This window comes from Pseudarthrobacter sp. NamB4 (genome assembly GCF_005796185.1).
GTDB lineage: Bacteria > Actinomycetota > Actinomycetes > Actinomycetales > Micrococcaceae > Arthrobacter.
Genome location: NZ_VAHM01000005.1, coordinates 1 through 57079, shown reverse-complemented (window position 1 = coordinate 57079; position 57079 = coordinate 1). Strand labels below are relative to the sequence as shown.

Below are 57079 nucleotides of genomic sequence, written 5' to 3'. Positions count from 1 at the left end.
GGTATGCACCAGGTCCAAGGTGGTGCCCGAATGGGGCGCGGCGGAGGCCAGCCACCACCACGATCCTTCCTGTGGAATCCCCGTGAGGTTGACCTGCAGGACGCTGTGCAGGGGGTAGCCCGGCGAGTTGAGCACCTTTTCCAATGCAGCCCGGCCGCCCCAGTCTTCCATCGCCGCGACGCCCAGCGCTTTTGAAAGGACGGCGGCCACCGAGCCGGCCACCAGCAAAAACGCCGGCAACATCGCCTTGCCCAGCATCAGCCGGCCGACGACGAGCCCCACCAGCAGGTACGACAGCCACTGGAACACTGGGTAGTAACCGGTGAAGAAGAGGTCCGCGAGAAGCCTGGACGGTGTGGCGAGGTCCTCCCATGACGGGTTGTGTCCCAGCTGGAGCGGCGGTTCTGCCGCAAGGAGCCACGGGCGGAGCAGGTAGGCCAGCACGGGCGACCCAAGGATCCAGCCGCCGGCCCAGGCGAGCAGCCGTTTCAGCCCCATCCCGAGGAAAGGCAGGACACACAGGAACAGCACCCCGTAATGGACCAGGATGATGGCCAGGTTGACCTCCACCCCGCCCAAGGTAAGTCCGACGGCGGCAATCACCAAGGCACGCAAGGCCACCCCACGCCGGGCCGCCGAGAGTTCCGGACCCGCCAGCGGCTTCTGCTTCCCGGTGGACAAGGCCAGCCCCACGCCCGCCAGGACGGCGAACAGGGCCGCCGCCCGTCCGGAGAACGTGAGCCCAATCCACGTAGGTGTCAGGTCGGCGTTCGACTGGAAGGTAGGGAGCAGGTGCGTGGCCATCATGCCCAGCAGGGCAAGGCCGCGTGCGGCGTCGACACCATGGAGGCGTCCCGCACCGGGCTGACTGCCGGTTGTGCGCGCTAATCTTGCCGCGTTACGGGACGTCATGACCAGATCGTCTCACACCTGCCTGTGCCCCGGTCGTCAGGAAATCTTCCTTGTCTTCGAATATATGTTCGAATACTATTGCTCCATGAACAATCCATCGCCAGGAATTCCTGCTTCCGAGCCGGGCAGTGGCGGACTCATGAAGGCCATGAGCCCAGGTGTCGTCGACTACCTTTTCCGCCAGCTGGTCACTGGCCGTCCGCCGGAGGATGTCCAGTGGGAACAGGAGGGCATCAGCCTCGACGCGCAGCCCGAGGGTGCCGAACTTGCGCGCCGGCTTTCCGAGACGGACATTGACGCCCTGACGCCCGTGGAGCTGTTCCACTACGTCCGGGCCGCCCAGCGGCTCGCCTCGTGGGCGGAGGGGCTGCGGCAGACAGCGGTAGGCCGCTACTGCCACCCACCCGCGGCAGCGCCCCGCCCCGCCAGCCGCCCCGCGTCCTGACTGGCAGCCGTTGGCGGCGTAGAGGGTTCCGGTACGGGGGAGGTGCGGCTGGCTGAGGCGTCTCGGGGTAATTTGACGTGCATCACGTCCGCGGCATTGTCCTAACCAGCCGCGGACAGGGTAACGTTTTTTCCATGGCTGACACATCCGCGCATCTCCCTGCCCTCGGTACTCTTCTGACCGCCATGGTCACGCCGTTCACGAAGGACGGCGCAGTGGATTACGAGCAGGCGGCGGCGCTGGCGAGCAAGCTGGTCGACGACGGCTGTGACGGCCTTGTGGTCACCGGCACCACCGGCGAAACGTCCACGCTGACCGACGAGGAGAACCTCGGCATGTTCCGCGCCGTCAAGGATGCGGTGGGCGGCCGGGCTGCGATCATCGCCGGCACGGGCACCAACGACACCGCCCACTCAGTCCACCTCTCCCAGCAGGCAGCAGCCCTCGGCGTCGACGGCCTTCTCCTGGTAACGCCTTACTACAACAAGCCAAGCCAGGCAGGCGTCCGCGCACACTTCGAGACAATCGCCTCCGCCGTCGACGTCCCCGTCATGCTGTACGACATTCCCGGCCGTTCCTCCATCGCCATCGAGCCGGACACCATGATCCGCCTGGCGCAGCACCCCAACATTGTTGCGGTCAAGGACGCCAAGGCCGACTTCGTCGCCGCCACGCGTGTCATGGCCGAGACGGACCTTCTGTTCTACTCGGGCGACGACGGACTGACCCTGCCGTGGATGGCCCTAGGCGCCGTCGGCCTGGTGGGCGTCACAACGCACGTGGCCACCCGCCGCTTCCGTGAACTCATCGACGCCGTCAACGCGAACGACCTCAGCACCGCCCGGAAAATCAACTTTGAACTCCAGCCCGTAGTCCGCGCCACCATGACGCGGGTCCAGGGGGCTGTGGCGGCCAAGCAGATTCTTAAATGGCAGGAAGTCCTGCCCAACTCGATTGTCCGTTTGCCCCTCGTGGAGCCGGACGAAGCCGAGATCGAAACCATCCGCGGGGATTTGGCGGAAGGGGGGCTGGTCTTTTCCTGAGGACTAAGACCGGCACCTTCCGCCTGGAAAGAAGTGCAATATGACCCAAACCGCCCTCACCGGCCTTGTCACCCCTCCGCGTCTGCCCCAGGGCACGCTGCGGATCGTTCCGCTCGGCGGGCTGGGGGAGATCGGCCGGAACATGGCCGTGTTCGAAATCGACGGCAAGCTGCTGATCGTTGACTGCGGCGTCCTCTTCCCGGAGGAAACCCAGCCAGGCGTCGACCTGATCCTGCCCGATTTCTCCTACATCGAGGACCGCCTGGACGACGTCGTGGCCGTGGTGCTCACGCATGGCCATGAAGACCACATCGGAGCCGTTCCGTACCTGCTGCGCCGCCGCAACGACATCCCGCTGGTAGGCTCGCAGCTCACCCTTGCCCTGATCGAAGCGAAACTGCAGGAGCACCGCATCCGGCCGTACACGCTCACGGTGGAGGAAGGGCAGGTGGAAAAGTTCGGCCCGTTCGAGTGCGAATTCGTGGCCGTCAACCACTCAATTCCCGACGCCCTGGCCGTGTTCATCCGTACCGCTGGCGGCACTGTCCTGCACACCGGCGACTTCAAGATGGACCAGCTTCCGCTGGACGGGCGCATCACGGACCTCCGCCACTTCGCCAAACTCGGCGAGGAGGGCGTGGACCTCTTCATGTCCGACTCCACCAATGCGGACATCCCCGGCTTCACCACCGCGGAGAAGGAAATCGGCCCCACGCTCGAACGGCTCTTCGGCCAGGCGACCAAGCGGATCATCGTCGCTTCGTTCTCGTCCCACGTGCACCGGGTCCAGCAGGTGCTGGACGCAGCGGCCAAGCACAACCGCAAAGTGGCCTTCGTTGGCCGCTCCATGGTCCGGAACATGGCGATTGCGGAAAAGCTGGGTTATCTGGACGTCCCGCCGGGCCTGATCGTGGACATCAAGAACATCGACAACCTGCCGGACAACCGCGTGGTGCTGATGTCCACCGGTTCCCAGGGCGAGCCCATGGCCGCCCTGTCCCGGATGGCCAACGGCGACCACCGTGTGGTGGTGGGCGAAGGTGACACCGTCATCCTCGCCTCGAGCCTGATCCCAGGCAACGAGAATGCTGTCTTCCGGATCATCAACGGACTGCTCAAGCTCGGCGCCGACGTCATCCACAAGGGCAATGCCAAGGTCCACGTTTCCGGCCACGCCGCCGCCGGTGAACTGCTGTACTGCTACAACATCCTGGAGCCGCTCAACGCCATGCCGGTGCACGGGGAAACCCGCCACCTGATCGCCAACGGAAAAATCGCCATCGAGTCCGGCGTCCCCGAAGCCAGCGTCATCCTCGCCGACAACGGCACGGTCATCGACCTCAAGGACCACCGGGCTGACGTGGTGGGACAGGTTGAAGTCGGCTTCATCTATGTGGACGGCTCCAGCGTGGGTGAGATCACTGACGCCGACCTCAAGGACCGCCGCATCCTGGGTGACGAAGGCTTCATCTCGATCATCACCGTCATTCACCGCGCCACCGGCAAGGTGGTATCCGGGCCCGAGATCCATGCCCGGGGCGTGGCGGAAGACGACTCCGTGTTCGACGACATCATCCCCAAGATCAATGCCGCTCTTGAGGAGGCTGTCCTCAACCACGCGGACCACACCAGCCACCAGCTCCAGCAGGTGGTCCGCCGCGTGGTGGGCACCTGGGTCAACCGCAAGCTGCGACGCAAGCCCATGATCATTCCCGTGGTGCTCGAGGCCTGACGGCCATCCAAGGCAAGCGGCCGGCATTCCTGTACCAGCGGGAATGCCGGCTCCAGCCCTTTAAGAGCGGGAACCGGGGCCCGCAGGGCCCCAAATCCCCGGAAAACCAGCCGAACTCCGGTAGCGTTGCCAGCATGGCCACACGTACTACTCCCGCGCCCAATGGATCCAGCAGGGGCAGTGCCGGCAGCAAAACCGGCCGCTCCTCCGGACGCGGTTCAGGCTCCACGGCCGCTAAAACAGGACGAGCCGGCGGCTCGTCCAGCACTGCTCGCACCCGCCAGCTTCCCGCCGTCGAAAACCACCAGCCGTGGCTGTTGCGCGTGGTGGGCGGGGCATGGCTGGGCCTCGGCCACCTGGTGGGCGGAGGAGTGCGGCGGATCGGCCACGACGTAAGCGACCTGCCCGCCGACGAGCGCCGTGACGGCGCGGCGCTGTTCAACCTTGCCCTCGGCATCTTCATCGCCACCTTTGCCTGGTGGGGCCTCACCGGCTGGTTCCCGGACGCCGTCTATGCCGTAGTCAACGGCACCTTCGGCTGGGTCTCGCTGCTGCTTCCCCTGATGCTGTTTGCGTGCGCCTTCCGGCTCTTTCGCCAGCCCGCAGACGGCCGGGGCAACAACCGGGTGGGCATCGGCTTCCTCATCATGACGTTTGCCGGCTGCGGGCTGGCCCACATCCTGGGTGGGCAACCCACCGTTGCCCAGGGCTTCGACGGCCTCCGGCAGGCGGGCGGCATGCTGGGATTCCTTGCCGCATCGCCGTTGGCTGCCATCCACCTGGCAGTTCCGCTCGTCCTGTACTCCCTGCTGGCCTTCGTTTCGCTGCTGATCATCACCGCCACCCCGTTCACCGCGATTCCGCGCCGGCTGCGCGCTGCCTACGAGCACCTGATGGGCATCGACCTGATGGATGAGCAGGACCGGAACACCCACGACCGCAGCTACCTGGAGCGGACTGCGCAGGCCCTGGCCAAAAGCACGCCGAAGAAAAAGAAGCGCCGCCTGTTCGGCAAGGACGAGGAGGAGGGCGGCGCCGCCCTGGACGGCTACGTGGGCGACGAAGCTTTCGAGCACGCAGTGATCGACGACGACGAACCGCAGCAGCCGCGCCCCGCGCCGGGCGTGCGCCGCCCCACCCAGGCCGAGATCGCCGTCGAAAAGATCAAAGCGGCCCAGGGCCTGGGTGCCGCTACCTCCCGGCCGGCTGCTTCGGGCGCGGAAAACGCGACCGAAGCCATTCCCATGATCACCCCCGGGATGGCTGCAGCTGCCGCCAAGCCTGCCAGCGCACCCACCGTGCCCTCCAACCCTGTGGCGCCCGCACCGCCGCCCGTACCCATCCCGCAGCGCACCGAGCAGCTGTCGCTCGCCGGCGACGTCACCTACACGCTGCCTGCCTCGGACTACCTCACGCCCGGCTCCATCCCCAAGGAGCGCACCGAAGCCAATGACGCCGTCGTCGCCGCCCTGACGGACACCCTCCAGCAGTTCAATGTCGACGCCACCGTGACAGGCTTCAGCCGCGGTCCCACCGTGACGCGGTACGAGATTGAACTGGCGCCGGGCACCAAGGTGGAACGCGTCACGGCACTGTCCAAGAACATCTCCTATGCGGTGGCTTCCAGCGACGTCCGCATCCTGAGCCCCATCCCGGGCAAGTCGGCCATCGGCATTGAGATCCCCAACACGGACCGCGAAACTGTATCCCTGGGCGACGTCCTCCGCAGCCAGAATGCCCGGCGGACGGACCACCCCATGGTGATGGGCGTGGGCAAGGACGTGGAGGGCGGCTACGTGGTGGCCAACCTCGCCAAGATGCCCCACCTGCTGGTGGCCGGTGCCACGGGCGCCGGTAAGTCCTCGTTCGTGAACTCGATGATCACGTCCATCCTGATGCGGGCCACCCCGGACGAAGTGCGCATGGTGATGGTGGATCCCAAACGGGTGGAACTGACTGCCTACGAGGGCGTACCGCACCTCATCACGCCTATCATCACCAACCCCAAGAAGGCGGCGGAAGCCCTGCAGTGGGTGGTGCGCGAGATGGACGCCCGCTATGACGACCTCGCCAATTACGGCTTCAAACACATCGACGACTTCAACAAGGCCGTGCGGGCCGGCAAGGTCCAGCCGCCGCCGGACTCGAAGCGCGTCATCCGGCCGTACCCCTACCTGCTGGTGATCGTTGACGAGCTCGCCGACCTCATGATGGTGGCGCCGCGGGACGTGGAAGACTCGATTGTCCGGATCACCCAGCTGGCGCGCGCCGCTGGCATCCACCTGGTCCTGGCCACGCAGCGCCCGTCAGTGGACGTGGTGACCGGACTGATCAAGGCGAACGTGCCCTCCCGCATGGCCTTCGCCACGTCATCCGTGACCGACTCCCGCGTGGTCCTGGACCAGCCGGGCGCCGAGAAGCTCATCGGCCAGGGTGATGCGCTGTTCCTGCCGATGGGCGCTTCCAAGGCCATGCGCGTCCAGGGCGCATGGGTTACTGAATCCGAGATTCACAAAGTGGTGGAGCACGTCAAGACACAGCTCCAGGCTGTCTACCGTGACGACGTCGCTCCCGAAGCGGAAAAGAAGCAGATCGACGACGACATCGGGGACGACCTCGAGGTCCTGCTGCAGGCCACGGAACTCGTGGTTACCACGCAGTTCGGCTCCACCTCCATGCTCCAGCGCAAGCTGCGGGTGGGCTTTGCGAAGGCGGGCCGGCTCATGGACCTGCTGGAGTCCAGGGGAGTGGTGGGCCCGTCCGAGGGTTCGAAGGCCCGCGACGTGCTGGTCAAGCCCGACGACCTTGCGCCGGTCCTGGCCGCGATGAAGGGCCAGGACGCCCCAGCCGCGCCGGACGCCCAGACGGCGGCACTGAGCGACAACGCCAACGCCAACATCCCCCAGGGCGGCTACGCCGAGGACCTCGTCGCTGCCGACCTCGACAAGCGCAAGCAAAACGTTGAATATTACGACGGCTCGGATTCCGCGCCTGGCGGCTATGACGACGACGACGGCTCCGAGGACGCCTGGTCCCTCACCGGCCGCTAGCCCAGAGACTGTAGCCTAGAAACGTGACTAGCACCGATGCCACCGCGGCCGGCCCAGGCCGTGCCGGGGTCTGGAACCTTCCCAATATCCTGACCATGATCCGCATCGCGCTGGTGCCGTTCTTCGTGTGGTTCCTGATCGCCGATGCCCCCGGCCTGGAGAGCGAGTCAGGACCCTGGCGCTGGGCAGCCGTGGTGGCCTTTGCCGTCGCGATCTACACCGACAAACTCGACGGAGACATCGCCCGGAGCCGGAACCTCGTCACGGATTTCGGCAAGATCGCCGACCCCATCGCAGACAAGCTCCTCACCGGTTCCGCGCTGGTGATGCTGTCGGTACTGGGCGAGCTGCCCTGGTGGATGACCCTGGTGATCCTGGTCCGGGAGTGGGGCATTACCGGGCTGCGTTTCTTCGTGATCCGCTACGGGGTGATCCCGGCTTCGCGCGGCGGCAAGCTGAAGACTGTAGTGCAGACTGCCGCGATCTTCCTCTACCTCCTGCCACTGGCGGCGTTCGCCCCGTGGCTGGCGTGGGTGGCGTTTGCCGTGATGCTTGCTGCGGTGGTCATCACCGTCTGGACCGGCGTCGACTACGTCGTTGAGGCGATGCGCCTGCGGGCCAAAGGAAAGCTGCAGGCAAAGGCCGGCAACGGACAGGAGCAGGCGTGAGCAACCAGCACCATCTTTCCCTGCACCAGCTGTCTGAACAGGCGGTGCAGAAAGCCCTGGAACTTCGGCGGACCGTGGCGACGGCCGAATCCCTGACCGCCGGCATGGTGTCCGCAGTCCTGGCCGACACGCCGGGTGCCTCCGGGATGCTGCAGGGCGGTGTTGTGGCTTACCAGAACTCGGTGAAAGCGAACCTGCTGAAGGTCTCCCAGGAGCTGCTGGCCGACGTCGGATCCGTGGACGGCGGAGTGGCCGCCGCCATGGCCGCAGGCGCCCGTACGGCCCTTGGCGCTGATATCGGCGTGGCCACAACCGGGGTGGCCGGGCCGGAAGCGCACGACGGCAAGCCGGTGGGAACTGTGTACATCGGCATCGCCACTGCGGCGGGAACACATGGATTCGAGTACCTGTTTTCAGGAAGCAGGGCAGAAATCCGCGGGCAGGCCTGCGGAGCGGCCCTGGAAAGGCTTTTCGAAGTCCTGTCCCTGTGACCGCTGGCCGGACTATGTTACCGGGCGTAAAGTTGACGGGAACAAAAGCCGGTACCGATTAGTTATTACATTGTGTCGCTTCCGGAGAGTGGAGGCGCCTAGGATGAAATCACCACGACGGTTCGCTTCACGGCGGACCTGACCTATGAGGGAGCAAGGCGATACAGATGGTAAAGCAGCCCGTATCCGTAAACGGCGTTGTCCGCTGGAAGGATGTGGGCCTCGCCGATCAGGGTAAGAGCGAACAGAAGGAGCGCAAGATGGTTGTACTTCGTCACGAAATTGGTGATGTCCTGCGCGATGTCCGCCAGCGTCAGGGGCGTACGCTCCGTGAAGTTTCGCACAGCGCCCGTGTCTCCCTGGGTTACCTCAGTGAAGTGGAGCGCGGCCAGAAGGAAGCGTCGTCCGAGCTTCTGTCCTCGATTTGCTCGGCACTGGATGTTCCGTTGTCCAGCATGCTTCGGGAAGTGAGCGACCGGGTGGCAGTGGCGGAAGGCGTCGCAGTTCCGGACACCGTTCCGCAGGAATTCTCCCAGCGTTACGGCCGCGACCTTGAGCGCGACCTGAACACTGATCTCGACGACGAACTTTCCACTGGCCTTCTCTCCGGCGCCCGGTAGGGGTTTGCGCCGAAGGGCAAGGCAGGGGACACCCACCAAAAGCTGAACATACTGAAGGCCCCCGGCAACGCACCGGGGGCTTCAGCATGTCTACTCCTGCGTGCCGTCCGGGTCCGCCAGCGAGCCATCCCTCGGAAACCCGTCACGCTCGTAGGTGGCGTTGAGCTTGGCCATGTACCGTGCCAGTTCCTGCAGGTCCTCTACCGGCCATTCGCCCAGCCGTTCGCGGAAGACCTGCCGCCGGGCATCCTGGACCTGATGCATCTTCTCTTCCCCCTTGGGAGTCAGCCGGATTGCCTGGGCCCTCCCGTCCAGCGGGTCGGCCTCCTTGGACACGAGGCCGAGGCTTTCGAGGAAGGCGATCTGCCGGCTGACGGACGGTTTTCCCACCCCGATGTTCATTGCAAGGTCAGTGAGGCGGATGGGACCCTCCCGGCGGATCACCGCCAGCAGGCCATAGGCTGCCGGCTCCATATCCGGATGGACCTGGCGGGAGAGCTGGTTGGAAATTGCCCGTGCGCGCCGCCAAAAAAGGCTTATCTGGTGTTCCACGTTCTGCACGGCTGCGTCCACGTCCGCTTCGTCCGGGCGGCCTTCCACGGAGGGGGCATCGGGGGAGTTGCTCATGGCAACAATTCTAGGGCGTGCGTCCGTGAGAGAATTTTCTGGTGCGAATCAGCGACTATTGGCGACTCATGGACGACGAATTTGGTGCCGGGTACTCGCGGGTCCTCAGCAGCAGCCTTGTTCTTGCCGGAGTGGGCGGACGCACCGCAGACCAGGCGCTGGCTGCCGGCGTTGAGCCGCGCCAGGTGTGGCTGGCTGTCTGCGACGTGCAGGATGTGCCCCCTGAGCGCAGGCTCGGCCGCGACATCAAACCCCGCACGGACTGACCGGATTCCCTGGACACGCCGAGCTCCTGTTCGAATACCTGTTCGGGTAAAGATATGCTTTTCCCAGCGGGTTATCCACATAGCCGCCGTCTTCCGGCCGGAATGTCAGTGGGTCCCATTAGCGTCAGAGATGACCAATAAACGGCCGCTGAGGCCACTCCACAGCGAGAAAGCATTAGAGGTGTGAACCATGGCGGCAGCCCCGGATCGTGCAAAAGCGCTCGAAGCAGCCCTTGCCCAGATCGACAAGCAGTTCGGTAAAGGGTCGGTCATGCGGCTCGGCGATGAAGTACGCGCCCCGATCGAGGTTATTCCTACCGGTTCCATAGCCCTGGACGTTGCCCTGGGAATTGGCGGCCTGCCCCGAGGCCGGGTCATTGAAATCTACGGACCGGAATCCTCCGGTAAGACCACCGTTGCCCTGCACGCAGTAGCAAGCGCCCAGCGCGCCGGCGGCATCGCGGCCTTCATCGACGCCGAGCACGCACTGGACCCGGATTACGCTGCCAAGCTTGGCGTGGACACGGACGCCCTTCTCGTCTCGCAGCCGGACACCGGTGAGCAGGCCCTGGAGATCATGGACATGCTGGTGGGGTCCGGCTCGCTGGACATCATCGTTATCGACTCCGTGGCAGCCCTGGTGCCGCGCGCGGAAATTGAAGGCGATATGGGTGACAGCCACGTCGGCCTCCAGGCACGGCTCATGAGCCAGGCACTGCGTAAAATTACCGGCCGCCTTAGCCAGACCAAGACCACCGCCATCTTCATCAACCAGCTCCGCGAGAAGATCGGTGTCTTTTTCGGCTCCCCGGAAACCACCACGGGTGGTAAGGCGCTGAAGTTTTACGCGTCTGTCCGCATCGACGTCCGGCGCATCCAGACCCTCAAGGAAGGCGCGGACTCGGTCGGTAACCGCACCAAGGCCAAGATCGTCAAGAACAAGATGGCCCCGCCCTTCAAGGTGGCTGAGTTCGACATCATCTATGGCCAGGGCATCTCCCGCGAGGGCGGGATCATCGATATGGGCGTGGAGCACGGCATCATCAAGAAGTCCGGCTCCTGGTTCACCTACGATGGCGACCAGCTCGGCCAGGGCATGGAGAACTCCCGCCGGTTCCTGCGCGATAACCCGGAGCTGGCCGCTGAACTTGAGCGGCTGATCAAGGAAAAGCTGGGCGTGGGTGTAAAGCCCGCGGAGCCGGAGTCCAAGGACTCCCCGAAGCTGAAGGCCGTTGACGGGTTCTAGCCGTTGACAGGCTTTGAGAGCGCCCGTCCCTGCCGGCGGAAGGCCGGTGGGCGGCATGGTGCATCCTCTGAAGGTGCTTCCTATGGCGTTGCTTTCCAGGACGGCCCGGATCCCGACTCGCCGGTTGCCGCCGACGCAGAACCGGATCCGGTGTCCGTGGCGCAGTCCATTGTCTACCGGCAGCTCACCGCTTCGGCGAAGAGCAGGCTTCAGCTCGCGCAGAAGCTGGCCGAGCGGAACATTCCCGAGCACGTCGCTGAGGCAGTACTGGACAGGTTCCAAGAGGCCCGCCTGATCAACGACGCCGAGTTCGCGGAGATGTGGGTCCGGAGCCGTGCCCAGTCGCGGAAACTGGCGAAAGGCGCCCTTCGACGTGAACTGGCGGACAAGGGCATCGACCAGGAAACTGCCGCTGCAGCCTTGGAACAGCTTTCGGATGCCGATGAGGAAGCTGCAGCACGGCAACTGGTGGAGCGCAAGATCCGCCCGGGGCTGGATCTTCAGGACCGGGCGGATCGGGACAAAGCGGCCCGGCGGCTGGCGTCAATGCTGGCGCGCAAGGGCTACGAGCCGTCCAAGGCGTTCCGGATCGTGAACGAGGTCCTTGAAGAGCATGCTTTTTCCGACGGTGGCCAAGCGTAAAGCCGGTACCCTTAACAGGTGAGTTTGACCATCCCTTCCTCCCTTTCCGGTACCGGCCCCTCCGCAGAAGCCGTCGGCGCCCCACTGTCAGGCGCCTCAAAGCCGCGCACTTATGAAGTCCGCACGTTCGGCTGCCAAATGAATGTCCACGACTCGGAGCGCATGGCTGGCCTGCTTGAGGACGCGGGATATGTACCGGCTGAGGGCGGCCAGGCCGACGTCGTGGTGTTCAACACCTGCGCCGTGCGCGAGAATGCCGACAACAAGCTCTACGGCAACCTGGGGATCCTGGCGCCGGTGAAGGCGGCAAACCCCGGCATGCAGATTGCCGTGGGGGGTTGCCTGGCGCAGAAGGACCGGGAAACCATCCTGAAGAAGGCACCGTGGGTGGACGCCGTGTTCGGCACCCACAATGTGGGCGCCCTGCCCGCCCTGCTGGACCGGGCCCGGCACAACGACGAGGCGCAGCTGGAGATCCTGGAGTCGCTGGACGTCTTTCCCTCCACCCTTCCCACCAAGCGCGACTCGGTCTACTCGGGCTGGGTGTCCATCTCCGTCGGCTGCAACAACACCTGCACCTTCTGCATCGTCCCCGCCCTGCGCGGAAAAGAGAAGGACCGCCGGCCGGGCGACATCCTCGCGGAGATCCAGGCGCTCGTGGACGACGGCGCCATCGAGGTCACGCTCCTTGGCCAGAACGTCAACTCCTATGGCCTGGAGTTCGGCGACCGGCAGGCGTTCTCGAAGCTGCTGCGGGCGTGCGGCGACATCCAGGGCCTGGAACGGGTTCGCTTCACCAGCCCGCACCCCGCCGCCTTTACCGACGACGTCATCGACGCCATGGCCGAGACCGCCAATGTCATGCCGCAGCTGCACATGCCGCTGCAATCAGGATCGGACAGCATCCTGCGGGCGATGAAACGGTCCTACCGGTCCACCAAGTTCCTCGGCATCCTGGACAAGGTTCGGGAGAAAATTCCGCACGCAGCAATCTCCACGGACATCATCGTAGGTTTCCCCGGGGAAACCGAAGAGGACTTCCAGGCGACGCTGGACGTGGTGGAGCAGTCCCGCTTCGCTACCGCCTTCACCTTCCAGTACTCCAAGCGCCCCGGTACCCCTGCTGCCGAACTGCCGGACCAGCTGCCCAAGTCCGTGGTGCAGGAACGCTTTGAACGGCTCACCGCCCTGCAGGACCGGATTGCAGCGGAGGAGAACCGCAAGCAGGTGGGCCGAAGGGTTGAGGTCATGGTGACGGCACAGTCAGGACGCAAGGCAGGGGAGACCCACCGGCTCTCCGGACGTTCCCGGGACCAGCGGCTGGTCCACTTCTCGGTTCCCGACGGTGCTCCCGCCCCGCGCCCGGGAGACCTCGTCACCGTCACCATCACCGAGGCGGCCTCGTTCCACCTCGTAGCGGACCCCACCCTTGAGGACTACAGCCTCAGGCGTTCCCGTGCCGGTGACGCCTGGGACAGGTCCCAGGCAGATTCCTGCGGGGCACCGGTGCCGGGTGCCGGCACAGGTGCCAAGGGCGTGTCGCTGGGCATGCCGCCGCTGCCAGTGCGCACCCGCTGACCGGTGCCCGCACCGCCAGTCATCGCCGTCGTCGGCCCCACCGGTTCAGGGAAATCGGACCTCGCCGTCAGCCTTGCCCAGGAGCTTGACGGCGAGGTCATCAACGCCGATGCCATGCAGTTCTACCGTGGCATGGATATCGGCACGGCCAAGATCACCTGGGCGGAGCGCAGGGGAGTGCCGCACCATCTGCTCGACACCCTGGACGTCACCCAGGAAGCGAGCGTTTCGCAGTTCCAGCAGCAGGCCAGGGACACCATTGCCGGCATCCATGCCCGAGGGAAGCGTGCAATCCTGGCCGGTGGCTCCGGCCTGTATGTGCGGGCAGCCTTGGATGTCCTCGAGTTTCCGGGAACAGATGCAGCCCTGCGGCAGCAGTTGGAAGACGAACTCACCGCCAAGGGGGCTCCGGAACTGCTGGAGCGCCTGCGCACGGTGGACCCGGAGTCCGCGGGAAGGATCTCCGACGCACGGCGGATCATCCGTGCCTTGGAGGTCTACGAGCTGACTGGCCGCCCATTCAGTTCTTTCATGCCACAGCGCGAGTACTTGCAGCCGGCCGTCCAGATCGGGCTCACCGTGGACCGTGACATGCTCCGGGAGCGGCTGGCCGCGCGGGTCCACCGTATGGTGGACAGCGGCCTGCTCACGGAAGTCCAGCGCCTCGACGCCCAAGGGCTGCGGCAAGGAAAGACCGCTCCCCGCGCCCTTGGATACTCACAGTTCCTGCGCGTCATCGACGGCGAGCTCACCATACCCGAGGCCGCGGAGGACACCATCGTTGCCACCCGCCAGTTCGCCCGGCGCCAGCTCACCTGGTTCCGAGCGGATCCCCGCATCCAGTGGCTGGACTGGCAGGACCCTGAACTGACTGCCCGCGCCGCCTCGCTCTGCGGATAAAGGCTATCTATCCCGCCGTTTCAAACCAGCTCGGCCCGGCCGGTAACCTAGAAACCATGGACACCACCCTCGCAAAGACCACCGAGCCGGCTTTCCGTACCCTCAGCGGGCTCCGCTTTTCGAAGGGGCACGGCACCGGCAACGACTTCGTCCTGGTGGCGGATCCCGACGGCGTCCACGCCATGGCGGCGGAGGAAGTGGCAGCACTGTGCGACAGGCACCGCGGGATCGGTGGCGACGGGCTCATCCGGGCGGTTCCATCGCGCTTCCTGCCCGAAGGCCGCGAACTGTTGGCCGCGGCCCCCCACGCCGAGTGGTTCATGGATTACCGGAACGGCGACGGTTCCCTGTCCGAAATGTGCGGCAACGGCGTCCGCGTCTTCGTCCATTTCCTCCGCACGGAGGGCTTAATTGACCTGCCCGACGGCGGCGCCTTCACCATCGGTACCCGGGCCGGGGTTAAGACCGTAGTGCGGATAGGCGACGACTATGCCGTGGACATGGGCCCCTGGGCGTTCATCTTCCCCGGCGAAGCGACCGCCAAGGGGATGGATTCGCTGGTGACCGCCGAAGGCCTGGAAGTTCCACGCCCCGCACTCTCCGTCAGTATGGGCAACCCGCACACCGTTGTTGCCCTCGCGGAACTCTCCGAACTTGCCGGAACAAGGCTGTTTACCGCGCCCGCCGTGGATCCTGTCCCGGCCAACGGCACCAACGTCGAGTTCGTAGTCCCGTCCGAACCCCTGGTGCACGACGGCGTCGGCTCGGTGACCATGCGCGTGCACGAACGCGGCGTGGGGGAGACCCAGTCATGCGGAACCGGTGCCTGCGCGGCGGCGGTTGCCATCCGGCACTGGGCCGGCGCAGAAGCCCCGGACACCTGGCGCATCCACGTCCCGGGAGGAGTGGTGGGCGTCAAGTTCTTCGCCGGCCCCGCCGGCCACGAGCATGTGGAACTCAGCGGCCCCGCGGTCATTGTGGCAACTGGGACGCTTTCTTGATCTTCAGGATCCTGAATGACTTGGACGTCGCTTCCCGGCTGACACTGAACGATTCGTCCAGCTCAGCAGCAAGCCAGCGCTGAAGCGAGTCCGAGCCCAGGTTTTTCTGGACCACCAGCCACGCCGTCCCCCCCGGCGCCAGTCGCGGCAGCCACATCATCAGGAGCGAGTGCAGTTCGTCCTTGCCAATCCGGATGGGCGGGTTGGACCAGATGGTGTCAAAACGGATCGCCGGGTCCAGAGCCTCGGGCGTGCTGGCCGTGACGTTGGTAAGTCCCAGTGCCGCGGCGTTCTCGTTGGTCAGGGCGATGCAGCGCTCGTTGACGTCCACTGCATAGACCGTGGAGGAGGGTGCCCGCAGGGCCATGGTCAGGGCAATCGGCCCCCAACCGCAGCCGATGTCCAGGAGATTTCCCTGCGGTGCCGGCGCCGGAACCTCGGCAAGGAGGATGGCGGTGCCTTTGTCGATGCCGTCCGGGCTGAAGATGCCGCCGGAAGTCTGCAGCCTGCGCGTCTGCCCGGCAAGCTCGACCGTGAGGGGCTTGCGGGTGAACGGGCCGGCGGGCGTTGCGCTGAAATAATGTGCGGACTCCATAACTGGCCAGAGTAGTTCCCCCTGCAGCTTAAAGTGAAAATCCGCCCCGGGCTGCTCTGCTACCCTGAATGGCATGTTCTTGATCTTCGAGTAACCGGCACGGGCACAGCCCGTCCCGAAGCCTGTCCTCCAGCGACAGCCTGTCCCGCCCAGCGACGCAGGTTTTCTGTGCCTTCCGCTGCGTGCACCGGACCAAGCCCACCCGTTTGATCCGGTCGCCGGACAACACTCGAGAGCCAGCTTTCATTGGACTTCCCGCCGTTTCCGGCTGCTTCCGCATCTGCCACGCATCAAGGGCGTGGCACGTCCGCCGTCGACGCTTTCAGCATCGTCCGGCCCAACAAGCCAGGAGGCTTGAATGACCGCAGGCCGTCAGCCCAGCGCGAATACTTCCCCAATCAGCTCTAATCAGCACTATTCTGGAACTGCCGAATCTTCAAAGGAGACCATGACCAGCCAGCCCAACACCGGATCAGATCCAGCAGCCCAGGACATGAGCCCTGAGGAAATCCAGGCTGTGATCGACCGGATCCTCTCCAAGGACGTACCGGCCAGGAACCTCAGCACTGCAGGCGGGGGTGAGGAAGGCCGGGGCGGCAAGACAGTGTTCGGCAAGGCCCAGGCAATATCCAGCCTGGACGAAGAACACACAACGTACGACGGCGACCAGCAGGATCTGGAGGAACGTCGCGCGCTGCGCCGCACGGCAGGCCTTTCCACCGAGCTTGAAGACGTCACCGAGGTTGAGTACCGCCAGCTGCGCCTCGAACGGGTGGTCCTGGCGGGGCTGTGGTCCGAGGGAACCCTTGCAGATGCCGAGAACTCCCTGCGGGAACTCGCCGCCCTCGCCGAAACAGCCGGCTCCGAGGTCCTGGACGGACTGGTCCAGCGCCGGGACAAGCCGGACCCCGGAACCTTCCTTGGGTCAGGCAAGGCCCTTGAACTTAGGGACATCGTGATGTCCACCGGCGCTGACACAGTGGTGGTGGACGCCGAGCTTGCACCCTCCCAGCGCCGCGGCCTGGAGGACATCGTCAAGGTCAAGGTCATTGACCGGACGGCCCTGATCCTGGACATCTTCGCCCAGCACGCCAAGAGCCGCGAGGGCAAGGCCCAGGTGGAGCTGGCGCAGCTGGAGTACCTCCTGCCGCGCCTCCGCGGCTGGGGCGAGTCGATGTCCCGCCAGGCCGGTGGCCAGGTGGGCAGCGCCGCCGCCGGCATGGGGTCGCGCGGTCCCGGTGAAACCAAGATCGAGCTGGACCGCCGCCGGATCCGTACGCGCATGGCCAAGCTGCGGCGTGAGATCGCCGGGATGAAGCCCGCGCGCGAGACCAAACGGGCCAACCGCCGTCGTAATGAAGTGCCCTCGGTGGCCATTGCCGGGTATACCAACGCCGGCAAGTCCTCGCTGCTGAACCGCCTCACCGACGCCGGAGTCCTGGTGGAGAACGCTCTGTTCGCCACGCTGGATCCCACCGTGCGCAAGGCCGAGACGGCCGATGGCCTGGGCTACACGCTGGCGGACACCGTGGGTTTTGTGAGGTCCCTGCCCACCCAGCTCGTGGAGGCGTTCCGCTCCACGCTGGAGGAGGTGGCGGACGCGGACCTGATCCTGCACGTGGTGGACGTGTCGCACCCGGATCCTGAAGGCCAGATCGCCGCAGTCCGTAAGGTCTTCAGCGAGGTGGACGCCCGCAAGGTCCCGGAGATCATCGTCCTGAACAAGGCAGATGCGGCCGATCCCTTTGTGGTGGAGCGGCTCAAGCAGCGCGAACCGCGCCACGTTGTGGTGTCGGCACGTACGGGTCAAGGCGTTTCGGAGCTGCTCAAGGCCATCAGTGACGCTATTCCGCGGCCTTCCGTGAAGCTCGAGCTGCTCATCCCCTACGACCGCGGGGACCTGGTCAGCAAGCTGCACGAATCGGACGCCGAAATCATCAGCGTCGACCACGATGAAGCCGGTACCCGGGCGGTTGTTAAAGTCCGGGAAGGCCTCGCGGCTGAACTGGAACCCTTCGCCAGCAATGACTGACCCCGTGGCTGCACAGGCCACGGGCACGCCCGGCGAGCAGTTCGTGATCGACCTGCTCGACCGGGCTGTCGCCGCCATGGGCGGGCAGAGCAGGGACGGTCAGCACGAGATGGCCAGGCAGGTGGCCCGCGCCATCGAAAGCGGGGACCACCTGCTGGTTCAGGCCGGGACGGGAACCGGAAAGTCCTTGGCTTACCTGATCCCCCTCATCGCGCACGCTTTGGAAAGCAACAAGCCCGCCCTGGTATCCACCGCAACGCTGTCCCTGCAGACGCAGATCGTGGGCCGGGACCTGCCCCGGCTGCTCAAGGCGATCACCCCGGCACTGGACCGGCCCGTCAAGGTGGCGCTCGTCAAGGGACGCTCGAACTATGTCTGCCTGCACAAGCTGGAAGGCGGCTTTCCTTCAGAGGAACCGGCCGAGGGCCAGCTATTCTCCCTGGGCGAGGACACCAGTGTCCCGCATTTTGCTGCTGCAGTAGGCGGCCCCTCATCCCAGCTCGGCAAGGAGGTGGTGCGGCTGCGGGAGTGGGCGGGAAAGACTGTCACCGGCGACCGCGATGAGCTCCTGCCCGGTGTCACGGACCGGGCCTGGCGGCAGGTTTCCGTCACCTCCATGGAGTGCCTGGGCGCCCAGAAGTGTCCCATGGCAGCAGAATGCTTCAGTGAACTTGCGCGCCAGGACGCAGCGGACGCGGATGTGGTGGTCACCAACCATGCGATGCTTGCGGTCAGCGCCTTTGAAGGACTGGCAGTGCTTCCCGAGTACGACGTCGTAGTGGTCGACGAGGCCCACGAACTGCAGGACCGGGTCACCGGAGCGGTTTCCGGCCAGCTGTCGGTGGCCATGGTCCACGCTGCGGCCGCCGGTGCCCGGAAACACACAGCCATCACGGTTGACGCCCTCAACGCGGCAGCCGCCAACCTGGAGGTTGCCCTCGCCGGAGTGCCGAACGGGCTGCTGCCCAATGGCCTGAATGACGGCCAGCTGGACTGTGTGGACCAGCTGCGTGACGCCTGCCGTGCGGCGCTCTCCGATTCAAAGGGGGACAGCAGTACATCAGCCGACGGCGGGAGGCAGCTTGCCCGCTCCCGGCTGATGCTCATTCTCGAACTGTGTGAAAGGCTCCTCGCAGCCCGTGAGAACAGGGAAGTGGTATGGATGTCCAGGGCCAGTTCCTTCGACCCGCACCAGGGATACTCCCAGCCGGATGACACTGCGCCGGCCGTGATCAACGTTGCGCCGCTTTCCGTTGCGGGCAGGCTGCGGGAAGGCCTTTTTTCCGGGCATACCGTGGTGCTTACCTCGGCAACCCTGGCCATTGGTTCCGCCTTCGAACCTGCCGCCGGCGGGCTGGGTCTTGTCGGGGAAGGAGCCCCCAGCTGGACCGGCGTGGACGTGGGGTCGCCCTTTGATTATCAGAAGCAGGGCATCCTGTACGTGGCCGGCCACCTGCCGAAGCCGGGCAGAGGGGCATCGCCGGAATCGCTGGCGGAACTGGAAGCCCTGATCCGGGCCTCCAACGGTGGTGCATTGTGCCTGTTTTCGTCCCGGCGTGCCGCAGAGGAAGCTGCGGAAGCCCTGCGGCCAAAACTGGGCATGACCATCCTGTGCCAGGGCGATTCCACCATGACGGCCCTGGTGAAGCAGTTCTCGGACGAGCCCGATACCTGCCTCTTCGGCACCATGTCCCTGTGGCAGGGCGTGGATGTTCCCGGGGGTTCGTGCCGCCTGGTGGTCATAGACCGCATCCCGTTCCCCAGGCCGGACGATCCCCTCATGACGGCCCGCTCACGGGCTGTCGCGCAGGCGGGCGGGAACGGCTTCATGTCCGTGTCTGCCACCCATGCCGCCATCCGCCTTGCCCAGGGGGCAGGCCGGCTCATCCGGTCCACGGGGGATAAAGGAGTAGTGGCCGTGCTCGATTCACGGCTTGCCACCGAGCGTTACGCTGGGTTCCTCCGCGCGGCACTGCCCCCTTTCTGGGCGACAACAGACCGGAAGACCGCGGTGGCGGCGCTGGAGAGGCTGGCCCGGGCAAACGCCTGAGTGCTCCCTGCTACAGCGAACGGAGCACTGAAACGACCTTGCCCATAATGGTGGCGTGGTCCCCAAGGATGGGCTCGTACTGCGTGTTCTGGGGGAGCAGCCAGGTATGCCCGTCCCGCTGCCGGAACGTTTTCACTGTGGCCTCGTCATCAAGAAGGGCTGCCACGATGTCGCCGTTTGCTGCGTCCGCCTGCCTGCGGACCACCACCCAGTCACCATCGCAAATGGCAGCATCCACCATGGAGTCCCCGGCAACCCTGAGCATGAACAGTTCACCCTGGCCGACCAGCTGGCGCGGGAGGGGCATGACGTCTTCGACGAGCTGGTCCGCAAGGATGGGACCGCCCGCAGCGATCCGGCCCACCAGGGGAACCATGGCGGTGTCCAGTGCGGTGGGCAGCTCCGTCACCGTTGCGGAGGCCGGTGAAAGCAGGTTGTCCGGCTGTGCCGGGGTCTTTGCGGCACCACCGTCCAGGGTCAGGGGCATCAGTACTTCCATGGCCCGCGGCCGTTTGGGGTCGCGGCGGAGGTAGCCGAGTTTTTCGAGCTGGGACAGCTGGTGCGTGACGCTGGAAAGGCTCGCCAGGCCAACGATGTCCCCAATCTCCCGCATCGAGGGGGGATATCCATTCTCGTTGACGGAGCGCTGGATGGTTTCGAGAATCCTTTTTTGCCGTGGTGTAAGGCCCTTGGCGGTCTTCCTCGGTTGCGCGGTTCCCCTGCTCCCGGCGGCTGCTGCTGCCATATTCGCCAATGCCTTTCGGTTTCCACCGGGCCTTCCCGCGGCGGTGCGCTGGAAGATCCCGCCCCAAATGTCAGACCCTGCTGATCGACTGTCCGGGTGGTTGTTCTTTCGTTCAAAGCTAGGCCAGCCGCAGTGCTTTTTCAAACATTTGTTCTAGCGAGTCTCGACATTGTTCGTCGATAAGTGCTAAAACAGAGAAAGCCAAGTTAGAACATGTGTTCTACTCAGTGCCTGAAGTATTCGAAGATTCTGTCGGAAGCGAGTCGGCGCCGGGAAGGTGGTCGTCGCCGGAAGGCAGGCAGGCAAAGGGAAGACATCCGGGCAGCACAGTATGGTCCAGGAGGGCTAAGGTCATGTCAGCTACATCTGTTTCGCGGAGTTCACGTCAACAGCTGCACCCGGTGCAGCACCTCTTCTCCGAATCGGGGGAGCGGCCGGAGGTGCGGCCGGCGTCCCTTCCGCCCCTGCGCCTCACCCGCCGCGGGCGTATCGTGCTGATAGGAATTCCCCTCATCCTGCTGGCAGCCCTGTTGCTCTCACTGGCAGGTTTTTTCAACGCGCCGGCCAAGGCGTCGGACTCTGCCGAGGACCTTGCGGCCACACCCACAGTCACGGTGACAGTCCAGTCCGGCGAGTCCCTTTGGGGCATTGCGGCCAGCGTGGCCCCCCAGCGTGACGCGCGCGACGTTGTTGCGGACATCGTGCAGTTGAACAACCTTTCTTCCGGCGCTGTCTTCCCGGGCCAGCAGCTGTTCGTGCCAGCCGCCAAGGCCTAGGCCATCGTGCTCTGCCTGCTGGAGCCCTGACCGGGAGGCAACGCTGAAGGCGAACACGGGGCCGTCACATTTTCGGGCGTCCCGCACGGGCACTAAACTGTTCAGGTGAATGACCAGCTAGAGCGCCTGAACCGGCTTCCCCTCCGCAGCAACCTTCGCGGGCTTACCCCTTACGGTGCTCCGCAGCTGAACGTCCCCATTCTTCTCAACGTCAACGAGAACACCCATGGTGTCCCGGCGGACGTCCGGGCAGCGATCACGAAGGCTGTTTCCGAGGCTGCCGCGGGACTCAACCGCTATCCCGACCGCGAATTCACCGAGCTGCGGAAAGCGCTGGCGGAATACCTGGGCCACGGGCTGGATGAGTCCAACCTGTGGGCCGCCAACGGGTCCAATGAGGTGCTCCAGCAGATACTCCAGGCCTTCGGTGGCCCGGGGCGTAGAGCGCTCGGCTTCCCGCCCACGTACTCCATGTATCCGCTGCTCGCCACCGGAACGGACACCGAATACATCGTGGGGAAGCGGGCTGAGGGGTACGACCTCAGCGCGGAATCTGCTGCACGTCAGGTTGAGGAACTCCACCCCAACATCGTGTTCCTCTGCTCGCCCAACAACCCCACGGGAACAGGTCTGGGACTGGACGTGGTGGAAGCCGTCTACGAGGCCGGCGAAGCCAGCCAAACCATCGTCATCGTCGATGAGGCGTACCACGAGTTCGCCCATGACGGAACGCCCAGCGCCCTGACGCTGCTCCCCGGGCGGGAACGGCTGATCGTTTCCCGGACCATGAGCAAGGCATTCGCCCTCGCCGGGGCCCGCCTCGGCTATATGGCGGCGGCCCCCGAAGTTACTGATGCCCTGCGGCTTGTCCGGCTTCCGTACCACCTCTCCGCCATCACGCAGGCAACGGCCCTCGCTGCGCTCCAGCACCGTGGGGCGCTGATGGCGGATGTGGAAGACATCAAAAAGCAGCGGGACCGCATCGTAGCCGAGCTAACGCGAATGGGGCTCAAGCCTGCCGCCTCAGACTCCAACTATGTTTTCTTCGGCGGCCTGGAAGACCCCCACCGAGTCTGGCAGGAACTGCTGGACGCCGGTGTGCTCATCCGCGATGTGGGGATCCCCGGGCATCTGCGTGTCACCGCGGGAACTGAGACCGAAACCACAGCCTTCCTCACCTCCTTGGAAAACATCCTTGCAAGTCAGGCCGCGCTTCCCGCCTAGACTGGAAGTACGGCGCTGACCGCCCGAACAACCCATTTCCTGCCCAAAAGGACCCCAAGCATGAGTACCACCGGATCGAACGTGGCTGCGGCCCGGACTGCCCGCATGGAACGCGCCACCAGCGAGTCGTCCGTGCTTGTCGAAATCAACCTTGACGGCACCGGCAGCTCGGACATCGACACCTCAGTGCCGTTCTACGATCACATGCTGACGGCTCTCTGCAAGCACTCGTTGATTGACATGACGGTCAAGGCCACCGGCGACATCCACATTGATGTCCACCACACAGTGGAGGACGTCGCCATCACCTTCGGGGAGGTGCTGCGCACCGCGCTGGGCAACAAGGCAGGCATCCGCCGCTTCGGCGAAGCCACCGTCCCCTTGGATGAAGCCCTGGCCCACGCCGTCGTCGATGTTTCCGGGCGTCCCTACCTGGTGCACGGCGGCGAGCCCGCCGGCCAGGAGTACCACCTGATCGGCGGACACTTCACCGGCTCCCTCACCCGCCACGTTTTCGAAGCAATCACGCTGCACGCAGGCATCTGCCTGCACATGAACGTTATCGCCGGCCGGGACCCGCACCACATCGTTGAGGCCCAGTTCAAGGCCTTCGCCAGGGCGCTGCGCGCGGCCGTGGAACCGGACCCCCGGGTTGAGGGAATCCCCTCTACCAAGGGTGCGTTGTGAGCGGCCAGGTCCTTCGGGACGGCGCCATCATTGACCCCTCGGCCTCGCGCAAGCTGCCATCGCCTGAGGGAAAACCGACTGTCACCGTCCTGGACTACGGTTCCGGGAACGTCCGCTCCGCCGTGCGCGCCCTGGAGCGGGCGGGCGCAGAGGTCATCCTCAGCTCCAAGCCGGAGGACGTCCTGAACGCGGATGGCCTGGTGGTTCCCGGCGTCGGCGCCTTTGAGACTGTGATGCGTGAGCTCAAAGCCGTGGACGGCATCCGCCTCATCGGCAGGCGCGTTGCGGGCGGACGCCCCGTCCTGGGCATCTGCGTAGGCCTCCAGGTGCTCTTTGAGGCCGGCGTCGAACACGGCACCGAGGCGGAAGGCATCGGTGAGTGGCCCGGAAAGGTTGAGCTCCTGCCGGCGGAGGTTGTGCCGCACATGGGCTGGAACACCGTAAAGGCGCCGGAGGGCTCCAAGCTGTTTGCCGGCGTCGAGAACGAGCGGTTCTACTTTGTGCACTCGTATGGTGTCCAGGAATGGAACTTCGACGTTGTCCAGCCGCGGATGGCTCCGCCCCTGGTGACCTGGTCCGAGCACGGCGCGCCGTTCATCGCCGCCGTCGAAAACGGTCCGCTGTGTGCCACTCAGTTCCACCCGGAGAAATCCGGGGACGCCGGCGCCCGCCTGCTGCACAACTGGGTTGAGGCCCTGCGCAGGCCGGCAGGCACCCCGGAAACTGGCACACAGGCGCCGGCTGGCGGCGCCGCCTAGATGTGGTCCGTCCTTCTCATGGGGCTCGCCGGACTGCTCATTGGCGGCGCCCTCTCCTTTAGGCAGCAGCACAAACCGCTCTGGACCCAGATTTCGTTTTACGTCCTGGCGGGCATGTCGCTGCTGGCCGCCTACCTGCTGACGCTGCCGGCCGCCTGACCGGCGATTCCCCCACTTCCCCCAACCCTGAGGATAGACATGACCACCGCCACCGATCTGCCGGTTCTTGAACTGCTGCCCGCCGTCGACGTCGTCAACGGCCAGGCCGTCCGGCTGGTCCAGGGTGCAGCGGGCAGTGAGACCAGCTATGGAACCCCGCTGGAGGCCGCGCTGAACTGGCAGCAGCAGGGCGCCGAATGGGTGCACCTGGTGGACCTTGACGCCGCTTTCGGCCGCGGCTCCAACGCGGAACTGCTCCGCGAGGTGGTGGGCCGGCTGGACATCAAGGTGGAGCTTTCCGGCGGACTGCGGGACGACCAGACCCTTGAAGCGGCCCTGGACCTGGGCGTCGCCCGCGTCAACCTGGGAACAGCCGCGCTGGAGAACCCCGAGTGGACCCGCCGGGCCATCGAGCGCTTTGGCGACAAAATCGCCGTGGGCCTGGATGTGCGCGGCACCACCCTGGCCGGCCGGGGCTGGACCAAGGAGGGAGGGGACCTCTGGGATGTCCTGGGACGCCTCGAGGAAGCCGGATGCAGCCGCTATGTGGTCACGGACGTCACCAAGGACGGCACTCTTCAGGGCCCTAACGTGGAACTCCTGCGCCAGATGGTGGAGAAGACCGGCAAGCCGGTGGTGGCATCGGGCGGCATCTCCAGCCTCGACGACCTCAAGGTCCTGCGTTCACTGGTTCCCCTCGGCGTTGAAGGCGCCATCGTGGGCAAGGCACTCTACGCCAACGCATTCACGCTGCCCGAGGCACTCGACGTCGCCGGCCGCCGCTAGGCGTCCCGCCCGGACCGAAGGCACCGCCATGGCCAGCAACGAACCCGCCGCTCCGTCCCCGCGCCCGCTTCCCGGGCACATTGCTGCCGCGCTGGCCGGCGCGGGCGGTGGGGCGGACTCCGCTGGCCAGCCTTGGGCGGGCCGGAGCCTGGCAGGCGAGCAGGCCAGGATCCATAACTTCGACAACGACGACGGAACGGCCGACGACAGCTACCTCGCCGCGGTAGCGGCGCTTCGGGGCGGAACAGGGAACGAAGCCGGCGTGGTCGCCTCGCTGGCGACGGCTCGCGTCTTCATCCCCATCGTCGCTCAGCTCGCTGAGGAGGCAGACGGAGCGCACGGGCTGCACTCCGATAAGCAGGCAGACATGGCACTCGTAACGCTCAAGGCGGCCGACGGCAGGACCGCGTTGCCCGCCTTCACCTCCACCGCGGCGTTGACGGCCTGGCATCCTGAAGCGAGGCCCGTTGCCGTCTACGCTGCCCGGGCTGCCCTTTCCGCCGTTGCCGAAGGCGCGGAGCTGCTGGTCCTGGACCCCGGCTCGGACTTCACCTTCGTTGTGCGCCGTCCGGCAGTATGGGCGCTGGCGCAGCAGCATGACTGGATCCCGTCCTATGCAGACGAGGAGCTCGCTGCCGAAATGGGCCGCGCCGCCGCGGGTTTTTCCGCCGTCCGGAGCATTGAACTGCTGCCCGGCAGGGGAGTGGCCTCGCGCGCAGCGGACGGATCTGTCGTGGCAGGCGGCGGCGCAGGCCCTGAACTGCAGGTAGTGCTTTACCTTGAGGACGGACTGGACGCCGCGGGGGTGCAGGAGCTGGTGGCGGGGCTCCAAACGCAGTGGTCGCGGAATGTATTGTTTGGGGAGCGCGTCGACTCGATAGACATCAAGTTGAGGCGCGCCGACCACTAGCCGGCAGCAAGGCGGCATGATCCCCGGCCCACTGCGGCAGACTTAAGGATCACTTTCGTGAATTTCGCTCTCTACCGGGAGTTGCTCGCCGTCCGGCCCATCCGCCGGCTGCTGCTGGTGGGCATGGTTGCCCGGATTCCCCACTCCGCCGCAGGCGTGCTGCTGACCCTGCACATCGTCCTCACCCTGCACCAGGGGTACGCGGCAGCGGGTGCTGCCGCGGCCGTGATGACCATCGGCATCGCCGTTGGTGCTCCCTGGCGCGGGCGGCGGGTGGACACCGTCGGACTGCGCACGGCCCTGATCCCTTCGGTGATCTCGGAAACAGTCATCTGGTCCATTGTTCCCCATGTGTCCTACCAGTGGCTTCTGCCGCTGGTGTTTGTGGGCGGACTGCTGACGCTCCCCATCTTCAGCGTGGTGCGCCAGTCCCTCGGCGTATTGGCGGACGGAGACCAGCGGCGCACCGCCTTCGCCCTGGACGCGATCACCACCGAGATAGTGTTCATGATCGGTCCCGCTGCCGGTGCCATCGTGGCCACCAGCGGATTTACGGTGCTGGGCCTGACCGTGGTGGGGGTTTCCACGTCACTGGCCGGACTGTTCCTGATGTGGTTCAACCCGCCCACCAGGAGTGCGGCGCAGACGGTGGAACGCGGCGACGACGAACGCCACGCTGCCGAAGCCGCCGTCGTCACCGCCGCCCCCGCCCACCTCCAGGAGCCGGCTGCGGAACTGGCGCATGCGGAAGCACGTGGGAGGCCGGGCCTCCGGGGCAAGGTGGCCCACAACTTTGGGTGGTTGACTGCCGCAGTCGCTGCCGTTTTCGCCGCGGCGGCAGGCGCCGGCATGGTGCTGAGCGGTACAGACGTGGGGATTGTCGCGGCCCTGGAGCTGGGTGGGCACCAGCGCGAGATTGGCATTGTCTTTCTCTTTTGGTGCGCCGCCTCCGTGGTGGGCGGCCTCGTCTACGGGGCAATGCACCGGCCCGTCTCGCCCATTGTCCTGCTGCTGGGCATGGCTGCCCTGACCATCCCCATGGGTTTTGCCCATGACACCTGGACGCTGGCGTTCGCTTCACTCCTGCCGGGACTGCTGTGCGCGCCCGTACTGTCCTCGGCTTCGGAAAAGGTGGCGGACCTGGTGGCTGAGGAACGGCGCGGGGAAGCCATGGGCTGGTACGGCTCCGCGCTGACCGCCGGGGTTGCCTTAGGTGCGCCGCTTGCCGGCGTCTTCATCGACAGCACGGGACCTTCGGGAGGTTTTGTCTCGGTGGGGGTGGCCGGCGTGGCGCTCTGTTTCGCGGGTTTGGTCCTGCAGCCGCGGCGCCGGCGCAGGGTTTCAGCGTAAGCCCGCTGAGGGTTCTTCCTGGGGAGTGGGGTAAAGCGCGACGGCGGGCCGGCCTTTGGAGGCCGGCCCGCCGTCGCGGATTGCCAGGGGAGCTTTAGTTGACTGCCCCCGTGTACTTCTCGCCGGGACCCTTGCCCGGGGCGTCGGGGATCAGTGACTCTTCGCGGAAGGCAAGCTGCAACGAGCGCAGGCCGTCACGCAACGGGCCGGCATGCTGGGACCCGATCTCCGGGGCGGCCGCCGTGACCAGGCCTGCCAGCGCGGTGATCAGCTTCCGGGCTTCGTCCAGGTCCTTGAGTTCCTCGGCGTTGTCCTCGGCGGCAAGCCCAAGCTTGACGGCAGCGGCGCTCATCAGGTGCACGGCTGCGGTGGTGATGACCTCGATGGCGGGCACTTCAGAGATGTCCCGGATCTGCTGGGAGACCTCGCCGGGGCCAGCCGGTTCGAAAACGTGTGAATTACTGTCTGGGGTGCTCATACTGGTAAGCTTGACACAGACCGACTGGATGTCGTTATTTCAGGGATTGCACCACCAATCAGGTTCCCACCGGCGCTTTACTGCGTTGACGGGAATTTTTTCTGTAGAATGACATGCAGTTTGCAAGCGGAGTTCTCTCCCACCCGCGTCAGCCGCTGTTCCGGGTGTTCATCACGAACACATCCTGGATGTAAGGTTGCCGGGTACCTGGTTGGGCATGGTTCCGGCGTTCGCCGGATCACGTGCATGCAGTCTCTGACAGGGACCCGCATCCAATCTTTTAGAGGCCTTCGATTGCTCCGGCAGTTGGGGGCCTTCTCCAGTTTCCGGGAATCCACAACAACAACAGGAGCTTTAACATTAGCGAGCCAAGAATCAATGAGCGTATCCGCGTCCCCGAGGTGCGGCTGGTCGGCCCTGCAGGTGAACAGGTAGGAATCGTCCGTATTGAGGATGCCCTGCGTCTGGCTGCCGAGTCCGATCTTGATCTCGTTGAAGTTGCACCTCAGGCCAAGCCTCCGGTGTGCAAGCTGATGGACTTCGGCAAGTACAAGTACGAGGCCGCGGTTAAGGCACGTGAAGCCCGGAAGAACCAGACGAACACCGTTCTGAAGGAAATCCGCTTTCGCCTGAAGATCGACACCCACGACTACGAGACCAAGCGCGGGCACGCGCTGCGCTTCCTCGGCGCCGGGGACAAGGTCAAGGCCATGATCCAGTTCCGCGGCCGCGAGCAGCAGCGTCCGGAAATGGGCATCCGCCTGCTCCAGCGCTTCGCCGAGGACGTTGCAGAAGTCGGTGTGGTGGAATCCAGCCCCCGGATTGACGGCCGCAACATGGTCATGGTGGTCGGTCCGCTGAAGAACAAGGCAGAGGCCAAGGCCGAAGCGCGCCGCGCCACGCAACGTGCTGAGGCAAAAGCGCAGAACGAAGCCAAGGCGTCGGGCCGGGTGGACACTGCCGGGAATGACCAGGCCCCCATGACCCAGTCCCTGGCGGACCTGCTGCCCGAGGGCTTCACCGTTTCGAGTGAGCCTGCTGCAGAAGCCGAAACGCCGGTGCAGGAGCCGGCTGCCGCCGTCGAACCTGCCGCAGCCGAAGCTCCCGCGGAGGTTGCGGAGGCACCCAGGCAGGAGGCGCCAAAGGCAGCTCCAAAGGCAGCCGCGGCAAAGGCTGCACCAAAGGCCGCGGAGCCCAAGGCTGTTCCCGCGCCGAAGCCCGAAGCCGCCAAGCCTGCTGCTGCAGCCACCCCTGCTGCGCCCAAGCCGGCAGCGGTTCCGGCTCCGCCGAAGCCGATGGCCAGGCCCGCTGCGCCCAAGCCTGCTGCCCGCCCTGTCCCCAAGGCAGCGGCCAAGCCGGCCGGCAAGAAGACCACTTAGTTCACAGCTGCCGGGGGTTTGTCCCTCCGGCAGTCAGCAACCAGCATGCTGCCCGAAGGGGCGGCTGCGCGATAGAGCTGCAGGCCCAGCCTGCGGATACGTAAGGAGATCGGTTCCCATGCCGAAGATGAAGACCCACAGTGGTGCCAAGAAGCGCTTCAAGCTGACCGGCAGCGGCAAGCTGCGCCGCCAGCAGGCCAACCGCCGCCACTACCTCGAGCACAAGTCCTCGCGGCTGACCCGTCGTCTTGCCGGCGACAGGATCGTCTTCAAGGGCGACGCCAAGGTCATCCGGAAGATGCTCGGCATCTAATTTCCAAGTTCTTTGACCAGCCACCGCTTGGTGGATGGTCACCTGCCAAAAAGCCTTCTCAGGCCGCCGGGACACCGGCAGTAGATGCTTGGGATCAGATTTTCGAAGGAGTACGCACGTGGCACGTGTGAAGAGGGCTGTCAATGCCCACAAGAAGCGCCGGGTTGTTCTCGAACGCGCAAAGGGCTACCGGGGACAGCGTTCGCGCCTGTACCGCAAGGCCAAAGAGCAGCTGCTGCACTCGTTTGTGTACAGCTACGGTGACCGCAAGAAGAAGAAGGGTGACTTCCGCCGCCTCTGGATCCAGCGCATCAACGCTGCTTCCCGCGCCAACGGTCTCACCTACAACCGCCTGATCCAGGGCCTGAAGGCTGCCCAGGTCGAGGTTGACCGCCGTATGCTGGCCGAGCTGGCCGTTTCCGACGCCAACGCCTTCGCAGCGCTGGTCAAGGTTGCCAAGGACTCCCTGCCTGCCGACACCTCCGCCAAGAAGGCTGTTGCCTAGCAACCGCAGGTCCCTCCCAGGAGCAGTTCAGGAACGCGTGGCTCCAGCCACTACAGTTCTTATATGAACGAAACCGGGCGCCCGCAAGATTCCCCACTGTCCAATCCCCGAGCTGATCGGGTGAGGGACGTGGCAAGACTTGCAGGGCGCCCGGCCCGTTTAAAGCGGGGCCATTTCCTCACGGAGGGGCCGCAGGCTGTCCGTGAAGCCCTCAAGCTCCATCAACAGCGTTTGGCAGCCGGGGCAGCCGGTGTGGTCACTGAAGTGTTCGCGAGCGACAACTGCCTGGACCGTTTCCCTGAATTTGTAGAGCTGTCGCAGGGGGTGAATGCCCGCCTTGCCACCGACGAGGTCCTGGCTGCCATGGCCGACACCGTCAATCCCCAAGGCATCATTGCCGTCTGCCGTTTCGTGGACGTTCCGCTTGGGGAAGTGCTCGACGCCGGTCCGCGCCTGATTGCCGTGCTCTGCCAGGTCAGGGATCCAGGGAACGCAGGAACGGTCCTCCGTGCGGCCGATTCAGCGGGCGCCGATGCCGTGGTCCTGACGGCTTCCAGCGTTGACATCTACAATCCCAAGGCTGTCCGCTCCACCGCGGGTTCCCTGTTCCACCTTCCAGTGGTGTTGGGGGCGGACATTGGGGAACTTACGTCTGCCTGCCGGGCCAGGGGGATCGGCATCCTGGCGGCCGACGGCTACGGATCCCTCAACCTGGATACCCTTCAGGATGAAAATGCCCGGCGCCGGCTCACCGGGGAGGGGCCCGAATCCGCTTATGCCCTGGAGCAGCCCACTGCCTGGCTGTTCGGGAACGAGGCCCAGGGCCTGTCCGAGGAAGAACTTGCACTGGCCGACCACCGGGTTGCGGTACCGGTCTACGGATCCGCAGAGAGCCTCAATCTGGGAACAGCGGCCACGGTCTGCCTCTATGCCAGCGCACGTTCCCAGCAGGTGCACGCAGCGGTCAGCGGCTAGGAACCTGCGCCGCTTCCTGGCTCCTTCCGGCACTCCGGACATCAGTAAGTTCCCAGTCCAGTGTTGCGGAACGACGTGTTGAGGAACGAAATGTTGCGGAACGAAATAAGGCCCCGGATGAGCCGGGGCCTTGGTGCTGCTGGATGTTCGGCGCGGTGCACATCAGGGTGCGCGGGTTGCCTTTCCGCGTCCTGTGATGGCCCCGTAGATGCCGGCGACCACCAGGCCACCGACGATGGCGAGAATCCAGGTGCCGAGGTCGAAGAAAGCCAGATCGCCCCGGTTGAACAGGAGGCTGCCGACCCAGCCGCCAACGATGGCGCCCACTACGCCCAGAACAAGACTGGTGACCCAACCGCCGCCAACCCGTCCCGGCATGACCGCCTTAACGATGGCCCCTACAATGAGGCCGAGGATGATCCAAGCAAGAAAACCCATCTCTCCTCCTTATGTTTACCGGGCTGTGATGGTCCCGATGAGGCTAAGCTAACATAACGCCATATAAAGTCAGCAGGCTTCTGGAAAGCCAATTTGGCGCTTGGCGCAGGGCCGCGGTTGTGCAGAACTTTGGGAGCCATTTGCGGGGTGACCGGGCTGCGTGCTGACAGGGTCCAGGATCAGGCAGTCAGCGGCCTTTTGCGCTCGAGGAGGCCGCTCGCTACCGCAACGCCCAATCCCAACAGGGCGAGGACGGCACCCACCAGCGCCGGTGCCACGTAGCCCCAGCCCAGCGCGATGACGAGTCCGCCAAGGAAAGCGCCAAGGGCGTTGGCGACATTCAGTGCTGCGTGGTTCAGTGACGAGGCCAGGGAAGGGGCGTCCGGCGATGCGTCCAGGAGCCGTGTCTGAAGCGCGGGGATCAGCATGGATCCCGAGGCACCTACTACGAACACCATGACAAATGCGGACCAGGGCCAATGGGCGGCCACAGCGTAGACCACCAAAGCAACAGCAATGGCGGGCAATACTTTGTACAGCGTTCCCATGACCGACCTGTCCGCAATCCTGCCGCCAACGATGTTGCCCGCCACCATTCCCAGGCCGTACAGGGCCACCACCAGCGGAATCAGCGCGGAGGGGATTCCGGCGACCAGCGTCATGGTGTGGGAAATGTAGGTGTAGGTGGCGAAAAATCCGCCGAATCCCACAATCCCGATCAGAATGGCCAGCCAAACCTGCAGCCGTTTAAGTGCGCCAAGTTCCCGCCTGATGCTGGCGTCGGGATGGGCCTCCTGGAAGGGGACAAATTTCCACACCAGCGCCAGGGTCAGCAAGCCAATGAAGCCCACCAGGATAAACAGCAGCCGCCAGCCGTACGTCTGCCCCAGCCACGTGGCGAAGGGAACTCCCACCACGTTCGAGATGCTCAGCCCTGCCATCACCATGGAAATCGCCCACCCACGCCGGGTTGGCGGAACCAGGGATGCGGCGATCACAGCTGCCACGCCGAAAAAGGCGCCGTGCGGCAGGCCCGCCGCGAACCGTGAGGCGAGCATCGTTCCGTAATCCGGCGCGAGGTAGGAGGCGAAGTTGGCGACGGTAAAGAACAGCATCAGCCCGAGTGCCAGATGCTTGCGGGGGAGTTTGGCGCCGACGGCGGCCAACAGGGGAGCTCCCACCACCACGCCCAGCGCGTAGGCTGAGATGAGGTGGCCGGCTTCCGGCGTAGAGATGGCAAGTCCTTGCTCCACTTCCTTCAACAGGCCCATCATGGTGAACTCCGTCACCCCGATACCCACTCCGCCCATGGCCAGGGAGAGGATGGCCATCGCAAGGTTGGAGGACCTGGTGGGGAATGCCGTGGACTTTTCGAGGACGCTGCTCATATGCCTGCTTTTTCGAGGATGGAACGGGAAGGGTGCTGAAGCCACGGCAGTGGGGCTGGTCAGGCCGGTCCCTGCAAGCAACCCGGAAAGGCGGAGGGGTATTCCCGAGGCGGGCAAGGTGTGTCCGGTCCCATCATTGTCCCCCATAGAATGGGGCGGTGAGTGGACTGATACAGGTAGTGGGCGCAGCGGTCGTGGACAGCCTCGCGGACCCTTCCCTGCTGCTCGTGGCCAAGCGCAGCGCGCCCGAGAACCTGGCCGGCCTTTGGGAATTTCCGGGCGGCAAGGTGGAACCCGGCGAGGCGCCGGAGGAGGCACTGGTTCGGGAGCTGTTCGAGGAACTGGGAATTGGAGTTCGCTTGGGTAACGAGCTGGTTTCGGAATTGCCCACCGGATGGCCGCTGAACGACCGCGCCAGCATGCGGGTGTGGTTCGCGGAGATCGCCCACGGGGTGGCACGGCCGCTCGAAGACCATGACGAGCTGCGCTGGGTGCCGCTGGCTGAAACGGACGCCGTTCTTGGCCTGCCGTGGATCCCGGCCGATTTTCCGATCGTGCGGGCCCTGTTGTCTACGTTGTCTACGCCGGCGGGCCAAACAGCAAACTGAACGGCCCGGGCCAACTGAACGGCCGGCAATCCAGACGCCAGGGAACTAGAACAGCGTCAGTTGGCTGGCGCCTGCAGGAGTGCCGGAGCCTGGAGTACCCGCTGGTCTTTGCGGGATGATGCCCGCGGGGTACTCAGCTTCCTCGCCCCGGGGATCGTCCTCCAGGTCCCTGTGGCTGAAGCCGGACGAATTGCTGAAACCATGCCGGGCTTTGAAGTACCGGACTTTGCCTGCCAGCCAGGAGCGGTACTCCTTGGCGGCATAGGAGCCTGAGCCGTAAAGCCGGCGGTAACGGCCGGCTAGCTCGGGATGATGGGCGGCGATCCATGTCATGAACCACTCCCTGGTGCCGCCGGGCTTGAGGTAGAGGGCGCCGGCGGTGACGCCGGTGGCCCCTGCTGCCGCAAGGGATGAAAAGAGGGAATCCAGGGCCTCGTCACTGTCCGAGAGCCACGGCAGGATGGGCATGGCCATGACGCCGCATGGAAGGCCCGCTTCACGGAGGCGGGAGACGAGCTTGAGCCGGGCCCGCGGTCCCGGCGTTCCAGGCTCCACGGCTTCCGAAAGTGCCTCGTCCGTCATGGCCAGCGAAATCCCCAGGCCCACCGGCACCTGGCTGGCGGCGGTTTTGAGCAGCGGAATGTCCCGTGCCAGCAGCGTCCCCTTGGTGAGGATGGACAGGGGCGTGCCTGACTCGGCCAAAGCGGTGATGATGCCCGGCATCAGCTGGTACCGGCCCTCGGCCCGTTGGTAGGGGTCGGTGTTGGTGCCCAGGGCAACCTGGTGACGGCCCCAGGACGGTTTGGCCAGCTCTTTGCGGAGCACTTCCGCACTGTTGACTTTGACGACCACCTGCCGGTCAAAGTCCAGCCCGGCGTCGAAATCCAAGTAAGTGTGGGTCTTGCGTGCGAAGCAGTAGACGCAGGCATGGCTGCAGCCCCGGTAGGGATTGATGGTCCACTCGAACGGCATCCGGGAGCCGGCGGGCACCCTGTTCAGGACCGACTTGGCGGTGACCTCATGGAAAGTGATGCCTGCGAACTCCGGGGTGGTGACGGAGCGCACCAGTCCCGCCAGGGGCAGGAGCGCCGGAGCGGCTCCCACCGAAGCTTCCCCCGGTGGCGGCATCAAAGTCTGCGCGTCCCATCTCATAACACCATTCGAAGTTATGTTCGAATCAAAGTCAAGGCGTGTGCCGACGCCGGCGCCTGCCCCGCAGGCCCACGCCATGAACCTCCGGCCGGGCAGGACCATGACGAAGGGATGCCTTGGGGGGGTAGCCTCCTGCGGCGAGCCCCGCATGCCGCTCGAAGACGTTGGACGTGCCCGGGTTGCCGGTCCGCAGCATTGACCAACCGGCGGCAAGGAAATACAGCGGTAGAAACGGCACGCCCAGGCACCAGGCGTACTGGCTGGAGTGCTTCTCCTCGTGCCGAAGCAGTTCATGCCGGGCCAGTAGTTCGTCAGCAGTGGAACGGCAAAGAACCACATTTCCCAGGGTAAAAGCTCCTGCGAACGGCAGTCGCCAGCGGTACTCACCGGCAATGAGCAGGCCCCTGGGGCCTGCAGCCAGATCGGTCCGGGCCGCGACGGCAACGGCAAGGCCAAGGAGTGTAGTGCCGTTGACCAGGTTTGCGCCCTGCCTCAGCCGCTGGGCAGCCGTCAGGGGTCCATGGCCTCCGGATCGCGGCAGCACTGTCATGACGTCATGGTAGCCGGGGCCTTGAATTAGACTGGATGCCAGTGGCCGCCGGTTCCACCGGTGGGCCTTGACCTGGTCATTGGATGCGCTGATTATTGAGGGCATTCATCCATGACCTGCCAGTGACGGACAAGCCGCGGGGAAACCGCACGTGGCTGCCCGTTCACCGGCAGCCACGACTCGTAGCTAAGAACAGTAGATGACTGAAACTTTGCCGGGCGCCGCCATCCCGAACCCCACGGATGAAGCCGCCGTCACTGCCGCTGTAGACCAGGCCATCGCCGCCATCGCCGGCGCGGCCACCCTTGATGAGCTGAAGGCGGTGAGGCTTGCCCACACGGGTGAGAAGTCCCCGCTGAGCCTTGCCAACCGCGAGATTGGGAAGCTGCCCAAGGACCAGAAAGCCGTGGCCGGAAAGCTGATGGGTGCCTCCCGCGGACGGGTCAACAAGGCGCTCGCGGACCGTACGGCCGAGCTGGAAGCGGAAAACGACGCCCGGATCCTCTTGGAAGAGACGGTTGACGTCACGGCCGCCCCCCGCCGTCGCCGGGCCGGCGCCAGGCACCCGTTGTCCACCCTGCAGGACCGCGTCGCGGACATCTTCGTGGGCATGGGCTGGGAAATTGCCGAAGGCCCCGAGGTTGAATCCGAATGGTTCAACTTCGACGCACTGAACTTCAAGCCCGACCACCCGGCGCGCGAAATGCAGGACACCTTCTTTGTGGAGCCGCCCGAGGCCCACCTGCTGATGCGGACGCACACGTCCCCCGTGCAGGTCCGCTCCATGCTCGAACGCGAGCTGCCTATCTACGTGCTGTGCCCGGGCAAGGTGTTCCGCACCGATGAGCTGGACGCCACGCACACGCCGGTGTTCCACCAGTTCGAAGGCCTGGCCATCGACAAGAAGCTCAGCATGGCCGACCTCCGGGGCACCCTGGAGCACTTCGCGCGGCAGATGTTCGGCGACGAAGCCCAGATCAGGCTGCGTCCCAACTACTTCCCGTTTACCGAGCCCTCCGCCGAGCTGGACATCTTCCACCCCAGCGCCAAGGGCGGCCCGCGCTGGATCGAATGGGGCGGCTGCGGCATGGTCAACCCCAACGTCCTTCGCGCTGCCGGAATCGACCCGGACGTCTATTCAGGTTTTGCCTTCGGCATGGGCATAGAGCGGACCCTCATGTTCCGCAACGAGGTGGGGGACATGCGCGACATGATCGAAGGCGATGTACGTTTCAGCGAGCACTTCGGGATGGAGATCTAACAGTGCGTATCCCAATTTCATGGCTGCGTGAATTCGCAGAGGTACCGGCCGGAGCGATGGCCGAAGACGTGATGGCCGAGCTGGTCAAGGTTGGCTTTGAAGAAGAGGATGTCCACCGTCCCACCGACACCCTGAAGGGTCCCATCGTGGTGGGCCAGGTGCTGAGCCTGGTCAAGGAGCCGCAGACCAACGGCAAGACCATCAACTGGTGCCAGGTCCGGGTTGTCCCCGAGGGGCAGGAACAGAAGCTCACCGGCAAGGGCATCGACCCCTCTGGTGTGCAGGGCATCATCTGCGGCGCCCACAACTTCGTGGAGGGGGACAAGGTAGTTGTGACCCTTCCGGGCGCCGTGCTGCCGGGGGACTTCCACATCTCCGCCCGCAAGACCTACGGCCACCTCTCAGCCGGCATGATCGCCTCCGTCCGCGAGCTGGGGATCGGCGAGGACCACGACGGCATCCTGGTGCTGTCGCGCATCGGGTTGGACCCCGAGGTGGGCACGGACGCCATGGAGCTCCTTAACCTCTACGATGAAGCCGCCGAAATCAACGTCACCCCTGACCGCGGCTATGCCTTCTCCATCCGCGGCGTTGCCCGTGAGTACGCCCATGCCACCGGGACAGTGTTTACGGACCCGGCCAGCAAGGTCCTGGCTCCTGCGGCGCTCTCCGGGGGCTACGGCGTCAAAATCAACGATGACGCCCCCATCTACGGCAAGCCGGGATGCGACCGCTTCGTTGCCCGTACTGTCCGCGGAGTAGACGCCGCCAGGCCGACCCCGCAGTGGATGGTGTCCCGGCTCCGACTGGCCGGCATCCGTTCCATCTCACTGCCGGTGGACATCTCCAACTACGTCATGCTGGAACTCGGTCAGCCGCTGCATTTCTATGACCAGGACAAGCTGTCCGGTGACATTGTGGTCCGGCGGGCCCTTGCGGGTGAGAAGCTGACCACCCTCGACGGCAAGGAACGTCCGCTCGATCCCGAGGACCTGGTGATCACCGATGCCACCGGCCCCATCGGCGTCGCCGGCGTGATGGGAGGTGCCGCCACTGAAGTGGGGGACACGACGTCGAACATCCTGGTGGAGGCCGCGCACTTCGAGGAAGTCTCCATTGCCCGCTCCCGCCGGCGCCACAAGCTGCCCTCTGAAGCCTCCAAGCGCTTCGAGCGCGGCGTGGACTGGCAGGTCGCAGGGATCGCCGCCCAGCGCGCCGTCGACCTCCTGGTGGAACTGGCCGGCGGGACGGCGGACGAAGCCGGTACCGACGTCGGAACTGCACCTGACTCCGTGACGATTGAGCTGCCCGCGGCCTTCGCTGCCGCCCGGATCGGCATCGACTTCACTGAAGAGCAGATAGCCACGTCCCTCGAGGACCTCGGTGCGGCAGTAGTGAAGAACGACGGCGGCTGGACCGTCACGGCTCCCAGCTGGCGGAATGACCTGGAGACCAAGGAAGACCTGTCCGAGGAAATTGCCCGGCTGGTGGGCTACGACAAGATCCCAGCCACGCTTCCCGTGGCGCCCCCGGGACGCGGCCTGACGCGGGTCCAGCAGCAGCGCCGCCGCCTGGTCCAGGCGCTCGCTGACGCGGGGCTCACCGAAGTCCTGTCCTACCCGTTTGTCTCCAAGGCCGCCAATGACACCTTCGGCGTGGCTGAACAGGGCGTGGCAAGGACGGCCGTCAAGCTGGCCAACCCGATCAGCGAGGAGCAAGGCTACCTGCGCACCTCCATCCTGCCGGGGCTGATCGAGGTGGTGAAGCGCAACCACTCGCGGGGCTTCCGGGACCTCGGGCTCTTCGAGTCCGGCCTGGTGTTCCTGCCCGCTGAGAAGATGGGCACCGACTCCATCCCGCCGTTGGGCGCCAAGCCTGCCGACGAGGTACTGGATGCCCTGTACGACGGCGTCCCGGCCCAGCCGTTCCATCTCGCCGCAGTGCTCACTGGACATGATTCCCCGGCAGCAGCAGCACATGCCCCCCGGACCTGGGACTGGGCAGATGCCCTGGATATTGCCCGGTTCGCCGGGGACGTCCTGGGCGTGGAGCTGGTGGTCCGGCAGGGCAGCCACCAGGCGTTCCACCCCGGACGGACAGCCCAGCTGTCGCTGCGGAGCGGCGAAGTGGTGGGTTACGCAGGCGAGCTGCACCCCAAGCTGCTGGCGGCTTCGGACATGCCTGCCCGCTCTGTTGCGCTCGAGATCAACGCAGACGCGCTGTTCGACGCCGCACCCGACGTGATCGTGGCCCGGCATATCTCCACCTTCCCCGTCGCAACCCAGGACGTGGCCCTGGTGGTCCCCGCCGACGTGCCCGCGGACGACGTCCTGGCGGCACTGCGCGAAGGTGCCGGCGAATTGCTTGAGGACGTTGCACTCTTTGATGTCTACGCCGGCAAGGGCATCGAAGACGGCAAGAAGTCGCTGGCCTTTGGGCTGCGCTTCCGCGCCCCGGACCGGACGCTGACGGCCGACGAAGCGTCGGCCGCGCGCGAAAGCGCCGTGGCAGTCGCCGGCGAGCGTTTCGGAGCGGTCCAGCGCTGACGCCGCGCATTACTGAAGCGGAGAGTCCCCGCAGCCGGCCTGAACTGCGGGGACTCTCCGTTTTCCGGGCGCATGCAGCTACGGGACCAGGATGACCTTTCCGGTGGTGCGCCGCCCCTCGAGGTCGCGGTGGGCCTGTGCTGCCTGGGCCAACGGATAGCGGGCCCCGATGCGGACGTCCAGGCTGCCGTCGGCAGCCGCGGCAAAGATTTCCCTGGAGCGCCAGCGCCGTTCCGCTGCGTCCCTGAGATGGTGGGCAATGGTGGGCCTGGTGAGGAACAGGGAGCCGCCCGAGTTGAGGCGCTGCGGATCCACCGGCGGTACCGGCCCGGATGCGGCGCCGAAAAGGACCAGCATTCCGCGTGTTCGCAACGCTTCCAGCGAGCCGTCGAAGGTATCCTTTCCCACTCCGTCATACACCACGTCGGCACCAGTGCCGCCGGTAATCTCCCTCACGCGTCCCGCGAACCCCTTGTACGGCAGTACGTGGTCCGCGCCGGCGCCCAGCGCCAGTCCTTCCTTTTCCCCCGTTGAGACTGTGGTGATGACTTCGGCGCCCCTTGCCTTCAGCAACTGGGTCAGGAGCAGGCCCACCCCGCCGGCACCGGCATGCAACAGCACCCTGTGTCCGGGTTCCACCTTGAAGGTGGAATTCATCAGGAAATGCGCCGTCATTCCCTGCAGCGGGAGTGCGGCGGCGGTGAAATCATCCAGTCCTGCAGGAATGGGCAGGGCGGCATCCTCCGCAACCAGCGCATAATCCGCGTAGCAGTTGATGCCCTCGGCAGTGGCCACCCGGTCGCCGGGGGTGAAAGCGGTGACGCGCTCGCCCACGGCTTCCACTGTTCCGGCGGCTTCGGAGCCGGGGGTGAAGGGAAAAGGGACCTTGTAGGTGCCGCTGCGCTTATAGGTATCAATGAAGTTGACTCCAGCTGCGGTCACTTTAATCAGCAGCTGCCCGGGGCCCGGGGCCGGAGGTTCCACCTGGGTGTAGGTGAGGACTTCCGGCCCGCCTGCTTCCCGTGCGACTATTGCATGCGTCATTGGCTCTCCTTTTAAGGGCCCGGCGTGGTCCGCCCCGGCCTGCTGGAACCATCCTAGGGACACTTCCCGGCAGGGCCATTCCGCCGGTGCATAAATATCGGAATCAGTGCATACTTTTGCTGTATAGTCGGATCATGACTATTTCTGTTGCAGTGTCGGGAGCCAGCGGCTACGCCGGGGGAGAGGTCCTCCGGCTCCTTGCCGGGCACCCGGATGTCACGATTGGGGCAATTACCGCCCACAGCAACGCCGGCTCCCGGCTGGGCGAGCTGCAGCCCCACCTCCACGGACTGGCCAGCCGCATCCTTGAAGACACCACCGTGGAAAACCTTTCCGGACACGACGTGGTGTTCCTTGCCCTGCCCCACGGTGCATCAGCGGAGATCGCCGCCCGGCTGCCCGAAGGGACGGTGGTGATTGACGCCGGTGCCGACCACCGGCTGGAGGACCCCGCAGCGTGGGAGAAGTTCTACGGCTCCGCCCACGCCGGCACCTGGCCCTACGGCCTTCCCGAACTGCCGGGCCAGCGCGAAGCGCTCAAGGGTGCCACACGCATTGCCGTTCCCGGCTGCTACCCGACGTCGGCCCTGCTGGCCCTGGCGCCCGGGTTCACCGCCGGCCTGCTGCAGCCCGACGACGTCGTCATCGTTTCGGCGTCCGGCACCTCGGGTGCGGGTAAGGCAGCCAAGGTCAACCTGATCGGCGCAGAGGTCATGGGCTCCATGAGCCCCTACGGCGTGGGCGGCGGCCACCGCCACACCCCCGAGATCGAGCAGGGCCTCTCCAACGCCGCCGGTGAACAGGTCACTGTTTCCTTCACCCCCACGCTCGCGCCCATGAGCCGCGGCATCCTCACTACCGCCACGGCCAAGGTGAAGCCGGGCACCAGCGCAGAGCAGCTGCGCCAGGCATGGACGGACGCCTACGACGACGAGCCGTTCGTGCACCTGCTGCCTGAGGGGCAGTGGCCGGGCACCAAATCGGTGCAGGGATCAAACCATGCCGCGCTGCAGCTGGTTTTCGACCCGCACGCCGGCCGGGTTATTGTCACCTGCGTCATCGACAACCTCACCAAAGGAACGGCCGGCGGAGCCGTCCAGTCCATGAACATCGCACTCGGCCTGCAGGAAACTGCCGGCCTCAACCTGCAGGGAGTAGCCCCGTGACCGTTACCGCACCCCAGGGCTTCCGTGCTTCCGGCGTCGCCGCCGGATTGAAGGCCTCCGGCAAGCCGGACCTCGCGCTCGTGGTCAACGACGGACCCGCAAAGGCCGCCGCCGCCGTCTTCACCAGCAACCGGGTGGCTGCCGCCCCTGTCCACTGGTCCCGCCAGGTTGTCTCGGACGGGCGCGTCGACGCCGTGGTCCTGAATTCCGGGGGCGCCAACGCCTGCACCGGCCCCACCGGCTTCCAGAACACGCACAGCACCGCCGAGAAGGTCGCCGAGGTGCTGGGCATTTCCGCCACTGACGTCTTCGTCTGCTCCACCGGCCTCATCGGTGAGCAGCTTCCCATGGGCAAAGTAATTCCCGGTGTCGAAGCCGCTGCTGCTGAACTGAGCGCCGACGGCGGCCCGGCAGCAGCCATCGCCATCATGACCACGGACTCGGTCCCCAAGTCCGCCCTGTTCATCGGAACGGACGCGGACGGCCAGGAATTCAGCATCGGCGGCATCGCCAAGGGCGCCGGCATGCTGGCGCCCGGCCTGGCTACAATGCTGGTGGTCCTGACCACGGACGCCCTGGTGGAGTCGGAACTGCTCGACGTCGTCCTGCGGGACGCAACGCGCGTTACCTTCGACAGGGCAGACTCGGACGGCTGCATGTCCACCAACGACACCGTGGTCCTGATGTCTTCCGGGGCCTCCGGCGCAGTGCCGTCCGCCGAGGTGTTCGCAGCGGGACTGACCCAGGTGTGCGCCGAGCTGGCCCGCAAGCTCATCGCCGACGCCGAAGGCGCCAGCCATGACATCGCCATCCGCACCTTCAACGCCGCCAGCGAGGCCGACGCCGAAACCGTCAGCCGCTCAGTGGCACGGTCCAACCTGTTCAAAGCCGCCATCTTCGGCAAGGACCCGAACTGGGGCCGCGTACTCTCGGCGGTGGGCACCACTGACGCCGCGTTCGAGGCGGACCAGCTGAACGTTGCCATGAACGGCGTCCAGATCTGCCGCAACGGCAGCATCGGCGACGACCGCGGCCTCGTCAACCTGGAACCGCGCGAAGTCCTGGTGGAAATCGACCTGCAGGCCGGTAACGCCGAGGCCACCATCTGGACGAACGACCTCACCCACGATTACGTGCACGAGAACAGCGCCTACTCAAGCTAGGCACCCCTTGTGGAAGCTTTCGGAAGAGACGGTATGAACACCCAGACTCGCGAGACCACCAGCATGTCCGACGCCCAGGACAAGGCGGCCACCCTGATCGAGGCGCTGCCCTGGATTCAGCGCTTTGCCGGCACCACCATGGTGATCAAATATGGCGGCAACGCCATGGTCAATGAGGAACTTCGCCGGGCCTTCGCGGAGGACATCGTGTTCCTGCACCACGTGGGAATCCACCCTGTGGTGGTCCACGGCGGCGGGCCCCAGATCAACTCGATGCTGGCCCGGCTCGGCATCAAATCCGAGTTCAAGGGCGGCCTCCGCGTCACCACCCCCGAAGCCATGGACGTGGTCCGGATGGTCCTCACCGGCCAGGTGGGGCGCGAGCTGGTGGGACTCATCAACTCCCACGGACCCTACGCCGTCGGCATGTCCGGTGAAGACGGCGGGCTGCTGCGCGCCGTCCGCACCGGTACCGTGGTGGACGGCGAAGAAGTGGACCTCGGGCTGGTGGGTGAAGTGGTGGGCGTGGACCCGGCAGGCATCGTGGACATCCTCGACGCCGGCCGCATCCCCGTCATCTCCACGGTCGCGCCCGAAATCGTGGACGACGGCGACGGCTTCCTTGGCACGGCAGGTTTCCAGACCACCGGCCAGGTCCTGAACGTCAACGCCGACACCGCGGCTGCCGCCGTTGCTTCCGCCTTGGGTGCTTCCAAGCTGGTGATCCTGACGGATGTGGAGGGACTGTACGCCAACTGGCCGGACAAATCGTCCCTCATCTCCTCCCTCACCGCCTCCGAGCTAAGGGCCATGCTGCCCCGGCTCGAGTCCGGCATGATTCCCAAGATGGCCGCCTGCCTCAAGGCGATCGACGAGGGAGTGGAACGCGCGCACATTGTGGACGGGCGGCTGGCGCACTCCATGCTGCTGGAAACCTTCACCACCGCAGGCATCGGCACCCAGGTGGTTCCGGACGAGGAGATCGAGGGATGAACACGACTGAAAACCTCGAGCGCCGGACACCTGTGGCTGAGCTGGTGGAAACCACGGGCCACGCCGGCTCCGAGTGGCTGGCCCGTTACTCCAGCTCGCTGATGGGTGTCTTCGGCACTCCGCAGCGGGTCCTGGTCCGCGGTGCAGGTTGCCTGGTCTGGGATGCCGACGGCAAGGAGTATCTGGACCTGCTGGGCGGCATTGCCGTCAATGCGCTCGGCCATGCGAACCCGTTCGTTACTTCGGTCATCGCAAGCCAGTTGGCCACTCTGGGGCACGTGTCCAACTTCTTCACGAGCCCTACCCAGATTGCGCTGGCTGAAAAGCTCCTGGCACTCACCTACGCGCCGACCGGCTCCAAGGTGTTCTTCACCAACTCGGGGACCGAGGCCAACGAGGCCGCCTTCAAGCTGGCCCGCCGCAACACGGGTGGCGGGGACGCCAAGCGGACCAAAATCATCGCCCTTGAGGGAGCCTTCCACGGCCGGACCATGGGCGCCCTTGCCCTGACCGCCAAGGAAGCCTACCGGGCGCCGTTCGAGCCGCTGCCGGGCGGCGTGGTCCATATCCCCTTCGGGGACGTGGAAGCACTCAAGGCCGCCGTCGATGACACTGTTGCCGCGGTCTTCCTGGAGCCCATTCAGGGTGAGGCCGGGGTGCGGCCGCTGCCCCCGGGTTACCTCCGGGCAGCACGGGAGCTCACCAGCAAAGCCGGAGCCCTGCTGATCCTTGACGAGGTGCAGACGGGCATCGGCCGTACCGGAAAGTGGCTGGCCAGCCAGGACGCCGGGATCTTGCCCGACGCCGTCACCCTGGCGAAGGGCCTGGGCGGTGGATTCCCTGTCGGTGCCTTGATCACGTTTGGTGCGGAGACGTCGTCGTTATTGACCCCGGGCCAGCACGGCACAACCTTCGGCGGGAACCCTGTGGCCACAGCGGCCGCCCTGGCCACCCTGCACGCGATTGAGAACCAGCATGTCCTGGAGAACGTTGTCGAGGTGGGGGAGCACTTGCGCTCGGCCCTGGCCGCCATCCCGGGCGTCACCGAGGTGCGCGGCGAAGGCCTGCTCATCGGCTTTGATCTGGACGCAGACGTGGCCCCGGCCGTGGTCCAGGCCGGCCTGGACGCCGGTTTCATCGTCAACAGCCCGGGTCCCCGCACCATCCGTCTGGCCCCGCCGCTGGTCCTCACCACGGCCCAGGCAGATTCCTTCCTCGACGCCTTCCCGGCCATCCTCCAAGCAGTTAAGGACGCCCAGTGACATCAGCACCCAACTCCACCCGGCACTTCCTCAAGGACACGGACCTCAGCCCGGCAGAGCAGGCGGAGGTGCTGGACCTCGCAGCCCGCATGAAGGCGGCGCCCTACAGCGTCCAGCCCTTCGCCGGCGAGGGAAGCGGCCGCAAGACCGTGGCCGTGATCTTTGACAAGACCTCCACCAGGACCCGGGTCTCGTTCGCCACGGGCATCGCGGATATGGGCGGAAACGCTCTCATCATCAACCCGGGTGAGGCACAGATCGGCCACAAGGAGTCCGTGCAGGACACCGCCAAGGTGCTGGAGCGCATGGTCTCCACGATCGTGTGGCGGACCGGGGCGCACGCAGGCCTGGTGGCAATGGCGGAGAACTCCAGCGTGCCCGTCATCAACGCGCTGTGCGACGACTACCACCCGTGCCAGCTGCTGGCGGACCTGCTGACCGTCAAGGAGCACAAGGGCGAACTCAAGGGCCTCACCATGAGCTACCTGGGGGACGCCGCCAACAACATGGCCAATTCCTACCTGCTGGCGGGGGTCACGGCGGGAATGCATATCCGGATCGCCGGGCCGGAAGGCTATCTGCCGGCAGCGGACATCGTGGCTGCCGCCGAGGAGCGCGCAGCGGAAACCGGCGGCTCCGTGCTGATCACCACGGACGCCGCGGAAGCCCTGAAGGGGGCCGACGTCGTGGCAACGGACACCTGGGTATCCATGGGACAGGAAGCCGAAAAGGAAGCCCGGCTGCAGCTGTTCCGCGAGTACTCCGTGGACGAGGCGGCAATGGCACATGCGGCGGAAGACGCCGTCGTCCTTCACTGCCTGCCCGCCTACCGGGGTTACGAAATCTCCGCCGGAGTCATCGATGGACCGCAGTCCATCGTCTGGGACGAGGCCGAAAACCGGCTGCATGCCCAGAAGGCCCTGATGGCCTGGCTGATGCACCGCTCGCGCCTGGCGTTCGTGGACGGCCTTGCCCCCGTTGAAGGTACCGGGGAGAGCACGTTCTAGTGTCCACCAGCCCGTCGGTGCCGGGCTCCAGTCCGGCCACCAAGACTGCGCGCCAGGCACGCATCGCCACCATCCTCACCGGGGAATCCGTGCGTTCCCAGGCGGAGCTGGCAGCCTTGCTGGCGGACGACGGCGTGCAGGTCACCCAGGCGACGCTGTCGCGGGACCTGGTGGAACTCGGCGCTGTCCGGGTCCGCGGCAAGGAAGGCGTGCTGGTGTACGCGGTACCTGGCGAAGGCGGTGAGCGTACTGCGAAAAGCGGGGTGAGCCAGGAAATCCTGGACGCCCGGCTGGCCAGGCTCTGCAGCGAACTGCTGGTCACCGCGGAGGCCTCGGCGAACATCGCGGTGCTCCGCACCCCGCCCGGGGCCGCAAACTTCCTGGCCCTTGCCATCGACCATTCGGTGATGCCATCCATCCTGGGGACCATCGCCGGGGACGACACCGTGCTGCTGGTGGCCCGTGACCCGCAGGGCGGCCCGGACCTCGCCGCCAGGTTCCTGCAACTGGCCGAAGAAGCCGGGCATTAAGCTTGAAGACAAATCAAAACACCCCACAAAGGAGCATGTGAAGTGACTGAACGCATTGTGCTGGCCTACTCAGGCGGCCTGGACACCTCAGTAGCCATCGGCTGGATCGGTGAGGCCACCGGCGCCGAAGTCATCGCCGTTGCGGTTGACGTTGGACAGGGCGGCGAGTCGCTCGAGACCATCCGCCAGCGCGCCCTGGGCTGCGGCGCCGTCGAAGCCTACGTGGCTGATGCCTCGGACGAGTTCGCCAACGAGTACTGCATGCCCACACTGAAGGCCAACGGACTGTACCAGGGCCACTACCCGCTGGTGTCCGCCATCTCCCGGCCCGTCATTGTCAAGCACCTGGTCAAGGCCGCCCGCGAATTCGGCGCCACCACCGTGGCCCACGGCTGCACCGGCAAGGGCAACGACCAGGTCCGTTTCGAAGTGGGCATCCAGACCCTCGGCCCGGACCTGAAGTGCATCGCACCGGTCCGCGACCTCGCCCTCACCCGCGACAAGGCCATCGCCTTCGCCGAGGAAAAGGGCCTCCCGATCGAAACAACCAAGAAGAACCCGTACTCCATCGACCAGAACGTCTGGGGCCGCGCCGTCGAAACCGGTTACCTCGAGGACATCTGGAACGCCCCCACCAAGGACATCTACGACTACACCGCCACCCCGGAGTTCCCGCCGGCACCGGACGAAGTCATCATCTCGTTCGAAGCCGGCATTCCGGTGGCGATCGACGGCGTGAAGGTCACCCCGCTGCAGGCCATCAAGGAACTCAACCGCCGAGCCGGCGTGCAGGGCGTTGGCCGCATCGACGTCGTCGAGGACCGCCTGGTGGGCATCAAGTCCCGTGAAATCTACGAGGCTCCGGGCGCCATGGCCCTGATGACCGCGCACAAGCACCTCGAAGACATCACCGTTGAGCGCGAGCAGGCCCGCTTCAAGGCCACCGTTGGCCAGCGCTGGGCCGAGCTGGTTTATGACGGTCAGTGGTTCTCGCCGCTCAAGCGCTCCCTGGACGCCTTCATCGAAGACACCCAGAAGTACGTCTCCGGCGACATCCGCATGACCCTGCACGGGGGCCAGGCCATCGTCAACGGCCGCCGCTCCGAGACGTCGCTGTACGACTTCAACCTGGCCACGTACGACACCGGCGACACGTTTGACCAGTCCATGGCCCGCGGCTTCATTGAGTTGTGGGGCATGTCCGCCAAGGTCGCCTCCGGCCGCGACATCCGGGTCGCGGGTCAGTGACCGGGATGGGCCCACGAACGCAGGGGTCCCCTGCCGAGCGCAGCGAGGTTGGGGCGCGTTCGGGGACTAACGAAGGCGCGCTGTGGGGCGGCCGGTTCGCCGGCGGCCCCGCCGACGCCCTGGCGGCGCTGAGCAAGTCCACGCACTTCGACTGGCGGCTGGCCCGCTACGACATTGCCGGTTCCAAGGCCCACGCCCGGGTGCTGCACAAGGCGGGCCTGCTGGACGACGCCGAACTGGAAGGCATGCTCGAAGCCCTCACCCGCCTGGATGAGGACGTGGCCTCGGGCGCCTACGTGCCGGCGGAATCCGACGAGGACGTGCACGGTTCGCTCGAGCGCGGCCTGATTGAGCGCGCAGGACCGCAGCTTGGCGGCAAGCTCCGCGCCGGCCGGTCCCGCAACGACCAGGTGGCAACCCTGGGCCGGATGTTCCTGCGCGACCACGCCCGGATCATCGCCCGCGGTGTCCTGGCCACAGTGGACGCCCTGGTCGATCAGGCCCGGGCCCACCACGGCGTTGCCATGCCCGGCCGCACCCACCTCCAGCACGCCCAGCCGGTACTGCTCAGCCACCACCTCCTGGCCCACGCCTGGGCGCTGCTGCGTGACGTGCAGCGGCTGCAGGACTGGGACCGGCGCGCCGGCGTTTCGCCCTATGGTTCCGGTGCGCTTGCGGGCTCGTCACTGGGACTGGATCCGGAGGCTGTGGCGGCAGACCTGGGTTTCTACTCAGCGGCCCACAACTCCATCGACGGCACCGCATCCCGCGACGTCTTCGCTGAGTTTGCCTGGGTGTGCTCGATGATCGGGGTGGACCTGTCCCGCATCTCCGAGGAAGTCATTCTCTGGGCCACCAAAGAATTCTCCTTCGTCACGCTGCATGACTCGTACTCCACAGGATCCTCGATCATGCCGCAGAAGAAGAACCCGGACGTGGCTGAACTGGCGCGCGGCAAGGCGGGGCGCCTGATCGGGAACCTGACCGGGCTGCTGGCCACGCTCAAGGGCCTGCCGTTGGCCTACAACCGCGACCTGCAGGAGGACAAGGAACCGGTGTTCGATGCCGCCGACACCCTGGAGCTCCTGCTCCCGGCCGTCTCCGGCATGATTGCCACCCTGAAGTTCAATACCGAGCGGATGGAATTGCTGGCGCCGCAGGGGTTCGCCCTTGCCACGGACATCGCCGAGTGGCTGGTCCGCCAGGGTGTCCCGTTCCGCGAGGCACACGAGCTCTCCGGCGCTGCGGTGAAGCAGGCGGAGTCCCGCGGCGTGGAGCTGTGGGATCTCACGGATGAGGAATACGCCGCCATCTCGGACCACGTCACACCGGAGGTCCGCACCGTCCTGTCGACGGAAGGCTCGCTCAACAGCCGCAACTCACAGGGCGGAACGGCACCGGCCGCCGTCGAACGCCAGCTGGCAGCGCTGGAAGGCGAACTGGTCGGCGTGCGCGAGTACGCGGGTTAACCGGCACGCGAAGGAGTCCCCGCCGTCCGCAGGGGGCGGGGACTCCGTGCAGATTCACCAACGCTCTCTCACTTAACGCCCCTTTTTGGCCAGCGCTCTCTCACTTCCCCTAAGAAAGTGAGGGCGCGTTGCCAATTTTCACGCATCAACTGCGAGAGGGTTGGCCGTGTACGCGCAACACTGCCCGCTACCATGGCCGCATGAGCGAAACCTTCCGCAAGTTCCTTCGCGGCCTGCCCGACTTTCCGGCTGAGCTTCCCGCCTTTGATCCGGCCACAGCGCCGCGGAACCCCGTGGAACTGTTCAAGCAGTGGCTGGACCAGGCGCTGGACGCGGGGGAGCAGCAACCGCACGCCTTCAGCCTTGCCACTGTCAGCGCCGGGCAGCAGCCATCGTCCAGGATGCTGATCCTGAAAAACATCGACGGCGACGGCTGGCATTTCGCTACCTCCAGTACTTCCCGCAAGGGGCAGGAACTGGATACGGTGCCCCAGGCTGCCATGAATTTCTACTGGGCTTCCCTCGGCCGGCAGGTCCGCGTCGCAGGACCGGTCGTCCGGCTGTCAGCAGAGGCGTCGGCGCGGGACTGGGCAGAGCGGCCGAGGGCGGACAGCAGCAGCAATCCGCACTGGCAGCTCTATGCACTCCAGCCCACGGAGTACGAGTTCTGGCAGGCCAGCAACGACGGCGAGCACGTCCGGCACCGCCTGGGGCCGGATGGTGCCGTCCGGGGCTAGGATGAGCGCCATGACAGCTCCCGCACCTGATGAACTGCTGGCAGGGCTCCATAAGGCCGCCGCCGACGTCACCTCCGATGCCGCCACCTTCAGCGACGAGGATGTGCGGGCACCGTCCGCGCTCCCTGGCTGGACGCGCGGCCACGTACTCGCCCACCTCACGGGCATCTCAAATGCCATGGCGCGGCAGCTCGAATACGCTGCCCGCGGGGAAGCCGTAGAGCTGTACGACGGCGGCATGGACGGCAGGAACAAGGCGATCGACCTTGCTGCCGGGCACGACGCCGCCACGCACCTCGCGGACCTGAACAAGGCCGTGTTACGGGCACTGAAGGCGTTCGATGTGCTGCCCGGCGTCAAGGATTCCTCGGCCAACCAAACGGGCTGGTGGGCACCCATCACCTATCGGGGTGGAGTGGTCCTGGACGGGGGCCTTGCACTGTGGCGGGAACTTGTCATCCATAACGCAGACCTGTTGACAGGCAGGGGACCGGAAACTTGGAGCCGCCCCTTCTGCGAGCATCTGTTCGATTTCCTCGCCGCCCGCGTGCAGCCGGACGACAAACTGGTGCTACAGCCTCTTGGCCTCCCGCCCGTCAGCATCGGCACCGGTAACCGGTCTACGGTCATCAGCGGCATGATCACCGATATTGCGGCCTGGCTTGCCGGCCGTGAACCAACGCTGGGCAGCCTGCGGGCATCGGCGGCGGCCGACGGTGCCGACCTGCCGGCCCTGCTGCCCTGGCCGGCGGGAACCCCGGCGCCCAAATAGCGGTTGCCCCAGGGCCTTTTGGCCGGGTATCACAGGCGCGGCCAGGCCGCCTCGCGCGCCAGCAGGCTTTCCTTGATGGCCGGGCCCCAGCGGAAACCGCCGAGCGAACCATCGGTCCTGATCACTCGGTGGCATGGGACAAACAGGGCTGCCGCGTTGAAGGCGCAGGCACTGGCGGCTGCCCGGACGGCTTTCGGGTTGCCGGCCAGGCCCGCGTACTCGGTGTAGGTGACGGGGGATCCGGGCCGGACCAGCCGCAGCACGTCCCAGGCATGCACCCGGAAGGGGCCCGACTTCTGCACTACCGGGACCTGCATTGCCGGCAGTGGATCGCCGGCGTAAAAGGCTTCGACGGCAGCCTTGATTCCTCCCGGCCCGGTGACCACTTCGACGGTGGCGGGCCGCAGCGAGGGGTGGATTTGCCCGATCAGGTCGCCGGGCTTGTCCGTCCATCCGCTCGAAAGGACAACGCCGTCCTGGGCAAGGACAGTGAACGGGCCGTCGGGGGTGGACATCTGAAGCAGCTGGGCTTTCATCGGTTCACTTTCTCTGCAGTTCGCCTGCTGGAGGCACGGCTGTTCGTTATGGGCACATGTCCTGCCCTGGTGCGCGGTTGGGCTGCTGCCCGCCACAGGTGCATGGTGGCGTAGGAGCGCCACGGGCTGACCTCGCGGAAGTCCGGGCTGGCCGTCCCGCCGGCGCGGCTCGCAGTGGCAGGGGTTGGCGCGGCCAGGGCTTTAACCCCGTTCCGTACTGCCGCGTCGTTGCCCAGGAAAACATCCGGGGCGCCGAGCACACGCATGGCAAGGTAACCGGCGGTCCAGGGTCCCACTCCTGGCAGCGGCAACAGCTTCGCGGCCAGGGTTCCCATGTCGTCGCCGTAGCCGAAGTCCAGGCCGCCCTCAGCGAGGGCGGTGGCTGCAGCGCGAAGTGCTTCTGCGCGCTTCCGGGGTCCGCGCACCAGAACGTAACCGTCAGCGGCGATTTCGGCGGCGGTGGGGAACATGCGCTCCAGGCCCTCGCCTGGGTTGCGGCTTGGACGCCCGACGGCGGCAATCCGGGTCAGTGCCGTCCGCGCGGCAGCCACGGTGACCTGTTGGCCCACCATGGCCCTGACCAGCATTTCGCCGGGGTCCAGAGCCCCGGGCATTCGGATGCCCGGAGCCTCGGCGACCGATGCTGCCAGCCGCGCATCAGCAGCCAGTGCTGTATCGATGGCCACCGGATCTGCATCCACATCGAAGAGTCGCCGGACGCGGCTCAGCAGGGCCGGCAGGTCCCGCAAGTCCACCGCACCGATGGTGAGGGTCAACGTCCGCCCTGGCATGACGGCGTCGTACTCCACCGTGAAGCGGGCGTCGCCGTGCGGCAGCGCCAGCGTACGTGCATAGGACGTTGCCGTCCCGGATTCGATTCCAGGGATGGCCCGCACTGACAGGAAGGTGAAAATGCCAGGATCGAACGGCTCACGGTAGGGGAGGTTGAGGGTCAGCGCGGAGGCACCGCCGCTGGTTTTCCGGGAACTGGCGGCGCGCAGGGCCGAGGGGGTCATGTCGAAGACCTCCGCCATCGTTTCGTTAAACTGCCGGACGCTGCTGAACCCGGCGGCAAAGGCGACGTCGGCAAGTTTCATGGACGTGGACACGAGCAGGGTCCGGGCCGTCTGCGCCCGCCCGGCCCGGGCGAGCGACAGCGGACCGGCGCCCAGTTCGTGGCTGAGAATGCGGTTCAGTTGCCGGGAGGAATAGCCGAGGCGGGCTGCCAGTCCGTCCACGCCGTCCCGGTTCACGACTCCGTCGTTGATCAGCCGCATGGCCCGCGCGGCCACATCCTGGCGCACATTCCAGGCGGGCGTGCCGGGAACTGCCTCAGGGAGGCAGCGCTTGCAGGCCCGGTAGCCGGCGTCGTGGGCGGCCGCGGACGTCTCGTAGAAAGTGACGTTGGAAGCTTTGGGTGTCCGCGCCGGGCAGGACGGGCGGCAGTAGATGCCCGTGGTGCGGACAGCAGTAAAGAACTGCCCGTCGAACCGGGTGTCGCGGGCATCTATCGCCCGGTAGCGCTGCCAGAAGTCCATTCCCCCATCCTGCCAGCACACAGGTAGTCCAGCTAGCGGAAATCGGACACGGCCGTGGTGCTGCCGGACGACGTAATACCGGGGTCCGGCAGCAGGTTTTGGATAGAGTCTGGCCATGAGCAGAAATCCGCTGGCGGCCGGCCGGCCGCTGCGGGAGTTCCTTTCAGGAGACGCCCGGGAGCTGGCCCCGCTGCTGCTGGGCGCCGTCCTGACACATGAGTCCCGGGACGGTGCGGTGTCCGTCCGGCTCACGGAAGTGGAGGCTTACCTGGGGCCCGAGGATTCGCTGCACCCGGACCCGGGATCGCATACCTACCGCGGCCCCACGCCCCGCAATGCCCCCATGTTCGGCCCTGCGGGCCATCTGTACGTCTACTTCACCTATGGCATGCACCACTGCACCAACCTCGTGTGCGGGCCGGAAGGGGTTGCATCTGCGCTCTTGCTGAGGGCAGGGGAAATCGTGGACGGCCTGGAACTGGCCCAGCGGCGGAGACCGACGTCGAAAAACCCCTCAGATCTGGCCAGGGGGCCTGCGCGGCTGGCCAAAGCATTGGGCCTGACGACGGCAGACAGTGGTCGAGACGCCCTGGCGCCCCCTTTTGGGCTGGTGCTTCCGCCTGGGCCCAGCGGGTCGGTGAGCTCCGGGCCGAGGGTAGGCGTCTCCGGCGCCGGCGGCACGGACCAATACTCCTGGCGCTTTTGGATCACCGGCGACCCCACCGTTTCGCAGTACAAGGCAGCGAAGCTCCGAAACGGGGTTAAGGGGAAAAGGTTGTAGAATGGTAGGTCTGTCTTTTGCGATAGGGGAACGTTAGATGCACGACGCCGATTTGGCCCACGAACGGGACTATGTTGCCGGCCTGTACGCGCGGCTGGAAGAACTGCGCGAGGAAAAGCGCCGCCAGTTGGCGCAGGTCCGGCGGGCAGGGGCCGTGGGCACCATGCAGAACGTTTCCGAGCGCGACGCGTTCGCCGCACTGTATGAAGACCGCCTCGCCCAGCTGGACGCCGTGGATGACCGGCTGGTCTTCGGCCGGCTGGACCTGGATTCCGGAGAAGCCCAGTACATCGGCCGCATCGGCCTTACCACCGAGGACCTGCAGCGGCTGATGGTTGACTGGCGCGCGCCCGAGGCCGGCCACTTCTACCAGGCCACGGCGTTTGACAGGCAGGGCGTCCGGCGCCGCCGCCACCTGATCCTGCAGGGCCGCGAGGTCAAGGCCATCGAGGATGACGTGCTCGATCCAGAGATGCTTGCGGACAGTGAATCGCTGCAGGGCGAAGGCGCCCTGCTCGCCGCGCTCAACTCCAAGCGCACCGGCCGCATGTCGGATATCGTCAGCACCATCCAGTCGGAGCAGGACCGCATCATCCGGTCATCGATCTCGGGTGCCCTCGTAGTGCAGGGCGGGCCGGGTACCGGCAAGACCGCTGTGGCGCTGCACCGTGCCGCCTACCTCCTCTATACCCACCGCGACCGCCTCAAGACCGCAGGGGTGCTGCTGGTGGGCCCGTCGTCGTCGTTCATGAAGTACATTGAACGGGTGCTGCCGTCCCTCGGTGAGACCGGTGTTGTGATGGCCAGCCTGGGCCGCCTGATGGCCGGAATCCATGCCGTGCCCGAGCAGGACCCCGCGGTCGCCGCAATCAAGGGGCGGCTGGATATGGCTGCCGTCGTGGCCAAAGCCGTGGCGAACCGGCAGCGGATGCCCGCCGAGGACCGGACCCTTGAAGTTGACGGCCGCAAGCTGGTGCTGACGCAGCGGCAGGTGCGCCGCGCAAGGGAAAAGGCCCGTTCCACCGGCAAGCCGCACAACGAGGCACGCGTGACCTTCGTCAAGATCCTGCTGCGGGAACTCACGGAACAGATGACGGAGCTGGTGGAGGCCGGAAACATCGGCAACAACGCGGACCGCTCGTACCTGGCGGAGGATGTGCGCACTGCCCGTGACGTGAGGATTGCGCTGAACCTCTGCTGGATGCCCATGACTCCGGAGAAGCTCATCTCCGAGCTGTTCAGCAAACCCGCGATCCTTGAAGCGTGCACGCCCAACCTGACGCCTGAGGAGCGCGCCCTGCTGCTGCGCCCTGCCGACGCCCAGTGGACCGAGTCCGACGTTCCCCTGCTGGATGAAGCTGCCGAACTGCTCGGCGAGCTGGATCCTGCGGCCGGCCGCGGACTGGCCCAGCAGGAACACGACCGTGCCCGTGACCTCGCCAACGCGAAGCAGACGCTGGTCAACATGCAGGCTGCAGGGGTGGACCCGCTGATGTCCGCCGAAGAGCTGGCCGAGCAGAACCGGGAACAGGAAGCCCGGCTGACTGCTGCAGAACGCGCCACGAGTGACCGCACCTGGGCCTTTGGCCACATTGTGGTGGATGAGGCGCAGGAGCTGTCGCCCATGCAATGGCGCCTGCTGGTTCGCCGCTGCCCCCTGAAGTCCTTCACCATCGTGGGTGACATCGCCCAGACAAGTTCAGTGGCCGGCGCCAACTCCTGGCAGGGTGCGCTGGCCCCCATGTTTGGCGACCGCTGGCAACTGGAGGAGCTGACGGTCAACTACCGCACTCCTTCCCAGATCGCCGAAGCCGCGGTCCGGATGGCCAACGCGGCCGGCCTGGTGGTCTCCGCCCCCAAGGCTGTGCGTGAAGGGCGCTGGTCACCAGTCATCGACGAAGTGGCCCCCGGCGATGTGGTGAGGCGCCTGGTTGAGGTCCTGCCGGAGGAACTGGAGGCGCTCGACGGCGGCCTGCTGGCTGTCATCGCAGACGGCCAGTTCCTGCCTGAGGCCAGCGCTGCCCTTCGCGCCGCCTACGGCCGCCGGGTGGGAACAGGTGCCGGCAGCTATGAGCAGGACATGGTAGTGATCAGCCCGCGGGAGGCCAAGGGATTGGAGTTCGACGGCGTGGTGGTGCTGGAACCGGCCATGATGCTGAACCATGAGCACGGCAAGGTGGGGGACTTGTACGTGGCCATGACGCGCGCCACCCAGCGGCTGCGTCTTATTGCCGCAGAACCGGTGCCGGCAGGGATCCGGCGCTGATCCGGCGGCTGGTATTACTGCTAACTTAGAAAGCGTGTCCGAAATCAACAGCCTCGAATCGCAGCAGAACGACCCCACTTTCGCCAACATCTGGCAGGAACTGAAGTGGCGTGGCCTGGTCCACGTTTCCACCGACGAAGCAGAGCTGGAAAAGCTCCTTGCCGGTGCACCGGTCACGTACTATTGCGGCTTCGACCCCACCGCGCCGAGCCTGCACCTGGGCAACCTCGTCCAGCTGCTCGTCATGCGTCGGCTCCAGCTGGCAGGCCACAAGCCGCTGGGGCTGGTGGGCGGTTCCACCGGCCTGATCGGCGACCCCCGTCCCACGGCCGAGCGCACACTGAACACCAAGGACACCGTGGCCGAATGGGTGGGATACCTTCAGGCGCAGGTGAGCCGCTTCCTCAGCTTCGAGGGAGACAACGCCGCGCGGATGGTCAACAACCTGGACTGGACCGCGCCGCTGAGTGCCATCGACTTTTTGCGTGAAGTGGGGAAGCACTTCCGTGTTGGCACCATGCTGCGGAAGGACGCCGTAGCCTCCCGGCTCAATTCGGACGAAGGCATCAGCTACACCGAATTCAGCTACCAGATCCTGCAGGGCATGGACTACCTCCAGCTCTACCGGGATTACGGCTGCGTGCTGCAGACCGGTGGCTCTGACCAGTGGGGCAACCTCACCAGCGGTACGGAACTGATCCGCAAGGTTGAGGGCAAGAGTGTCCATGCTTTAGGTACACCGCTGATTACCAATGCCGACGGCACGAAGTTCGGCAAGAGCGAGGGCAACGCCATCTGGCTCGACGCCGGCATGTGCAGCCCGTACGCCTTCTACCAGTTCTGGCTCAACACCGCCGATGCGGATGTGGTGGACAGGTTGAAGGTGTTTACGTTCCTTACCCGTGCCGAGATCGAAGAGCTCGCTGTTGCTGTCGCTGAGCGGCCGTTCGCACGTGAAGGCCAACGGAAGCTCGCCTACGAAGTGACCTCCCTCGTTCACGGCGTCGAAGCCACCGAAAAAGTGATTGCTGCATCCGCAGCTCTCTTCGGTAACGGTGACCTCTCTGCCCTGGACAAGGCAACGCTCCAGGCGGCGACGTCCGAGCTGCCGTCCGCCACGGTGCAGGTGGATGCCATGGGAATCGTGGATCTGCTGGTTGCTTCGGGGCTTTCCGAAAGCAAGTCCGCAGCCAGGCGCACCGTTGGTGAAGGTGGAGCCTACGTCAACAACGAGAAGGTCTCCGACCCCGAAGCGGTGATCTCCGAGTCCGAGCTGCTGCATGGGCAGTACCTGCTCCTGCGCCGCGGAAAGAAAAACCTGGCCACGGTGGAAGTGCTGGTCCCCTAGGCTCTTCTCAGCCGCCCGAAAGACCTCTGCACGCTCCTCCGCAGCCGATTTGCACGGCCGCGGGGGAGCGTGTAATGTTTTCTGAGTCGCCGCCGCTGAAGCGGAAAAATAGCGACCAAAACCCACCAAAAACTGAAGCAACTTCAGCATGTGCGGAAGCACTGAACGAAGAATTGCTCCATTTTATGGCGGGTGGATTCATTCCGCTGGATGAATTCCGGGAAAACAACCGGATTTGCAAAGCGAAATTGAATCAAATAAGATTGAAACATCGCAGCGAAGAAATACGAAATGTGAATTCACGAAAAGTGGATTGGTTCGGGAATATTCGAA

The 57079-nt window shown here is 65.7% G+C and carries 56 protein-coding genes (1 of these 56 cut by a window edge); 44 read left to right on the top strand and 12 right to left on the bottom strand.

Features of this window, described 5'->3' with window-relative positions:
* Positions 1-912, bottom strand: partial view of a heparan-alpha-glucosaminide N-acetyltransferase domain-containing protein gene (locus FDW81_RS06095; RefSeq protein ID WP_138133259.1) — the 5' portion only. It extends 324 nt beyond the left edge of the window; 912 of the gene's 1236 nt are visible here — the first part of the coding sequence; its start codon is at positions 910-912; its stop codon lies beyond the left edge, outside the window.
* 85 nt (positions 913-997) lie between these two features.
* Here FDW81_RS06095 and FDW81_RS06090 point away from each other — a divergent pair, with 85 nt between their 5' ends.
* From FDW81_RS06090 to FDW81_RS06060, 7 genes are all read left to right on the top strand, one after another.
* Positions 998-1357, top strand: coding sequence for a hypothetical protein (locus tag FDW81_RS06090; RefSeq protein WP_370278777.1), 360 nt, complete (start codon positions 998-1000; stop codon positions 1355-1357).
* Positions 1358-1491: 134 nt separating this feature from the next.
* Positions 1492-2400 carry a 4-hydroxy-tetrahydrodipicolinate synthase gene (gene dapA, locus FDW81_RS06085; protein ID WP_138133258.1) on the top strand — a complete coding sequence of 303 codons (909 nt, stop codon included), beginning with the start codon at positions 1492-1494 and terminating at the stop codon, positions 2398-2400.
* A gap of 40 nt (positions 2401-2440) precedes the next feature.
* A complete protein-coding gene (locus FDW81_RS06080) occupies positions 2441-4132 on the top strand; it encodes a ribonuclease J (protein ID WP_138133257.1) in 1692 nt (563 codons plus the stop codon).
* 134 nt (positions 4133-4266) lie between these two features.
* A complete protein-coding gene (locus FDW81_RS06075) occupies positions 4267-7182 on the top strand; it encodes a DNA translocase FtsK (protein WP_138133256.1) in 2916 nt (971 codons plus the stop codon).
* Positions 7183-7205: 23 nt separating this feature from the next.
* Complete coding sequence (gene pgsA, locus FDW81_RS06070) at positions 7206-7850, top strand: CDP-diacylglycerol--glycerol-3-phosphate 3-phosphatidyltransferase (RefSeq protein ID WP_138133255.1); 645 nt, start codon at positions 7206-7208, stop codon at positions 7848-7850.
* Positions 7847-8341 (top strand): CinA family protein, encoded by a 495-nt coding sequence (locus tag FDW81_RS06065; RefSeq protein WP_138133254.1) that lies wholly within the window; start codon positions 7847-7849, stop codon positions 8339-8341. The genes pgsA and FDW81_RS06065 overlap by 4 nt, the downstream gene beginning before the upstream one ends.
* A 167-nt stretch (positions 8342-8508) precedes the next feature.
* Positions 8509-8961, top strand: coding sequence for a helix-turn-helix domain-containing protein (locus FDW81_RS06060; RefSeq protein WP_138133253.1), 453 nt, complete (start codon positions 8509-8511; stop codon positions 8959-8961).
* A gap of 90 nt (positions 8962-9051) precedes the next feature.
* On the opposite strand, the gene FDW81_RS06055 is transcribed toward FDW81_RS06060, so the two are convergent.
* Positions 9052-9588, bottom strand: coding sequence for a MarR family winged helix-turn-helix transcriptional regulator (locus FDW81_RS06055; protein ID WP_138133252.1), 537 nt, complete (start codon positions 9586-9588; stop codon positions 9052-9054).
* Between the two features lie 41 nt (positions 9589-9629).
* On the opposite strand from FDW81_RS06055, the gene FDW81_RS06050 reads away from it, so the two are divergent.
* The 6 genes from FDW81_RS06050 to dapF all read left to right on the top strand — a co-directional run bounded on the left by FDW81_RS06050 (position 9630) and on the right by dapF (position 15221).
* The gene (locus FDW81_RS06050; RefSeq protein WP_138133251.1) at positions 9630-9854 is read left to right on the top strand and encodes a DUF3046 domain-containing protein; all 225 of its coding nucleotides are present in this window, start codon (positions 9630-9632) and stop codon (positions 9852-9854) included.
* 190 nt (positions 9855-10044) lie between these two features.
* A complete protein-coding gene (gene recA, locus FDW81_RS06045) occupies positions 10045-11100 on the top strand; it encodes a recombinase RecA (protein WP_138133250.1) in 1056 nt (351 codons plus the stop codon).
* Positions 11101-11250: 150 nt separating this feature from the next.
* The gene (locus tag FDW81_RS06040; protein ID WP_138133470.1) at positions 11251-11742 is read left to right on the top strand and encodes a regulatory protein RecX; all 492 of its coding nucleotides are present in this window, start codon (positions 11251-11253) and stop codon (positions 11740-11742) included.
* An 18-nt stretch (positions 11743-11760) separates the two neighbouring features.
* Positions 11761-13320: a tRNA (N6-isopentenyl adenosine(37)-C2)-methylthiotransferase MiaB gene (gene miaB / locus FDW81_RS06035; RefSeq protein ID WP_138133249.1), complete on the top strand. Its 1560-nt coding sequence runs from the start codon at positions 11761-11763 to the stop codon at positions 13318-13320.
* Between the two features lie 3 nt (positions 13321-13323).
* The gene (miaA, locus tag FDW81_RS06030) at positions 13324-14220 is read left to right on the top strand and encodes a tRNA (adenosine(37)-N6)-dimethylallyltransferase MiaA (RefSeq protein ID WP_138133248.1); all 897 of its coding nucleotides are present in this window, start codon (positions 13324-13326) and stop codon (positions 14218-14220) included.
* A gap of 56 nt (positions 14221-14276) precedes the next feature.
* Positions 14277-15221: a diaminopimelate epimerase gene (gene dapF / locus FDW81_RS06025; RefSeq protein WP_138133247.1), complete on the top strand. Its 945-nt coding sequence runs from the start codon at positions 14277-14279 to the stop codon at positions 15219-15221.
* Here dapF and FDW81_RS06020 read toward each other — a convergent pair.
* Positions 15193-15816, bottom strand: coding sequence for a class I SAM-dependent methyltransferase (locus FDW81_RS06020; RefSeq protein WP_138133246.1), 624 nt, complete (start codon positions 15814-15816; stop codon positions 15193-15195). The two genes, dapF and FDW81_RS06020, sit on opposite strands and share 29 nt — an antisense overlap.
* A gap of 448 nt (positions 15817-16264) precedes the next feature.
* On the opposite strand from FDW81_RS06020, the gene hflX reads away from it, so the two are divergent.
* Complete coding sequence (hflX, locus tag FDW81_RS06015; protein ID WP_138133245.1) at positions 16265-17848, top strand: GTPase HflX; 1584 nt, start codon at positions 16265-16267, stop codon at positions 17846-17848.
* The gene (locus FDW81_RS06010) at positions 17841-19898 is read left to right on the top strand and encodes an ATP-dependent DNA helicase (RefSeq protein ID WP_138133244.1); all 2058 of its coding nucleotides are present in this window, start codon (positions 17841-17843) and stop codon (positions 19896-19898) included. Before hflX ends, FDW81_RS06010 begins: the two co-directional genes overlap by 8 nt.
* A 10-nt stretch (positions 19899-19908) precedes the next feature.
* Here the strand turns inward: FDW81_RS06010 and lexA are convergent, their stop codons facing one another.
* Positions 19909-20643 carry a transcriptional repressor LexA gene (lexA, locus tag FDW81_RS06005; RefSeq protein ID WP_138133243.1) on the bottom strand — a complete coding sequence of 245 codons (735 nt, stop codon included), beginning with the start codon at positions 20641-20643 and terminating at the stop codon, positions 19909-19911.
* A gap of 353 nt (positions 20644-20996) precedes the next feature.
* Here lexA and FDW81_RS06000 point away from each other — a divergent pair, with 353 nt between their 5' ends.
* The 8 genes from FDW81_RS06000 (at position 20997) to FDW81_RS05970 (ending at position 27293) form a co-directional block, all read left to right on the top strand.
* Positions 20997-21419 (top strand): LysM peptidoglycan-binding domain-containing protein, encoded by a 423-nt coding sequence (locus FDW81_RS06000; protein WP_138133242.1) that lies wholly within the window; start codon positions 20997-20999, stop codon positions 21417-21419.
* Positions 21420-21524: 105 nt separating this feature from the next.
* A complete protein-coding gene (locus FDW81_RS05995; RefSeq protein ID WP_138133241.1) occupies positions 21525-22643 on the top strand; it encodes a histidinol-phosphate transaminase in 1119 nt (372 codons plus the stop codon).
* A 60-nt stretch (positions 22644-22703) separates the two neighbouring features.
* Positions 22704-23330: an imidazoleglycerol-phosphate dehydratase HisB gene (gene hisB, locus FDW81_RS05990; protein WP_138133240.1), complete on the top strand. Its 627-nt coding sequence runs from the start codon at positions 22704-22706 to the stop codon at positions 23328-23330.
* On the top strand, positions 23327-24088 hold the full coding sequence (gene hisH / locus FDW81_RS05985) for an imidazole glycerol phosphate synthase subunit HisH (protein ID WP_138133239.1): 762 nt from the start codon (positions 23327-23329) through the stop codon (positions 24086-24088). The genes hisB and hisH overlap by 4 nt, the downstream gene beginning before the upstream one ends.
* Entirely contained in the window at positions 24089-24247 is a 159-nt protein-coding gene (locus FDW81_RS18080) for a hypothetical protein (protein WP_171027122.1), read from the top strand.
* 39 nt (positions 24248-24286) lie between these two features.
* Positions 24287-25033, top strand: coding sequence for a bifunctional 1-(5-phosphoribosyl)-5-((5-phosphoribosylamino)methylideneamino)imidazole-4-carboxamide isomerase/phosphoribosylanthranilate isomerase PriA (gene priA, locus FDW81_RS05980; RefSeq protein WP_138133238.1), 747 nt, complete (start codon positions 24287-24289; stop codon positions 25031-25033).
* 28 nt (positions 25034-25061) lie between these two features.
* A complete protein-coding gene (locus tag FDW81_RS05975; RefSeq protein ID WP_138133237.1) occupies positions 25062-25943 on the top strand; it encodes an SseB family protein in 882 nt (293 codons plus the stop codon).
* Positions 25944-26000: 57 nt separating this feature from the next.
* Positions 26001-27293 (top strand): MFS transporter, encoded by a 1293-nt coding sequence (locus FDW81_RS05970; RefSeq protein WP_138133236.1) that lies wholly within the window; start codon positions 26001-26003, stop codon positions 27291-27293.
* 94 nt (positions 27294-27387) lie between these two features.
* On the opposite strand, the gene FDW81_RS05965 is transcribed toward FDW81_RS05970, so the two are convergent.
* Positions 27388-27771 carry a DUF1844 domain-containing protein gene (locus tag FDW81_RS05965; RefSeq protein ID WP_138133235.1) on the bottom strand — a complete coding sequence of 128 codons (384 nt, stop codon included), beginning with the start codon at positions 27769-27771 and terminating at the stop codon, positions 27388-27390.
* A 401-nt stretch (positions 27772-28172) separates the two neighbouring features.
* Here FDW81_RS05965 and infC point away from each other — a divergent pair, with 401 nt between their 5' ends.
* The 4 genes from infC (at position 28173) to FDW81_RS05945 (ending at position 30943) form a co-directional block, all read left to right on the top strand.
* Positions 28173-29150, top strand: coding sequence for a translation initiation factor IF-3 (infC, locus tag FDW81_RS05960; protein WP_240719995.1), 978 nt, complete (start codon positions 28173-28175; stop codon positions 29148-29150).
* 118 nt (positions 29151-29268) lie between these two features.
* Entirely contained in the window at positions 29269-29463 is a 195-nt protein-coding gene (rpmI, locus tag FDW81_RS05955; protein WP_018771575.1) for a 50S ribosomal protein L35, read from the top strand.
* A gap of 118 nt (positions 29464-29581) precedes the next feature.
* Positions 29582-29968: a 50S ribosomal protein L20 gene (gene rplT / locus FDW81_RS05950; RefSeq protein WP_138133233.1), complete on the top strand. Its 387-nt coding sequence runs from the start codon at positions 29582-29584 to the stop codon at positions 29966-29968.
* A 63-nt stretch (positions 29969-30031) separates the two neighbouring features.
* Complete coding sequence (locus tag FDW81_RS05945; protein ID WP_138133232.1) at positions 30032-30943, top strand: RNA methyltransferase; 912 nt, start codon at positions 30032-30034, stop codon at positions 30941-30943.
* Between the two features lie 162 nt (positions 30944-31105).
* Here the strand turns inward: FDW81_RS05945 and FDW81_RS05940 are convergent, their stop codons facing one another.
* Complete coding sequence (locus tag FDW81_RS05940) at positions 31106-31381, bottom strand: GlsB/YeaQ/YmgE family stress response membrane protein (RefSeq protein WP_138133231.1); 276 nt, start codon at positions 31379-31381, stop codon at positions 31106-31108.
* 179 nt (positions 31382-31560) lie between these two features.
* A complete protein-coding gene (locus FDW81_RS05935) occupies positions 31561-32769 on the bottom strand; it encodes an MFS transporter (RefSeq protein ID WP_138133230.1) in 1209 nt (402 codons plus the stop codon).
* A 158-nt stretch (positions 32770-32927) separates the two neighbouring features.
* On the opposite strand from FDW81_RS05935, the gene FDW81_RS05930 reads away from it, so the two are divergent.
* Positions 32928-33377 carry a (deoxy)nucleoside triphosphate pyrophosphohydrolase gene (locus FDW81_RS05930; protein ID WP_138133229.1) on the top strand — a complete coding sequence of 150 codons (450 nt, stop codon included), beginning with the start codon at positions 32928-32930 and terminating at the stop codon, positions 33375-33377.
* Positions 33378-33422: 45 nt separating this feature from the next.
* Here the strand turns inward: FDW81_RS05930 and FDW81_RS05925 are convergent, their stop codons facing one another.
* Both FDW81_RS05925 and FDW81_RS05920 read right to left on the bottom strand, forming a co-directional pair.
* Positions 33423-34529 (bottom strand): Rv2578c family radical SAM protein, encoded by a 1107-nt coding sequence (locus tag FDW81_RS05925; RefSeq protein WP_138133228.1) that lies wholly within the window; start codon positions 34527-34529, stop codon positions 33423-33425.
* 31 nt (positions 34530-34560) lie between these two features.
* Complete coding sequence (locus FDW81_RS05920) at positions 34561-35079, bottom strand: hypothetical protein (RefSeq protein ID WP_240719993.1); 519 nt, start codon at positions 35077-35079, stop codon at positions 34561-34563.
* A gap of 199 nt (positions 35080-35278) precedes the next feature.
* On the opposite strand from FDW81_RS05920, the gene pheS reads away from it, so the two are divergent.
* Positions 35279-36340: a phenylalanine--tRNA ligase subunit alpha gene (gene pheS / locus FDW81_RS05915; RefSeq protein WP_138133227.1), complete on the top strand. Its 1062-nt coding sequence runs from the start codon at positions 35279-35281 to the stop codon at positions 36338-36340.
* A gap of 2 nt (positions 36341-36342) precedes the next feature.
* The gene (gene pheT / locus FDW81_RS05910) at positions 36343-38886 is read left to right on the top strand and encodes a phenylalanine--tRNA ligase subunit beta (protein ID WP_138133226.1); all 2544 of its coding nucleotides are present in this window, start codon (positions 36343-36345) and stop codon (positions 38884-38886) included.
* A gap of 78 nt (positions 38887-38964) precedes the next feature.
* Here pheT and FDW81_RS05905 read toward each other — a convergent pair whose 3' ends face one another.
* Complete coding sequence (locus FDW81_RS05905) at positions 38965-39930, bottom strand: quinone oxidoreductase (protein ID WP_138133225.1); 966 nt, start codon at positions 39928-39930, stop codon at positions 38965-38967.
* Between the two features lie 134 nt (positions 39931-40064).
* On the opposite strand from FDW81_RS05905, the gene argC reads away from it, so the two are divergent.
* The 10 genes from argC to FDW81_RS05855 all read left to right on the top strand — a co-directional run bounded on the left by argC (position 40065) and on the right by FDW81_RS05855 (position 50277).
* Positions 40065-41096, top strand: coding sequence for an N-acetyl-gamma-glutamyl-phosphate reductase (gene argC, locus FDW81_RS05900; protein ID WP_138133224.1), 1032 nt, complete (start codon positions 40065-40067; stop codon positions 41094-41096).
* Positions 41093-42259, top strand: coding sequence for a bifunctional glutamate N-acetyltransferase/amino-acid acetyltransferase ArgJ (gene argJ, locus FDW81_RS05895; RefSeq protein ID WP_138133223.1), 1167 nt, complete (start codon positions 41093-41095; stop codon positions 42257-42259). The genes argC and argJ overlap by 4 nt, the downstream gene beginning before the upstream one ends.
* 33 nt (positions 42260-42292) lie before the next feature.
* Positions 42293-43252 (top strand): acetylglutamate kinase, encoded by a 960-nt coding sequence (gene argB / locus FDW81_RS05890; protein WP_138133222.1) that lies wholly within the window; start codon positions 42293-42295, stop codon positions 43250-43252.
* Entirely contained in the window at positions 43249-44514 is a 1266-nt protein-coding gene (locus FDW81_RS05885; RefSeq protein ID WP_138133221.1) for an acetylornithine transaminase, read from the top strand. The genes argB and FDW81_RS05885 overlap by 4 nt, the downstream gene beginning before the upstream one ends.
* Positions 44511-45521 carry an ornithine carbamoyltransferase gene (argF, locus tag FDW81_RS05880; RefSeq protein WP_138133220.1) on the top strand — a complete coding sequence of 337 codons (1011 nt, stop codon included), beginning with the start codon at positions 44511-44513 and terminating at the stop codon, positions 45519-45521. Before FDW81_RS05885 ends, argF begins: the two co-directional genes overlap by 4 nt.
* On the top strand, positions 45521-46051 hold the full coding sequence (locus tag FDW81_RS05875; RefSeq protein WP_138133219.1) for an arginine repressor: 531 nt from the start codon (positions 45521-45523) through the stop codon (positions 46049-46051). The genes argF and FDW81_RS05875 overlap by 1 nt, the downstream gene beginning before the upstream one ends.
* A gap of 42 nt (positions 46052-46093) precedes the next feature.
* Positions 46094-47299 (top strand): argininosuccinate synthase, encoded by a 1206-nt coding sequence (locus FDW81_RS05870; protein ID WP_138133218.1) that lies wholly within the window; start codon positions 46094-46096, stop codon positions 47297-47299.
* Between the two features lie 5 nt (positions 47300-47304).
* Complete coding sequence (gene argH, locus FDW81_RS05865) at positions 47305-48768, top strand: argininosuccinate lyase (protein ID WP_138133217.1); 1464 nt, start codon at positions 47305-47307, stop codon at positions 48766-48768.
* A gap of 200 nt (positions 48769-48968) precedes the next feature.
* On the top strand, positions 48969-49505 hold the full coding sequence (locus tag FDW81_RS05860; protein WP_138133216.1) for a pyridoxal 5'-phosphate synthase: 537 nt from the start codon (positions 48969-48971) through the stop codon (positions 49503-49505).
* 10 nt (positions 49506-49515) lie between these two features.
* Complete coding sequence (locus FDW81_RS05855; RefSeq protein ID WP_138133215.1) at positions 49516-50277, top strand: maleylpyruvate isomerase family mycothiol-dependent enzyme; 762 nt, start codon at positions 49516-49518, stop codon at positions 50275-50277.
* Between the two features lie 29 nt (positions 50278-50306).
* Here FDW81_RS05855 and FDW81_RS05850 read toward each other — a convergent pair whose 3' ends face one another.
* Both FDW81_RS05850 and FDW81_RS05845 read right to left on the bottom strand, forming a co-directional pair.
* Entirely contained in the window at positions 50307-50813 is a 507-nt protein-coding gene (locus FDW81_RS05850; RefSeq protein WP_138133214.1) for a methylated-DNA--[protein]-cysteine S-methyltransferase, read from the bottom strand.
* Entirely contained in the window at positions 50810-52351 is a 1542-nt protein-coding gene (locus FDW81_RS05845; RefSeq protein ID WP_138133213.1) for a DNA-3-methyladenine glycosylase 2 family protein, read from the bottom strand. Before FDW81_RS05845 ends, FDW81_RS05850 begins: the two co-directional genes overlap by 4 nt.
* Positions 52352-52466: 115 nt before the next feature.
* Between FDW81_RS05845 and FDW81_RS05840 the strand changes: the two genes are divergently transcribed.
* The 4 genes from FDW81_RS05840 to FDW81_RS05825 all read left to right on the top strand — a co-directional run.
* Positions 52467-53132 carry a DNA-3-methyladenine glycosylase gene (locus FDW81_RS05840; protein ID WP_138133212.1) on the top strand — a complete coding sequence of 222 codons (666 nt, stop codon included), beginning with the start codon at positions 52467-52469 and terminating at the stop codon, positions 53130-53132.
* 37 nt (positions 53133-53169) lie between these two features.
* Entirely contained in the window at positions 53170-55398 is a 2229-nt protein-coding gene (locus FDW81_RS05835) for an AAA family ATPase (RefSeq protein WP_138133211.1), read from the top strand.
* Positions 55399-55432: 34 nt separating this feature from the next.
* Positions 55433-56746 (top strand): tyrosine--tRNA ligase, encoded by a 1314-nt coding sequence (gene tyrS / locus FDW81_RS05830; RefSeq protein WP_138133210.1) that lies wholly within the window; start codon positions 55433-55435, stop codon positions 56744-56746.
* A 74-nt stretch (positions 56747-56820) separates the two neighbouring features.
* Positions 56821-57079: hypothetical protein (locus tag FDW81_RS05825; protein ID WP_138133209.1), on the top strand; the 259-nt coding region annotated here is incomplete at its 3' end.

Excerpts from the sequence above, each read along its gene's own strand:
- FDW81_RS06090 (WP_370278777.1), top strand. The coding sequence starts at position 998 with ATGAACAATCCATCGCCAGGAATTCCTGCTTCCGAGCCGGGCAGTGGC.
- dapA (WP_138133258.1), top strand. The coding sequence starts at position 1,492 with ATGGCTGACACATCCGCGCATCTCCCTGCCCTCGGTACTCTTCTGACC.
- FDW81_RS06080 (WP_138133257.1), top strand. The coding sequence starts at position 2,441 with ATGACCCAAACCGCCCTCACCGGCCTTGTCACCCCTCCGCGTCTGCCC.
- FDW81_RS06075 (WP_138133256.1), top strand. The coding sequence starts at position 4,267 with ATGGCCACACGTACTACTCCCGCGCCCAATGGATCCAGCAGGGGCAGT.
- FDW81_RS06060 (WP_138133253.1), top strand. The coding sequence starts at position 8,509 with ATGGTAAAGCAGCCCGTATCCGTAAACGGCGTTGTCCGCTGGAAGGAT.
- FDW81_RS06055 (WP_138133252.1), bottom strand. The coding sequence starts at position 9,588 with ATGAGCAACTCCCCCGATGCCCCCTCCGTGGAAGGCCGCCCGGACGAA.
- recA (WP_138133250.1), top strand. The coding sequence starts at position 10,045 with ATGGCGGCAGCCCCGGATCGTGCAAAAGCGCTCGAAGCAGCCCTTGCC.
- dapF (WP_138133247.1), top strand. The coding sequence starts at position 14,277 with ATGGACACCACCCTCGCAAAGACCACCGAGCCGGCTTTCCGTACCCTC.
- FDW81_RS06020 (WP_138133246.1), bottom strand. The coding sequence starts at position 15,816 with ATGGAGTCCGCACATTATTTCAGCGCAACGCCCGCCGGCCCGTTCACC.
- hflX (WP_138133245.1), top strand. The coding sequence starts at position 16,265 with ATGACCAGCCAGCCCAACACCGGATCAGATCCAGCAGCCCAGGACATG.
- FDW81_RS06010 (WP_138133244.1), top strand. The coding sequence starts at position 17,841 with ATGACTGACCCCGTGGCTGCACAGGCCACGGGCACGCCCGGCGAGCAG.
- lexA (WP_138133243.1), bottom strand. The coding sequence starts at position 20,643 with ATGGCAGCAGCAGCCGCCGGGAGCAGGGGAACCGCGCAACCGAGGAAG.
- FDW81_RS06000 (WP_138133242.1), top strand. The coding sequence starts at position 20,997 with ATGTCAGCTACATCTGTTTCGCGGAGTTCACGTCAACAGCTGCACCCG.
- hisB (WP_138133240.1), top strand. The coding sequence starts at position 22,704 with ATGAGTACCACCGGATCGAACGTGGCTGCGGCCCGGACTGCCCGCATG.
- FDW81_RS18080 (WP_171027122.1), top strand. The coding sequence starts at position 24,089 with ATGTGGTCCGTCCTTCTCATGGGGCTCGCCGGACTGCTCATTGGCGGC.
- priA (WP_138133238.1), top strand. The coding sequence starts at position 24,287 with ATGACCACCGCCACCGATCTGCCGGTTCTTGAACTGCTGCCCGCCGTC.
- FDW81_RS05975 (WP_138133237.1), top strand. The coding sequence starts at position 25,062 with ATGGCCAGCAACGAACCCGCCGCTCCGTCCCCGCGCCCGCTTCCCGGG.
- FDW81_RS05965 (WP_138133235.1), bottom strand. The coding sequence starts at position 27,771 with ATGAGCACCCCAGACAGTAATTCACACGTTTTCGAACCGGCTGGCCCC.
- rpmI (WP_018771575.1), top strand. The coding sequence starts at position 29,269 with ATGCCGAAGATGAAGACCCACAGTGGTGCCAAGAAGCGCTTCAAGCTG.
- FDW81_RS05945 (WP_138133232.1), top strand. The coding sequence starts at position 30,032 with ATGAACGAAACCGGGCGCCCGCAAGATTCCCCACTGTCCAATCCCCGA.
- FDW81_RS05940 (WP_138133231.1), bottom strand. The coding sequence starts at position 31,381 with ATGGGTTTTCTTGCTTGGATCATCCTCGGCCTCATTGTAGGGGCCATC.
- FDW81_RS05935 (WP_138133230.1), bottom strand. The coding sequence starts at position 32,769 with ATGAGCAGCGTCCTCGAAAAGTCCACGGCATTCCCCACCAGGTCCTCC.
- FDW81_RS05925 (WP_138133228.1), bottom strand. The coding sequence starts at position 34,529 with ATGAGATGGGACGCGCAGACTTTGATGCCGCCACCGGGGGAAGCTTCG.
- FDW81_RS05920 (WP_240719993.1), bottom strand. The coding sequence starts at position 35,079 with ATGACAGTGCTGCCGCGATCCGGAGGCCATGGACCCCTGACGGCTGCC.
- pheS (WP_138133227.1), top strand. The coding sequence starts at position 35,279 with ATGACTGAAACTTTGCCGGGCGCCGCCATCCCGAACCCCACGGATGAA.
- FDW81_RS05905 (WP_138133225.1), bottom strand. The coding sequence starts at position 39,930 with ATGACGCATGCAATAGTCGCACGGGAAGCAGGCGGGCCGGAAGTCCTC.
- argC (WP_138133224.1), top strand. The coding sequence starts at position 40,065 with ATGACTATTTCTGTTGCAGTGTCGGGAGCCAGCGGCTACGCCGGGGGA.
- argB (WP_138133222.1), top strand. The coding sequence starts at position 42,293 with ATGAACACCCAGACTCGCGAGACCACCAGCATGTCCGACGCCCAGGAC.
- FDW81_RS05885 (WP_138133221.1), top strand. The coding sequence starts at position 43,249 with ATGAACACGACTGAAAACCTCGAGCGCCGGACACCTGTGGCTGAGCTG.
- argH (WP_138133217.1), top strand. The coding sequence starts at position 47,305 with ATGGGCCCACGAACGCAGGGGTCCCCTGCCGAGCGCAGCGAGGTTGGG.
- FDW81_RS05860 (WP_138133216.1), top strand. The coding sequence starts at position 48,969 with ATGAGCGAAACCTTCCGCAAGTTCCTTCGCGGCCTGCCCGACTTTCCG.
- FDW81_RS05855 (WP_138133215.1), top strand. The coding sequence starts at position 49,516 with ATGACAGCTCCCGCACCTGATGAACTGCTGGCAGGGCTCCATAAGGCC.
- FDW81_RS05850 (WP_138133214.1), bottom strand. The coding sequence starts at position 50,813 with ATGAAAGCCCAGCTGCTTCAGATGTCCACCCCCGACGGCCCGTTCACT.
- FDW81_RS05845 (WP_138133213.1), bottom strand. The coding sequence starts at position 52,351 with ATGGACTTCTGGCAGCGCTACCGGGCGATAGATGCCCGCGACACCCGG.
- FDW81_RS05840 (WP_138133212.1), top strand. The coding sequence starts at position 52,467 with ATGAGCAGAAATCCGCTGGCGGCCGGCCGGCCGCTGCGGGAGTTCCTT.
- FDW81_RS05835 (WP_138133211.1), top strand. The coding sequence starts at position 53,170 with ATGCACGACGCCGATTTGGCCCACGAACGGGACTATGTTGCCGGCCTG.